Origin of the sequence: Delftia sp. PE138, from assembly GCF_018320755.1 — a bacterium.
GTDB lineage: Bacteria > Pseudomonadota > Gammaproteobacteria > Burkholderiales > Burkholderiaceae_C > Comamonas > Comamonas tsuruhatensis.
This window is the reverse complement of record NZ_JABEPN010000006.1, coordinates 55,511-111,815: the sequence shown is the minus strand read 5'-3', so window position 1 is coordinate 111,815 and position 56,305 is coordinate 55,511. Positions and strand designations below refer to the sequence as shown.

At 66.7% G+C, this 56,305-nt stretch carries 48 protein-coding genes and 1 CRISPR repeat array (2 of these 49 cut by a window edge); of the genes, 34 read left to right on the top strand and 14 right to left on the bottom strand.

The genetic code is table 11. From position 1 onward, the window contains the following. From thiC to cas2, 8 genes are all read left to right on the top strand, one after another. Window positions 1-804: the end of a phosphomethylpyrimidine synthase ThiC gene (thiC, locus tag HFGMBDPB_RS20385; RefSeq protein WP_017407427.1), read on the top strand. It extends 1,140 nt beyond the left edge of the window; 804 of the gene's 1,944 nt are visible here — the last part of the coding sequence; its start codon lies beyond the left edge, outside the window; the stop codon is at window positions 802-804. 174 nt (window positions 805-978) lie between these two features. Beyond that, window positions 979-3,222 carry a CRISPR-associated helicase Cas3' gene (gene cas3, locus HFGMBDPB_RS20380; protein WP_212646120.1) on the top strand — a complete coding sequence of 748 codons (2,244 nt, stop codon included), beginning with the start codon at window positions 979-981 and terminating at the stop codon, window positions 3,220-3,222. Between the two features lie 41 nt (window positions 3,223-3,263). Continuing rightward, a complete protein-coding gene (gene cas5c / locus HFGMBDPB_RS20375) occupies window positions 3,264-3,938 on the top strand; it encodes a type I-C CRISPR-associated protein Cas5c (protein ID WP_154834995.1) in 675 nt (224 codons plus the stop codon). Continuing rightward, window positions 3,935-5,767, top strand: a complete 1,833-nt coding sequence (cas8c, locus tag HFGMBDPB_RS20370; RefSeq protein ID WP_212646119.1) for a type I-C CRISPR-associated protein Cas8c/Csd1 — start codon at window positions 3,935-3,937, stop codon at window positions 5,765-5,767. The genes cas5c and cas8c overlap by 4 nt, the downstream gene beginning before the upstream one ends. Next, the gene (gene cas7c / locus HFGMBDPB_RS20365; protein WP_034368866.1) at window positions 5,764-6,645 is read left to right on the top strand and encodes a type I-C CRISPR-associated protein Cas7/Csd2; all 882 of its coding nucleotides are present in this window, start codon (window positions 5,764-5,766) and stop codon (window positions 6,643-6,645) included. Before cas8c ends, cas7c begins: the two co-directional genes overlap by 4 nt. 27 nt (window positions 6,646-6,672) lie before the next feature. Continuing rightward, window positions 6,673-7,329, top strand: a complete 657-nt coding sequence (cas4, locus tag HFGMBDPB_RS20360) for a CRISPR-associated protein Cas4 (RefSeq protein ID WP_212646118.1) — start codon at window positions 6,673-6,675, stop codon at window positions 7,327-7,329. Beyond that, a complete protein-coding gene (gene cas1c / locus HFGMBDPB_RS20355) occupies window positions 7,314-8,354 on the top strand; it encodes a type I-C CRISPR-associated endonuclease Cas1c (RefSeq protein ID WP_209800996.1) in 1,041 nt (346 codons plus the stop codon). Before cas4 ends, cas1c begins: the two co-directional genes overlap by 16 nt. A 103-nt stretch (window positions 8,355-8,457) precedes the next feature. Then, window positions 8,458-8,748 carry a CRISPR-associated endonuclease Cas2 gene (gene cas2, locus HFGMBDPB_RS20350; protein ID WP_209801165.1) on the top strand — a complete coding sequence of 97 codons (291 nt, stop codon included), beginning with the start codon at window positions 8,458-8,460 and terminating at the stop codon, window positions 8,746-8,748. A 183-nt stretch (window positions 8,749-8,931) separates the two neighbouring features. Then, a CRISPR array of direct repeats spans window positions 8,932-11,595; the repeat unit is 32 nt; unit sequence GTCGCGCCCCGTGCGGGCGCGTGGATTGAAAC. A gap of 49 nt (window positions 11,596-11,644) precedes the next feature. Here cas2 and HFGMBDPB_RS20345 read toward each other — a convergent pair. Continuing rightward, complete coding sequence (locus tag HFGMBDPB_RS20345; protein WP_046242024.1) at window positions 11,645-12,445, bottom strand: IclR family transcriptional regulator; 801 nt, start codon at window positions 12,443-12,445, stop codon at window positions 11,645-11,647. 271 nt (window positions 12,446-12,716) lie between these two features. Between HFGMBDPB_RS20345 and HFGMBDPB_RS20340 the strand changes: the two genes are divergently transcribed. From HFGMBDPB_RS20340 to HFGMBDPB_RS20295, 10 genes are all read left to right on the top strand, one after another. After that, the gene (locus tag HFGMBDPB_RS20340) at window positions 12,717-13,739 is read left to right on the top strand and encodes a sugar ABC transporter substrate-binding protein (RefSeq protein ID WP_502757477.1); all 1,023 of its coding nucleotides are present in this window, start codon (window positions 12,717-12,719) and stop codon (window positions 13,737-13,739) included. Window positions 13,740-13,756: 17 nt separating this feature from the next. Next, on the top strand, window positions 13,757-15,286 hold the full coding sequence (locus HFGMBDPB_RS20335; protein ID WP_249343585.1) for a sugar ABC transporter ATP-binding protein: 1,530 nt from the start codon (window positions 13,757-13,759) through the stop codon (window positions 15,284-15,286). After that, entirely contained in the window at window positions 15,276-16,292 is a 1,017-nt protein-coding gene (locus tag HFGMBDPB_RS20330) for an ABC transporter permease (protein ID WP_212646116.1), read from the top strand. Before HFGMBDPB_RS20335 ends, HFGMBDPB_RS20330 begins: the two co-directional genes overlap by 11 nt. 53 nt (window positions 16,293-16,345) lie before the next feature. Further along, window positions 16,346-17,095 carry an SDR family oxidoreductase gene (locus HFGMBDPB_RS20325; RefSeq protein WP_043791062.1) on the top strand — a complete coding sequence of 250 codons (750 nt, stop codon included), beginning with the start codon at window positions 16,346-16,348 and terminating at the stop codon, window positions 17,093-17,095. Window positions 17,096-17,113: 18 nt separating this feature from the next. Next, entirely contained in the window at window positions 17,114-18,004 is an 891-nt protein-coding gene (locus tag HFGMBDPB_RS20320; RefSeq protein ID WP_212646115.1) for a fumarylacetoacetate hydrolase family protein, read from the top strand. Between the two features lie 7 nt (window positions 18,005-18,011). Continuing rightward, window positions 18,012-19,289: an L-fuconate dehydratase gene (locus HFGMBDPB_RS20315; protein WP_212646114.1), complete on the top strand. Its 1,278-nt coding sequence runs from the start codon at window positions 18,012-18,014 to the stop codon at window positions 19,287-19,289. A 3-nt stretch (window positions 19,290-19,292) separates the two neighbouring features. Beyond that, on the top strand, window positions 19,293-20,222 hold the full coding sequence (locus tag HFGMBDPB_RS20310) for an L-fucono-1,5-lactonase (protein WP_212646113.1): 930 nt from the start codon (window positions 19,293-19,295) through the stop codon (window positions 20,220-20,222). Between the two features lie 16 nt (window positions 20,223-20,238). Continuing rightward, a complete protein-coding gene (locus HFGMBDPB_RS20305) occupies window positions 20,239-21,015 on the top strand; it encodes an SDR family oxidoreductase (protein WP_026062464.1) in 777 nt (258 codons plus the stop codon). Between the two features lie 16 nt (window positions 21,016-21,031). Next, window positions 21,032-21,379 carry an L-rhamnose mutarotase gene (locus HFGMBDPB_RS20300; protein ID WP_016453836.1) on the top strand — a complete coding sequence of 116 codons (348 nt, stop codon included), beginning with the start codon at window positions 21,032-21,034 and terminating at the stop codon, window positions 21,377-21,379. Window positions 21,380-21,717: 338 nt separating this feature from the next. Then, complete coding sequence (locus tag HFGMBDPB_RS20295; RefSeq protein WP_212646112.1) at window positions 21,718-22,773, top strand: porin; 1,056 nt, start codon at window positions 21,718-21,720, stop codon at window positions 22,771-22,773. A gap of 39 nt (window positions 22,774-22,812) precedes the next feature. Here HFGMBDPB_RS20295 and HFGMBDPB_RS20290 read toward each other — a convergent pair whose 3' ends face one another. The 4 genes from HFGMBDPB_RS20290 to HFGMBDPB_RS20275 form a co-directional block, all read right to left on the bottom strand. Continuing rightward, a complete protein-coding gene (locus HFGMBDPB_RS20290; protein ID WP_212646111.1) occupies window positions 22,813-24,186 on the bottom strand; it encodes an efflux transporter outer membrane subunit in 1,374 nt (457 codons plus the stop codon). 1 nt (window position 24,187) lies between these two features. Beyond that, window positions 24,188-26,134 (bottom strand): MacB family efflux pump subunit, encoded by a 1,947-nt coding sequence (locus HFGMBDPB_RS20285; RefSeq protein ID WP_016453833.1) that lies wholly within the window; start codon window positions 26,132-26,134, stop codon window positions 24,188-24,190. Window positions 26,135-26,136: 2 nt separating this feature from the next. After that, window positions 26,137-27,321, bottom strand: coding sequence for an efflux RND transporter periplasmic adaptor subunit (locus tag HFGMBDPB_RS20280; RefSeq protein ID WP_017405711.1), 1,185 nt, complete (start codon window positions 27,319-27,321; stop codon window positions 26,137-26,139). A 290-nt stretch (window positions 27,322-27,611) separates the two neighbouring features. Further along, window positions 27,612-28,823: an ABC transporter substrate-binding protein gene (locus HFGMBDPB_RS20275; RefSeq protein WP_016449656.1), complete on the bottom strand. Its 1,212-nt coding sequence runs from the start codon at window positions 28,821-28,823 to the stop codon at window positions 27,612-27,614. A gap of 321 nt (window positions 28,824-29,144) precedes the next feature. On the opposite strand from HFGMBDPB_RS20275, the gene HFGMBDPB_RS20270 reads away from it, so the two are divergent. From HFGMBDPB_RS20270 to HFGMBDPB_RS29795, 3 genes are read left to right on the top strand one after another with little or no spacing between them, the layout of a single operon-like run. Beyond that, the gene (locus tag HFGMBDPB_RS20270) at window positions 29,145-29,831 is read left to right on the top strand and encodes a helix-turn-helix transcriptional regulator (RefSeq protein WP_097203017.1); all 687 of its coding nucleotides are present in this window, start codon (window positions 29,145-29,147) and stop codon (window positions 29,829-29,831) included. Next, the gene (locus HFGMBDPB_RS29800; protein WP_249343581.1) at window positions 29,812-30,012 is read left to right on the top strand and encodes a hypothetical protein; all 201 of its coding nucleotides are present in this window, start codon (window positions 29,812-29,814) and stop codon (window positions 30,010-30,012) included. The genes HFGMBDPB_RS20270 and HFGMBDPB_RS29800 overlap by 20 nt, the downstream gene beginning before the upstream one ends. A gap of 42 nt (window positions 30,013-30,054) precedes the next feature. Next, window positions 30,055-30,348, top strand: a complete 294-nt coding sequence (locus HFGMBDPB_RS29795) for a hypothetical protein (RefSeq protein ID WP_249343579.1) — start codon at window positions 30,055-30,057, stop codon at window positions 30,346-30,348. A gap of 43 nt (window positions 30,349-30,391) precedes the next feature. Here HFGMBDPB_RS29795 and mog read toward each other — a convergent pair whose 3' ends face one another. Then, window positions 30,392-30,997 (bottom strand): molybdopterin adenylyltransferase, encoded by a 606-nt coding sequence (mog, locus tag HFGMBDPB_RS20260; RefSeq protein WP_047325804.1) that lies wholly within the window; start codon window positions 30,995-30,997, stop codon window positions 30,392-30,394. After that, complete coding sequence (yjgA, locus tag HFGMBDPB_RS20255) at window positions 30,990-31,667, bottom strand: ribosome biogenesis factor YjgA (protein WP_016449652.1); 678 nt, start codon at window positions 31,665-31,667, stop codon at window positions 30,990-30,992. The genes mog and yjgA overlap by 8 nt, the downstream gene beginning before the upstream one ends. Window positions 31,668-31,733: 66 nt before the next feature. Between yjgA and pmbA the strand changes: the two genes are divergently transcribed. Continuing rightward, entirely contained in the window at window positions 31,734-33,143 is a 1,410-nt protein-coding gene (gene pmbA / locus HFGMBDPB_RS20250; protein WP_016453829.1) for a metalloprotease PmbA, read from the top strand. Between the two features lie 54 nt (window positions 33,144-33,197). On the opposite strand, the gene HFGMBDPB_RS20245 is transcribed toward pmbA, so the two are convergent. Beyond that, entirely contained in the window at window positions 33,198-34,037 is an 840-nt protein-coding gene (locus tag HFGMBDPB_RS20245; RefSeq protein WP_016449650.1) for a fumarylacetoacetate hydrolase family protein, read from the bottom strand. A gap of 358 nt (window positions 34,038-34,395) precedes the next feature. On the opposite strand from HFGMBDPB_RS20245, the gene HFGMBDPB_RS20240 reads away from it, so the two are divergent. Continuing rightward, window positions 34,396-36,123, top strand: coding sequence for a methyl-accepting chemotaxis protein (locus HFGMBDPB_RS20240; protein ID WP_212646110.1), 1,728 nt, complete (start codon window positions 34,396-34,398; stop codon window positions 36,121-36,123). A gap of 55 nt (window positions 36,124-36,178) precedes the next feature. Here the strand turns inward: HFGMBDPB_RS20240 and HFGMBDPB_RS20235 are convergent, their stop codons facing one another. Next, a complete protein-coding gene (locus HFGMBDPB_RS20235; RefSeq protein ID WP_212646109.1) occupies window positions 36,179-39,532 on the bottom strand; it encodes a mechanosensitive ion channel domain-containing protein in 3,354 nt (1,117 codons plus the stop codon). A gap of 372 nt (window positions 39,533-39,904) precedes the next feature. Between HFGMBDPB_RS20235 and HFGMBDPB_RS20230 the strand changes: the two genes are divergently transcribed. The 3 genes from HFGMBDPB_RS20230 to HFGMBDPB_RS20220 are packed head-to-tail and all read left to right on the top strand — an operon-like array spanning window position 39,905 to window position 44,767. Further along, on the top strand, window positions 39,905-41,827 hold the full coding sequence (locus HFGMBDPB_RS20230; RefSeq protein ID WP_016449756.1) for a PrkA family serine protein kinase: 1,923 nt from the start codon (window positions 39,905-39,907) through the stop codon (window positions 41,825-41,827). A 46-nt stretch (window positions 41,828-41,873) separates the two neighbouring features. Further along, window positions 41,874-43,142, top strand: a complete 1,269-nt coding sequence (locus HFGMBDPB_RS20225; RefSeq protein WP_016449755.1) for a YeaH/YhbH family protein — start codon at window positions 41,874-41,876, stop codon at window positions 43,140-43,142. After that, window positions 43,139-44,767 (top strand): SpoVR family protein, encoded by a 1,629-nt coding sequence (locus HFGMBDPB_RS20220; RefSeq protein ID WP_016449754.1) that lies wholly within the window; start codon window positions 43,139-43,141, stop codon window positions 44,765-44,767. Before HFGMBDPB_RS20225 ends, HFGMBDPB_RS20220 begins: the two co-directional genes overlap by 4 nt. 25 nt (window positions 44,768-44,792) lie before the next feature. On the opposite strand, the gene HFGMBDPB_RS20215 is transcribed toward HFGMBDPB_RS20220, so the two are convergent. Both HFGMBDPB_RS20215 and HFGMBDPB_RS20210 read right to left on the bottom strand, forming a co-directional pair. Further along, on the bottom strand, window positions 44,793-45,101 hold the full coding sequence (locus HFGMBDPB_RS20215; RefSeq protein ID WP_016449753.1) for a hypothetical protein: 309 nt from the start codon (window positions 45,099-45,101) through the stop codon (window positions 44,793-44,795). Window positions 45,102-45,170: 69 nt separating this feature from the next. Continuing rightward, window positions 45,171-46,511: an ammonium transporter gene (locus HFGMBDPB_RS20210; protein ID WP_212646108.1), complete on the bottom strand. Its 1,341-nt coding sequence runs from the start codon at window positions 46,509-46,511 to the stop codon at window positions 45,171-45,173. Between the two features lie 229 nt (window positions 46,512-46,740). On the opposite strand from HFGMBDPB_RS20210, the gene HFGMBDPB_RS20205 reads away from it, so the two are divergent. After that, window positions 46,741-47,541 (top strand): penicillin-binding transpeptidase domain-containing protein, encoded by an 801-nt coding sequence (locus HFGMBDPB_RS20205; protein ID WP_249343577.1) that lies wholly within the window; start codon window positions 46,741-46,743, stop codon window positions 47,539-47,541. Between the two features lie 38 nt (window positions 47,542-47,579). On the opposite strand, the gene HFGMBDPB_RS20200 is transcribed toward HFGMBDPB_RS20205, so the two are convergent. The 3 genes from HFGMBDPB_RS20200 to HFGMBDPB_RS20190 all read right to left on the bottom strand — a co-directional run bounded on the left by HFGMBDPB_RS20200 (window position 47,580) and on the right by HFGMBDPB_RS20190 (window position 51,028). Then, complete coding sequence (locus HFGMBDPB_RS20200; protein ID WP_017406928.1) at window positions 47,580-48,320, bottom strand: SOS response-associated peptidase; 741 nt, start codon at window positions 48,318-48,320, stop codon at window positions 47,580-47,582. 38 nt (window positions 48,321-48,358) lie between these two features. Continuing rightward, entirely contained in the window at window positions 48,359-49,162 is an 804-nt protein-coding gene (locus HFGMBDPB_RS20195; RefSeq protein ID WP_046240675.1) for a PhzF family phenazine biosynthesis protein, read from the bottom strand. Window positions 49,163-49,363: 201 nt separating this feature from the next. Next, on the bottom strand, window positions 49,364-51,028 hold the full coding sequence (locus HFGMBDPB_RS20190) for a hypothetical protein (RefSeq protein ID WP_212646107.1): 1,665 nt from the start codon (window positions 51,026-51,028) through the stop codon (window positions 49,364-49,366). A 176-nt stretch (window positions 51,029-51,204) separates the two neighbouring features. Here HFGMBDPB_RS20190 and HFGMBDPB_RS20185 point away from each other — a divergent pair, with 176 nt between their 5' ends. The 7 genes from HFGMBDPB_RS20185 to HFGMBDPB_RS20155 form a co-directional block, all read left to right on the top strand. Then, complete coding sequence (locus tag HFGMBDPB_RS20185; protein WP_016449747.1) at window positions 51,205-52,173, top strand: helix-turn-helix transcriptional regulator; 969 nt, start codon at window positions 51,205-51,207, stop codon at window positions 52,171-52,173. Between the two features lie 82 nt (window positions 52,174-52,255). After that, window positions 52,256-52,855 carry a TetR/AcrR family transcriptional regulator gene (locus HFGMBDPB_RS20180; protein ID WP_012204257.1) on the top strand — a complete coding sequence of 200 codons (600 nt, stop codon included), beginning with the start codon at window positions 52,256-52,258 and terminating at the stop codon, window positions 52,853-52,855. A gap of 77 nt (window positions 52,856-52,932) precedes the next feature. Further along, the gene (locus HFGMBDPB_RS20175; RefSeq protein ID WP_016449746.1) at window positions 52,933-54,123 is read left to right on the top strand and encodes an NAD(P)/FAD-dependent oxidoreductase; all 1,191 of its coding nucleotides are present in this window, start codon (window positions 52,933-52,935) and stop codon (window positions 54,121-54,123) included. A gap of 51 nt (window positions 54,124-54,174) precedes the next feature. Then, window positions 54,175-54,603 (top strand): helical membrane plugin domain-containing protein, encoded by a 429-nt coding sequence (locus HFGMBDPB_RS20170; RefSeq protein ID WP_016453818.1) that lies wholly within the window; start codon window positions 54,175-54,177, stop codon window positions 54,601-54,603. 184 nt (window positions 54,604-54,787) lie between these two features. Continuing rightward, window positions 54,788-55,699, top strand: coding sequence for an O-acetylserine/cysteine exporter (locus tag HFGMBDPB_RS20165; RefSeq protein WP_013803501.1), 912 nt, complete (start codon window positions 54,788-54,790; stop codon window positions 55,697-55,699). A gap of 255 nt (window positions 55,700-55,954) precedes the next feature. After that, complete coding sequence (locus HFGMBDPB_RS20160; protein WP_212646106.1) at window positions 55,955-56,281, top strand: DUF3649 domain-containing protein; 327 nt, start codon at window positions 55,955-55,957, stop codon at window positions 56,279-56,281. Beyond that, window positions 56,278-56,305, top strand: the 5' portion of a protein-coding gene (locus HFGMBDPB_RS20155) for a PepSY-associated TM helix domain-containing protein (protein ID WP_212646105.1). 1,625 nt of this gene lie beyond the right edge of the window; only the first 28 of its 1,653 coding nucleotides appear in the window; it begins with the start codon at window positions 56,278-56,280; its stop codon lies off the right edge, out of view. Before HFGMBDPB_RS20160 ends, HFGMBDPB_RS20155 begins: the two co-directional genes overlap by 4 nt.

The following is a 56,305-nucleotide window of genomic DNA, read 5'->3' as shown; positions in this document are numbered from 1 at the left end:
GACATCTGCGACATCATGAAGCAGTACGACGTCAGCTTCTCGCTGGGCGACGGCCTGCGCCCCGGCAGCGCCTCGGACGCCAATGACGAGGCCCAGTTCGCCGAACTGCAGACCCTGGGCGAGCTGACTCAGCTGGCCTGGAAGCACGACGTGCAGACCATGATCGAAGGCCCCGGCCACGTGCCCATGCACATGATCCAGGCCAACATGACCGAGCAGCTCAAGCACTGCCACGAGGCGCCGTTCTACACCCTGGGCCCGCTGACCATCGACATCGCCCCCGGCTACGACCACATCGCCAGCGCGATCGGCGCGGCCATGATCGGCTGGTTCGGCACCGCCATGCTGTGCTACGTCACGCCCAAGGAACACCTGGGCCTGCCCGACCGCGACGACGTCAAGCAGGGCATCATCGCGTACAAGATCGCCGCCCACGCCGCCGACGTCGCCAAGGGCCACCCCGGCGCCCGCGCCCGCGACGACGCGCTGAGCCAGGCCCGCTTCGACTTCCGCTGGCAGGACCAGTTCAACCTGGGCCTGGACCCCGACACCGCCCAGGCCTACCACGACGAAACCCTGCCCAAGGACAGCGCCAAGGTGGCGCACTTCTGCTCCATGTGCGGCCCCAAGTTCTGCTCCATGAAGATCACCCAGGAAGTGCGCGAATTCGCCGCTGCCAAGGGCGTGGCCGAGCAGGAAGGCATTGCCGCAGGAATGCAGGCCAAGGCCGAGGAATTCAACCGTGCCGGCGGGGAGTTCTATATCCCCATCGTGGCGGCCAGCAGCGATACGACGGCGCGTTGAAATCCGCTGACTCCTGATCGGGATTGCGCCGTGTAGGCTGATATTTCCCCTATAGTCGGTCCAGCCTTGGACTGGTCAAATAAACACCGCAGGCGCTTTTGGTGCCTGCGGTGTTTTTTCTTAGGACTATTCCTGTTTTTGCCGAGAAATAGACGGAAGAATCTGAATTGTCTTATGGGTGACTTCTTTGCGCATTCCACAGCCAATGTTTCAAAGGCCGATTGGCAATCCCTGCCGGATCATCTGAAGGGTGTGGGCACACTGGCTCGACAGTTCGCACAGGCCTTCGGTGCCGGTGAGCTGGCTGAGATACAGGGCTGGCTGCATGACCTGGGCAAGTACACCGAGCCCTACCAACTTCGGCTGCAAGGCGGCGCACTGCGCGTGGACCACTCCACCTGGGGCGCGCGCATTGCGGCCAGACACTATCCCGGAATAGGCCATTTGCTGGCCTATGGCATTGCCGGGCACCATGCGGGATTGGCCAATGGGGATGGGCAAGGGGAAAGATCCGCATTGCGCCAGCGGCTCGATGACGGGTATGAATTGCCGGCGCTCGATTCCGCCTGGAAGCGAGACATCGCATTGCCCGCCAAGCTGCCCATGGTCGATCTCAAGCCCTGTGACGGCAAACGCAAGAATTTCCAGTTGGCATTTTTCACACGCATGATGTTTTCATGCCTGGTCGATGCCGATTTTCTCGATACGGAGCGCTTTTATCTGAAGACGGAAAGCCGTCCCGATCATCGCAGCGCGGGTAAGCCGGCCCCCAGCCTGCAGGCCTTGCGCGAGCAGCTCGATCACTTCCTGGCAGGTCTGCCGACGGGGGGCGACGTCAACCCCATCCGCTCAGGCATCCTGCAGCATGTGCGTGCGCAGGCGGAACTGGCGCCGGGGCTGTTTTCCCTGACGGTGCCCACGGGTGGGGGCAAGACGCTGGCCTCGCTGGCCTTCGCGCTGGACCATGCCATACGCCATGGCCTGAGCCGAGTGATCTTCGTGATTCCGTTCACCAGCATCGTCGAGCAGAACGCCGCCGTATTTCGCAGGGCCCTGGGCCCGCTGGGCGATGCCGCCGTGCTGGAGCACCACAGCGCTTTCGTGCAGACCGAGCCGCCGCGCGACGACCCTGAAAAATACCAGGCGCAAAAGAAGCTGCAGCTGGCCATGGAGAACTGGGACGCGCCCATCATCGTTACCACGGCCGTGCAGTTCTTCGAAAGCCTGTTCGCCGCCCGGCCATCGCAATGCCGCAAGCTGCACCGCATCGCGGGCAGCGTGGTCGTGCTGGACGAGGCCCAGACCATGCCCCTCAAACTGCTGCGGCCCTGCGTGGCGGCCATCGACGAACTGGCGCGCAACTACCGCGCGAGCGTGGTGCTATGCACCGCGACCCAGCCTGCACTGGTGGCGCCCGATTTCGAGGACGGCCTGAACGAAATGAGGGAGCTGGCGCCCGACCCGGACCGGCTGTTCACGCAACTGGAGCGCGTGCGCGTGCGGCACCTGGGCGTGCTGGACGATGAGGCGCTGGCCGGGCACATGCGCTCGCGCGAACAGGTGCTGTGCATCGTCAACAACCGCCGCCATGCGCGGGCCGTCTACCAGGCCATGGCCGATCTGCCCGGCGCACGCCATCTGACCACGCTGATGTGTGCCCGGCACCGCAGCGAGGTGCTGGCCGAAGTGCGGCAGATGCTCAAGGAAGGCAAACCCTGCCGGCTGGTATCGACGAGCTTGATAGAGGCCGGCGTCGATGTGGACTTTCCCACCGTGCTGCGTGCCGAGGCGGGCCTGGACTCCATCGCCCAGGCCGCTGGCCGCTGCAACCGGGAGGGACGGCGCGCCAGGGATACCAGCGAGCTGCTTGTGTTTCTGCCGGGCAATCCGGATTGGGCACCGCCACCTGAACTCAAGCAGTACGCGGAGAAGGCGCGAGAAGTGCTCAGGCAGTTCGAGGCGCAGCCTCTGGCCCCCGAGGCCATCCAGCGCTACTTCTCGCTGCTGTACTGGCAAAAGGGCTCGCAGGCCCTGGATGTGCCGGATCTGCTGGGGCAACTGACGGCAAGCCGCTTCGACAGCCTGCCGATGGAAACCCTGGCGGCGAAGTTCCGGCTCATCGACAGCGTGCAGATACCGGTGATCGTGCCGTATGACGACAAGGCCAGGGACGCGCTGCGGGCGCTGGAGCATGCGCAAGGCAGCGTGGGCCTGGCGCGCAGCCTGCAGCCCTACCTGGTGCAACTGCCGCGACAAGGCTTTGATGCGCTGCGCAAGGCCGGGGCCGTGGTGCCGGTGGCCGAGAGCAAATGGGGTGATCAATTCATGGTGCTGGCGCACGAGGGCTTGTACGACCCCCGCCATGGCATCCATTGGGATGAGCCCGCGCTGATCCAGACCGAGCATTTGTGCTGGTAGCGCAGGCAACGGTGTCTTGCCGCTGAAGGAGAGGAGAGGGCATGGGATTTGGAGTGAAACTGAAGGTCTGGGGTGAGCGCGCCTGCTTCACCAGACCCGAGATGAAGGGTGAGCGCGTCAGCTATGACGTCATCACGCCTTCGGCCGCGCGCGGCATTCTGGAGGCCATCCACTGGAAGCCGGCCATACGTTGGAGCGTAGACCGCATCCACGTTCTGAAGCCGATCCGCTTTGAATCGATACGGCGCAACGAGGTGGGCAGCAAGATCTCTCCGGCCAGTGTGTCCAAGGCGATGAAGGCCGGCTCCACGGAAGGCTTGGTCACGCATGTGGACCAGGATCGTCAGCAGCGCGCAGCCACGGTGCTGCGCGACGTGGCCTATGTGATCGAGGCGCATTTCGAGCTCACGCCCAAGGCAGGCGCCGACGACTCGGTGGGCAAGCACCTGGACATCTTCAACCGCCGAGCGCGCAAGGGCCAGTGCTTTCAGATGCCCTGCCTGGGCGTGCGCGAGTTTCCGGCGGACTTCGGCCTGCTCGAAGACGGCGAGGCATTGCCCACGCCGCACGAAAGCCTGCTGCCCGAGCGGGACCTGGGCTGGATGCTGCACGACATCGACTTTGCCAACGGCATGGCCCCGCGCTTTTTCCGCGCCAGCATGTCCGGTGGCGTGATCGCCGTGCCGCCCTGGCACAGCGAGGAGCTCAAGTCATGATCCTGCAGGCGCTTGCCACCTACTACCAACGGCTGCTGGAACGCCGCGAGGAGGGCCTGGCGCCCTTTGGCTACAGCCCCGAGAGGATCAGCTACGAGATCCTGCTGGCCACCGATGGCCGTGTGGTGCAGGTCAACGACATCCGCGACACCACGGGCAAGAAGCCGCTGCCGTGCGTGATGAACGTGCCCCAGCCGGAGAAAAGAACGGTGGGCATCAAGTCCAACTTCCTCTGGGACAAGACCAGCTATGTGCTGGGCGTGAGCGCAACCAGCAAGCGCGCGGACAAGGAGCATGAAGCCTTCAAGGCCTCGCACCGCGAGCATCTGGCCGGCACGCAGGACGCGGGCCTGAAGGCCTTGCTGGGCTTTCTCGATGCCTGGACGCCGCAGCAATTCGAAGCGCCCAATTTCACCCCGGACATGCTCGATGCCAACATGGTGTTCCGCATGGATGGCGAAAAGGCCTATCTGCACGAACGCCCGGCCGCTCAGGCCCTGCGTGCCCGGCTTCTGGACAGCGACGACGGTGGAGAAAGCAGTCAGGAGTCGGTGGCGACCTGTCTTGTGAGCGGCGAAAGCCTGCCCGTGGCGCGCCTGCACCCGGTCATCAAGGGCGTCAGCGGTGCGCAGAGTTCTGGCGCCTCCATCGTCTCCTTCAACCAGGAGTCATTCACTTCCTACGGCAAAAGCCAGGGCGACAACGCACCTGTCTCGGAGCAGGCCGCCTTTGCCTACACCACCGTGCTCAACCACCTGCTGCGGCGCGGCGAGCATAACCGCCAGCGCCTGCAGATCGGTGATACCAGCATCGTCTTCTGGGCCGAGGCCGCAGATGGCCAGGAGGCCGAACAGGCCGTGCGGGCCGAGTCGCTGCTGGCCGACCTGCTCGATGACCGTCCCTCGGACGACCAGGAGGCCGCGCGCATCCGCATCGAACTGGAGAAGGTGCAGAAAGGCCGGCCGCTCAGCGACATCGACCCCAGGCTTGAGGAAGACACGCGCATGTACGTGCTGGGCCTGGCGCCCAATGCCTCGCGCATCTCCATCCGTTTCTGGGAGGTCGGCACGCTGGGCCTGTTTGCGCGCCGCCTGGCGGAGCATGCGCAGGACTTTCATCTGGAGCCTGTGCCCTGGAAGACCGCGCCCTCGGCTTACCGCGTGGTGCTGGCCACGGCACCGCACCGTGAGGGCAGCGCACCCAAGATGGATGACGCCATGAGCAATCTCGTGGGCGAGTTCATGCGCGCCGTGCTCACCGGCCGCCCCTATCCGCGCAGCCTGCTGGCCAACGTGCTGATGCGCATGCGCAGCGACGGCCATCTGTCGGGGCTGCGCGTGGGTATCTGCAAAGGCATTCTGGCGCGTGAGCGCCGCCTCGGAATCAACAGTGACAAGGAGGAGATCCCCGTGAGTCTGGACAAGGAATCCACCAACGCGGCCTACCGGCTGGGCCGCCTTTTCGCCGTGCTGGAAAGCGCGCAGCGCCAGGCGTTGGGCGGGCAGGTCAACGCGACCATCCGCGACCGCTACTACGGCGCGGCCTCGGCCACGCCGGCATCGGTATTTCCCATGCTGCTGCGCAATGCGCAAAACCATCTGGGGCGCCTGCGCAAGGACAGGCCGGGCGCTGCCGTGGGGCTGGAAAAGGACATTGGCGAGATTGTCGGCGGCCTCACCGACAGCTTCCCCCGCAGCCTGCGCATCGAAGACCAGGGCCGTTTCGCCATCGGCTACTACCACCAGTCGCAAAGCCGCTTCAACAAGTCTGCCGCCAACGACGACAGCACCGATTCCACCGAAGACCGCACTGACGGAGATCCCGCATGACCGCCATCGCCCACCGCTACGAATTCGTCTACCTGTTCGACATCACCAATGGCAATCCCAATGGCGATCCGGATGCCGGCAACCTGCCGCGCCTGGACCCCGAGACCAATCGAGGCCTGGTCACCGATGTCTGCCTCAAGCGCAAGATCCGCAACTTCGTGAGCCTGGACAAGGAAGATGCGCCTGGCCATGCCATCTACATGCAGGAAAAGGCCATCCTGAACCAACAGCACCGCAAGGCCTACGAGGCCATCGGCCTCAAGCCCGAAGACAAGAAACTGCCCAAGGACGAAGCCAAGGCCCGCGAGATCACGGCCTGGATGTGCGCCAACTTCTTCGACATCCGCACCTTTGGCGCTGTCATGACCACGGGCGTCAATGCGGGCCAGGTGCGCGGACCCATACAGATGGCCTTCGCCACCTCCATCGACCCCGTGGTGCCGCTGGAAATCTCCATCACGCGCATGGCCGTCACCACGGAAAAAGAGGCCGAAGCCCAGAGTGGCGACAACCGCACCATGGGCCGCAAGCACATCATTCCCTACGGCCTGTACCGTGCCCATGGCTTCATCTCGGCCAAGCTGGCCGAGCGCACCGGGTTTTCCAACGAGGACCTGGACCTGTTCTGGCGCGCGCTGATCAACATGTTCGAGCATGACCGCTCCGCCGCACGCGGCGAGATGGCGGCGCGCAAACTCATCGTCTTCGAACATGAAAGCGCCATGGGCAACGCGCCTGCGCATGTGCTGTTTGACGCCGTCAAGGTGGAGTCCGCACAGCCGGCCGATGCGGGCGCTCCCCGGCGCTTTGCTGACTACCGTGTGCACATCGACACTGCGGCCGTGCCTTCGGGCGTGACCCTGCGGGAACTGATCTGAGACGGTTGGCAAAGCCGCCGACGCACCATGAGCGAAGACGACGCCATTGCCCTGTCGGCATTGCAGCATTACCTGTACTGCCCAAGGCAATGCGCCCTCATCCATGTCGAGCAGCTCTGGGCCGAAAGCCGGCATACGGCTGAAGGCCGGCTGCTGCACGAAAAGGCCGACAAGCCCAAGGCCGAGCGGCGCAAGGGTGTGCGCACTGTCACGGCCATGCCGCTGGCCGAGACGCGCCTGGGCATCACCGGCATTGCCGACGTAGTGGAGTTCCACCAGGGCCCACAGGGCGAGCGAGCGTTTCCCGTGGAATACAAGCGCGGCCGGCCTAAGGCCCATCGTGCCGATGAAGTCCAGCTCTGCGCCCAGGCGCTGTGCCTGGAGTCCATGCTGGGCCAGCCGGTAGAGGCGGGCGCCCTTTACTACGGCGAGGCCCGCAGGCGCACCGATGTGCGCTTCGACGAAGAACTGCGTCAGCTCACCTGCGGCACCATTGCCGCGGTGCGCTCCATGCTGGACTCGGGCACCACGCCAACGGCGCGCTACAGCCCCCGGCTGTGCGATGCCTGTTCGCTGCTGGACCTTTGCCAACCCAGGCTGTTGGGGCGAACCCAGAGTGTCAATGCCTGGCTGTCAGCGCAATGGAGCAAGCAGATGGAAGAAGGTCCATGCGACGGCAACTGAACACCCTGTACGTGACCACCGAAGGCGCCTGGCTGCGCAAGGACGGTGCCAACATCGTGATGGAGGTCGAGCAGCGCGAGCGTGCCCGTCTGCCGGTGCACATGCTCGAGAGCCTGGTCTGCTTCGGACGCGTGCTGGTGTCTCCACCGCTGATGGGCTATTGCGCCGAGCAGGGCATCTGCACCAGCTTTCTCACGCCCAACGGGCGCTTTCTTGCGCGGGTGGAGGGGCCTGTTTCCGGCAACGTGCTGCTGCGCCGTCAGCAGTACCGGGTCAGCGATGATCCGGGCCGTTGCGCTGCCATCGTCCACAACATCCTGCTGGGCAAGCTGCACAACCAGCGCGCGGTCCTGGGCCGGGCACTGCGTGACCACGGCGACAAGCTGGAGCCCGAAGCCGAGGCAGCACTGACGCACGCCTACAAGCGCCTGGGGCGCATTGCGGAAAAACTGCCCGGAGAAACCAGCCTGGACATGCTGCGCGGCTACGAGGGCGAGGCGGCGCAAGCCTATTTCGGCGTGTTCGACATGCTCATTCGCGTGGACAGCCCCGCCATGCGCTTTCACGGGCGCAGCCGGCGCCCGCCGCGCGACGCGGTCAATGCCTTGCTGTCCTTTCTCTACACCCTCGTCACGCACGACTGCCGCTCAGCACTCGAAAGCGTGGGCCTGGACCCCGCCGTGGGCTTCCTGCACCGTGACAGGCCCGGGCGTCCTAGCCTGGCGCTGGACTTGCTGGAGGAATTCCGCCCCCTGCTGGCGGACCGGCTGGCGCTGTCGCTGATCAACCGCAAGCAACTGGGTGAGCGCGACTTCCAGACCATGGACAACGGCGCGGTCCTGCTGAACGAAGCATCACGCAAGACCGTGCTGACCGCCTACCAGGAGCGCAAGCGCGAAGAACTGCGCCACGCTTTCATCGAAGAAAAAGCCGCCATCGGACTGTTCCCCTTCATTCAGGCGCAACTGCTGGCTCGCCACCTGCGCGGTGATCTCGATGCCTATCCGCCATTCCTTTGGAAATGAAACATGACCCCCACGCTCCCTTTGCTGCGCAAGGTCCACTGCCCCCCGAGGGAGCCGCTTTTTCATCTTGGGACGGCCCGGCGATGAGAAATGAGGTGTGCCGATGATGGTCCTGGTGAGCTATGACGTCCGTACCCAGGACCCGGGTGGAGCCCGCCGCCTGCGGCGCATCGCCAAGGCCTGCCGGGACTTCGGCCAGCGCGCGCAGTACTCCGTCTTCGAGATAGAAGTGGACGCCGCGCAATGGGTCGCCCTCAAGGCGCGGCTGATGCAAATCATCGACCCCGCCCAGGACAGCCTCAGGTTCTACTACCTGGGCCAACACTGGCGCAGCAAGGTCGAACACATCGGCGCAAAGCCCGTGCTGGACCTCGACGCCCCCCTCGTCTTCTGAACCTCCGCGCGAACCCCAAGTGACCGCCGCCTGCCCTTGAGGTTCGCGGCCGCGCAAGCTGTTGTTTTCAAAAGGGGGTGTGCGAGGGATTGGCTGAACGCCGATTCCGCGGCATGACAGCGCCGCCTGGTTCGCGGAAGCCTGGCTTTTTTCATAGCGGTGAAATTGCTCTATAAGTACCCCGTCGCGCCCCGTGCGGGCGCGTGGATTGAAACCTTCTCGCTCCTGATGCCCTTGGCATTGAGCGCCGTCGCGCCCCGTGCGGGCGCGTGGATTGAAACGGCATGCCAGGGGTCCAGCAGCGTTTTGTAGGCGTGTCGCGCCCCGTGCGGGCGCGTGGATTGAAACTGTGCCGTCGATGAAGTGCGCAGCGATGCCGGCGGTGTCGCGCCCCGTGCGGGCGCGTGGATTGAAACTTGAGCCAATTGAGCATGTCAGCCCCCAAACACGTCGCGCCCCGTGCGGGCGCGTGGATTGAAACACCGCTACGGCCTGCTGCTGGCGGGCATGAACGGTCGCGCCCCGTGCGGGCGCGTGGATTGAAACGCCCCATTGACGTCTCTACATCGACAGGCTCTGTGTCGCGCCCCGTGCGGGCGCGTGGATTGAAACGCCCCATTGACGTCTCTACATCGACAGGCTCTGGTCGCGCCCCGTGCGGGCGCGTGGATTGAAACACCTGGTGTTTTTGGGTCCTGGCCATCGCGTACAGTCGCGCCCCGTGCGGGCGCGTGGATTGAAACATTTGTGCGGTAGCTCGTTGGGTCTGCGTCTGAGTCGCGCCCCGTGCGGGCGCGTGGATTGAAACTCCGGCAAAGACCTGCATGACGGCTACGACACGCGTCGCGCCCCGTGCGGGCGCGTGGATTGAAACAGGGTTGCGCCCACGATTGATGAATGCGCCCTGGGTCGCGCCCCGTGCGGGCGCGTGGATTGAAACATTGCCCGCTCCCATCGTCGTAGAGCTTGCCTGTCGCGCCCCGTGCGGGCGCGTGGATTGAAACACGCCGTTCGTGTTCCCTGACGGCGCGCAGCTGCAGTCGCGCCCCGTGCGGGCGCGTGGATTGAAACTGATCCCCAGCCTGCATCTGGCGTAATCGATATGGTCGCGCCCCGTGCGGGCGCGTGGATTGAAACTATTGCGGTGGCGTTGAATACTTGGACAAAAGTGTCGCGCCCCGTGCGGGCGCGTGGATTGAAACTCGACGATGGTCTGCTTGAGCCTTTTCGTGAGGCGTCGCGCCCCGTGCGGGCGCGTGGATTGAAACTCCAATTGATAGCAACGGAACACGACAGCCTCACCGTCGCGCCCCGTGCGGGCGCGTGGATTGAAACGCGCAGACAAACCGCAACTGGAAGCAGTTGGGTCGTCGCGCCCCGTGCGGGCGCGTGGATTGAAACAATTCCCAGCAGCAGTGCTGTGCTTTGCATCTTGTCGCGCCCCGTGCGGGCGCGTGGATTGAAACTTCAGGGCACGCAGCAGGCCTGGTCAGTTTGCGAGTCGCGCCCCGTGCGGGCGCGTGGATTGAAACTGCTGCGCCTGGGTGCGCTGCTCTCGAAAGTCCGTCGCGCCCCGTGCGGGCGCGTGGATTGAAACATGTACTGCTTGCGGCGGAACACCTCGATCACAGTCGCGCCCCGTGCGGGCGCGTGGATTGAAACAGATCGACGCCCTTCTGGGTGGCAACCTGCAGCGTCGCGCCCCGTGCGGGCGCGTGGATTGAAACTTGCTGATGCCGCTCATGATCCTGGTTGACATGGTCGCGCCCCGTGCGGGCGCGTGGATTGAAACAAGGCCATTTGGGACATGGCGACGGACCTTGTGTGGTCGCGCCCCGTGCGGGCGCGTGGATTGAAACTCTTCGAACACCTTGAGGACGCCTGCCGCACGCGTCGCGCCCCGTGCGGGCGCGTGGATTGAAACACCCCTCACCCGAACAATAGTGGCGCTGATTTGACTGTCGCGCCCCGTGCGGGCGCGTGGATTGAAACCTCGTTGCCCTCGCGCTCGTTGTCGCCAGTGACGTCGCGCCCCGTGCGGGCGCGTGGATTGAAACCTCGTCTGTCGGATCGGCCCTGGACTGCCCCGGGTCGCGCCCCGTGCGGGCGCGTGGATTGAAACATCAAATTCGGCAGCAGGCCCCGGTGCTGCAGCGTCGCGCCCCGTGCGGGCGCGTGGATTGAAACTTCGAATCCAACGACTCCACCACGCTTTGCACTGGTCGCGCCCCGTGCGGGCGCGTGGATTGAAACTCCACGATCACACTAACGCTCGTCAGCGTATTGCGTCGCGCCCCGTGCGGGCGCGTGGATTGAAACAAGGAAATCGACCTGCTCACGCGGCAGATGGAGCGGTCGCGCCCCGTGCGGGCGCGTGGATTGAAACCCAGGTTGTCGATGGTGACGGGGATGCGCGTATAGAGTCGCGCCCCGTGCGGGCGCGTGGATTGAAACACGTAGCTCAGCATGCGGGACTACTCCTGGGGATGTCGCGCCCCGTGCGGGCGCGTGGATTGAAACGAACGCACTCTGATCCGAGAGCGGACGATTGCTGTCGCGCCCCGTGCGGGCGCGTGGATTGAAACCAGCTCATCGCGCCGCTTCTGCGGGAAGCCCGTGGTCGCGCCCCGTGCGGGCGCGTGGATTGAAACGGCCAGCCCGAAGAGGAGTTGCTGCCTGGCCGCGTCGCGCCCCGTGCGGGCGCGTGGATTGAAACACGGCGTGCTCCACAAAGCCCACCCCGCCCTCGCGTCGCGCCCCGTGCGGGCGCGTGGATTGAAACTGCTGGTCGCTGGGCTTCAGACCCAGAGCCTTGGTCGCGCCCCGTGCGGGCGCGTGGATTGAAACCCCTGCCACCACAGCAAGCGCCACATGCATTTGAAACGAATCGCCTGACTCACTCCTCGCCGCGCAGGCCGCCATTGAGAGAGAGCCCAGCCACTGCCTGCAGCAGGTACCCGCGTGCCTCATCCAGCGAGGGACCTGCATGCCCATCGATGCGCCGAATATAGGGAGACGTCAGCACAGCCAGGGCATGGCCATCGGGCCCGAGGATGGGGCAGGAGATGTCCACCACGCCATAGGACTGCAGGCTTTCGCTCTGCTTGTGACCCGTGCTGCGTATCTGTTCCAGCATGTCGTGCAGTTGTGCCTCGGGCAGATGTACCTCGCCTTCCAAAGGCGTGTGCTCGGCCAGCATCTGCGCGCGGCGTTCGGGTGTCTGGCAGGCCAGCAGCACATGGCCTGACCCGGTGTCCAGCAGCCCGACGCGTGCACCCAGCCTGATTGACAGGCCCCAGTTCCCGGGGCCGGGGACCTGGGCCACGATCAGGACATTGCCACGGTCGTAGAGGCCCAGGTGGCAGGACTGCTCGGCCTGCCGCGCATAGGCATCCATGACGGGCAGCGCCTGGGTCACGAGGCGGTTGACGGGCGGGTGGCGGTGTGCCAGCGCGAACATCTTGAGGCTGAGCGCATGGCGGTCGCCGCCGGCCGAGCGCATCACATATTGCCGGGCCACCAGCCGCTCGAGCATGCGGTAGATCTCACTGGGGCCCCGGCCCAGTTCCTTGACGATCTCGGCCCGCGTCAGGCCATCGGGGTGCTCGGCCAGCAGCTCCAGGATGTCCAGCCCCTTGTCCAGTGCCGGCGCGCGGTAGCGCTCGCCGTCTTCTGCGTTGTCCAGTGCTTTGCTCATGCGTGCAGATCTTACGTTCGGGATAGGACAAGTCCTGTTTTTGCTGCCGACCTGCGCAAGCGGTGCGTGGGCTGGGTAAACCATAGCTGCCGAAGTGAGGTTTATTTATAAATAATTAATTCATGGATGAATGAATTGCCCCAGCGATGTGCCACGCGCCATCGGCAAAAAGGCGATCCAGCGGCACCGCCGGAGTCCCGGCACACATGAGGAGGCACTTTCCATGGCTGCACTGCACGGCGTTTTCCAGGTTCCGGCCGGATGTTCCGCAATGCTTTGCCGGCTCATGTCCGCTGTAGCCGCGCTGGCTTCAGTGGCGGCGCTGGCCGGCGCGGGGCCGGCGCTGGCGGCGGAACCTGGCCCGGCGCAGGGCAGGATCGGGGTCAACCTGCCGCTGCTGACCTCGCCGTTCTGGCAGGCCTACAACGGCTACCTCCCGCAAATGGCGAAGGCCCTCGGGGTCGACATCCTGGCGCCGGTGAACTCCAACCAGAACCCGGCCCAGCAGATCACCGATGTGGCCAATCTGATCAACCTCGGCGCCAAGGGGTTGGTGGTGGCGCCATTGGATTCGGCGGCCATTGGTCGAGCGCTCGCCTTGGCCGAGCAGGGGAAGATTCCTGTGGTGGCGGTGGACGTGGCGCCTACCCGGGGCAAGGTGGCGATGGTGGTGCGTGCCGACAACCGCGCCTATGGCACGCGGTCCTGCCAGTACCTGGGCGCGCAGGTGAAGGCGGGCAAGGTGGTGCAGATCATGGGGGACCTGGCATCGGTCAACGGCCGTGATCGGGCTGAGGCTTTTCGCAGTTGCATGAAGGATTTCCCGGCGCTGCAGGTGCTGGAGATTCCCGCGGCCTGGAAGTCCGATGCCGCCGCTGCCGCGCTCGACGGCCTGCTGTCCGCCCATCCGGACCTGAAGGGCATCTACATGCACGCAGGCGGCGTCTATCTGGCGCCCACGCTGCAGACGCTGCGGCGCAGGGGGCTGCTGCATCCGGCCGGCGATCCGCGGCACATCGTGGTGATCAGCAACGACGGCATCGCCCAGGAGCTGGGCGCCATCCGCAGGGGCGAGATCGACGCCACCATCTCGCAGCCCGCCGATCTTTACGCAAAGTACGGCCTGTACTACATCAAGGCAGCGCTGGCAGGGCAGTCGTTCAAGCCCGGGCCCACCCCGCATGGCAGCCGCATCGTGGAGGTGGCGCCCGGCATTCTGGAGGACCAGTTGCCCGCACCCGTGGTGACCCGCGAGAACGTGGACGACAAGTCGCTGTGGGCCAACCAGCCATGACGATACTCCCCGGATTCATGGCTGACAGACCAGGCACGCCGGTGATGGAGGCGCGTGGGCTCGGCTTGCGTTTCGGCTCCACGACGGCCTTGCACGATGTGAGCCTGGCGGTCATGCCGGGCGAGTCGCATGCACTGGCTGGCCGCAACGGCGCAGGCAAGTCCACCTTGGTCGCCTTGCTGACCGGCCTGCACCAGCCCGGCACGGGAAGCATCCGCTTCAACGGCCAGCCCGCGCCTGCGGTGGCCGACCGCATGGCCTGGCGCCAGCATGTGGCCTGTGTCTACCAGCATTCGACCATCATCGGCGAGCTGTCGGTGGCCGAGAACCTGTTCATCAACCGGCAGCCGCTGCGCCATGGCTGGATTTCCTGGCGCGTGCTGCGGCGCGAGGCAAGGGCCTTGCTGGATGCCTGGCAGATCGATGTGCACGAGGATGCGCTGGCCCGGGATCTGACGGTGGAAACCCGCCAACTGGTGGAGATCGCGCGGGCGCTGTCGCTGGGCGCGCGCTTCATCATCCTGGACGAACCCACGGCGCAGCTTGACCACGACGAGACGCGGCGGCTGCTCAGGCGCGTGCACGATCTGCAGCAAGGCGGCGTCACGTTTCTCTTCATCTCGCACCACTTGCAGGAGATCTATGAGATTTGCCAGACGGTCACCGTGCTGCGCGATGCTCGCCATGTGGTGACGGCGCCGGTGGCGCAGCTGCCCCGGCAGGCACTGATCGAGGCCATGACCGGCGAGCGGGACAGCCTGGCCGGTGCGTCTTGCGCCGCCCACGCACCCCCGGCAGGCGGGGGCACGGGCGTTGCCCCCGTGGTGCTGGCGCTGCAGCAGGTGTGCGGCAAGGGTTTCGGGGCTGTCAGCCTGCAGGTGCGGCGTGGCGAGATCGTGGGGCTGACAGGCTCCACCAGCAGCGGGCGCACGGCCGTGGGTGAGGCGGTGGCGGGCCTGCGGCGCACCACGGCAGGCCGGATCCTGGTGTCGGGCCGCGTGCTGCCGCCCGGCGATGTAGGCGCCGCGCTGGCGCACGGCGTGGGTTGCGTGCCGCAGGACAGGCACCGCCAGGGCCTGGTGCCGGGGCAGTCCATCGCCGAGAACGCGACCATGACCATCATGGACAGGCTGGGCCGGTTCGGCTTCGTTGCGCCAGCGCGCCGGCAGGCGGCGGCACTGTCGGCCATGCGTGCACTTGATGTGGCGGCCAGCGGGCCGCAGCAGGCCGTGTCCGGCCTGTCGGGCGGCAACCAGCAGAAGGTGGTGATGGCTCGCTCGCTGGCCAGCGAGCCCGATGTGCTGGTGCTCATCGATCCCACTGCGGGTGTGGATGTGAAGTCCCGGCAGGCATTGCTGGCCGTGGTGGAGGGTGAGCGACGGCAGGGCCGGGCCGTGCTGCTGGCGAGCAGCGAGCTGGACGACCTGCGCATCTGCGACCGCGTGCTGGTGATGTCGCATGGCCATGTGGTGGCCGAACTCGCCAGAGGCTGGGACGACGGTGAACTGATTGCATCCATGGAAGGAGTGAGCCTGCATGCGCACTGAAGCCTTTGTCTCGCCGAACACGGCTGTGCCCGTGCCGGCCGCCCGGCGGCTCGCCCTGCACCGGCTGCGCGACTATGCACTGGTGCCTGCGCTGGCCCTGCTGTTCGTGCTGGGAGCCTTGACCAGCCCCAGCTTTCTGACACCGGCCAACCTGGTCAGCATCCTGGGGGCCTCCGCAGCCCTGGCGCTGGTGGTGCTGGCGGAGTCGCTGATCATCATCACGGGCAAGTTCGATCTGTCGGTGGAGTCCACGGTGGGCATTGCGCCGGCGGTGGGCGCCATGCTGGTGATTCCTGCAGCCTCGGGAGGCTTTGGCACGGCATGGCCGGTGGCGGCGGGGCTGCTGGCCATCGCAGCCGTGGGCGCATGCACGGGTTTTATCAATGGCCTGTTGGTCGTCAGGCTGCGGCTCAATGCCTTCATCGTCACGCTGGCGATGCTGATCGTGCTGCGCGGCCTGCTGGTGGGCGCGACCAGGGGCGGCACCCTGTTCGACATGCCGCAGCCTTTCTTCGCCCTGGCCACGGCCACGCTGCTGGGGCTGCCGCTGTCGGTCTGGCTGGCGGCGCTGGCGTTTGGCACGGCCGCCGTGGTGCTGCGCCACCACCGGCTGGGCCGCGCGCTGTATGCGATTGGCGGCAACCCCCATGCGGCGCGCGCGGCGGGCATCAATGTGGACCGTATTACCTGGGGCGTCTTCGTGCTGGCCGGTGTGCTGGCCGCAGTGGGCGGGCTGGTGGTCACGGGCTATGTGGGCGCGATCAATGCCAACCAGGGCAGCTCGATGATTTTCACGGTGTTCGCGGCGGCCGTCATCGGCGGGATTTCGCTCGATGGCGGCAAGGGCTCCATGTCGGGTGCGCTGTGCGGCGTGCTGCTGCTGGGCGTGGTGCAGAACCTGCTGACGCTGGCCCAGGTGCCATCGTTCTGGATACAGGCGATCTACGGCGCCATCATCCTCGGCGCCCTGATGCTGGCCCGGCTCGCAGGTGAGCAGCAGCAATAGGCGCGGCCCGCGAATCGCCCATGCAGAAGCTTTTCAAGGGAAGGAATGGCTCCATGAGACTCGCCGGAAAACACATTCTCGTCACCGCAGCCGGGCAGGGCATAGGGCGTGCCTGCGCGCTGATGTTTGCCCGCGAGGGGGCCAGCGTGCTGGCCACCGACATCGACATGCAGGCGCTGGCAGAACTGGAGGGACGGGACGGCCTGCGTACGCGGCGGCTGGATGTGACCGATGCGCAAGACATCCTGGCACTGGCCGGGCAGGAGAGGGCCTTTGACGCACTGCTCAACTGCGCGGGCTTCGTGCACCACGGCAGCATCCTGGACTGCAGCGACGAGGACTGGGCCTTTGCGTGGCAGCTCAACGTCACCTCCATGCACCGCATCATCCGCGCCCTGCTGCCCGCCATGCTGGCCCAGGGCGGCGGCTCGATCATCAACATGTCGTCCGCGGCCTCCAGCGTGAAGGGCGTGCCCCTTCGCCATGCCTATGGCGCCACCAAGGCTGCCGTGGTCGGGCTGACCAAGGCCGTGGCGGCCGACTTCGTCACGCAGGGAATACGCTGCAACGCCATCTGCCCTGGCACGGTGGAGTCCCCGTCGCTGCAGGCGCGCATCGCCGGCCAGGCCCGGCAGCAGGGCGTGCCGCTGCAGCAGGTGCGCGCCGCCTTCGTGGCGCGCCAGCCCATGGGGCGGGTGGGTCGGCCCGAGGAAATCGCCGCGCTGGCCACCTATCTCGCCAGCGATGAATCCCGCTTCGTCACCGGCACGCTGAGCGTGATCGACGGTGGCTGGTCCAACTGAACTGCACAGGACTGCTCCATGAAATTGCTGCGATACGGCCCCAGGGGCCATGAAAGACCGGGCCTGCTCGATGCGCAAGGGCGTGTGCGCGACCTCTCGGGCGTGGTGGACGACATTGCCGGCCCCGTGCTGCTGCCGGACAGCCTGGCGCAACTGGGCGCCCTGGACCCCTTGCAGCTGCCCCTGGTGGAAGGCGTGCCGCAGCACACGCTGCGTCTGGGCCCCTGCGTGGGGCGGGTGGGCAAGTTCGTGTGCATAGGCCTCAACTACTCGGACCATGCGGCCGAGGCCGGCATGCAGGTGCCGCCCGAGCCCGTGGTGTTTGGCAAGTGGACCAGTGCCATCTGCGGCCCGGACGACGCCATCGAGATTCCGCCCGGCTCCGTGAAGACGGATTGGGAGGTGGAGCTTGGCGTGGTCATAGGCCAGGGCGGGCGCCATATCGACGAGGCCCGGGCCATGCAGCACGTGGCGGGCTATTGCGTGGTCAACGACATCTCCGAACGCGAGTACCAGCTCGAGCGTGGCGGCACCTGGGACAAGGGCAAGGGTTGCGACGGCTTCGGCCCGCTGGGGCCCTGGCTGGTCACGGCCGACGAGGTGCCCGATCCGCAGGCGCTGCGCATGTGGCTGGATGTGGACGGCCGGCGCATGCAGGACGGCAGCACGGCCACCATGGTGTTCGGCGTGGCCTTTCTCGTCAGCTATCTGAGCCGCTTCATGAGCCTGCAACCGGGCGATGTGATCTCCACCGGCACGCCGCCGGGCGTGGGCATGGGCCAGAAGCCGCCCATGTATCTGCGTGCCGGGCAGGCCATGCGGCTGGGCATCGCCGGCCTGGGCGAGCAGCGCCAGACCATGGTGGCGGCTCGCGTGCAACCGCATCCCTCGACAACCGGCAAGGCCTGAGAAGACCATGACGCGAATCCTGTCCCTGCGCGTGCTCGATGTGCGCTTTCCGACCTCCAGTCACCTGGATGGGTCTGACGCCATGAACCCGGACCCGGACTACTCCGCCGCCTATGTGATCCTGGAGACGGACACGCCCGGCCTTGAGGGGCACGGGCTGACCTTCACCATCGGGCGCGGCAACGAGGTCTGCTGCGCCGCCATCGAGGCCATGCGCCACCTGGTGGAGGGCATGGAGCTTGACTGGGTCCGCCAGGACATGGGGCGCTTTTGGCGCCACATCACCTCCGACAGCCAGTTGCGCTGGATCGGCCCGGACAAGGGGGCAATGCATCTGGCCACCGGCGCCGTGGTCAATGCCGTGTGGGACCTGTGGGCCAAGGCCGAGGGCAAGCCGCTGTGGCGTCTTGTGGCCGATTTCACGCCCGAGGAGTTCGTCCGCGCGCTGGACTTCCGCTACATGACGGATGCCCTGACCGAAGCCCAGGCGCTGGAGCTGCTGCATCGCCAGTCGCCGCGCAAGGCCGAGCGCATCGGCGTGCTGGAGCGCGAGGGCTATCCCTGCTACACGACCTCGGCCGGCTGGCTGGGCTATGACGACGACAAGCTGCGCCGCCTGTGCCGCGAGGCGGTGGCCGACGGCTTCAACCACGTCAAGCTCAAGGTGGGGCGCAGCCTGCAGGACGATATCCGGCGCGTGTCCATCGCGCGCGAGGTGCTGGGGCCGGACCGCCAGCTGATGATCGACGCCAACCAGGCCTGGGAGGTGGGGCAGGCCATCGGCTGGGTGCGGCAGTTGGCCTTTGCCAGGCCCTGGTTCATCGAGGAGCCGACCAGCCCTGACGATGTGGAGGGCCACCGCGCAGTGCGCGAAGCAGTTGCTCCGGTCCAGGTCGCCTCTGGAGAGATGTGCCAGAACCGCATTCTCTTCAAGCAGTTCATCCTGCGTGGCGCCATCGACGTGGTGCAGATCGACGCCTGCCGGCTGGGAGGGGTCAACGAGGTGCTGCTGGTACTCCTGCTGGCCGCAAAGTACGGTCTGCCCGTGTGTCCGCATGCCGGGGGCGTGGGCCTTTGCGAGTATGTGCAGCATCTGTCCATGATCGATTTCGTCTGCGTGTCCGGCACGCGTGACGGGCGCGTGATCGAGTACGTGGACCACTTGCACGAGCATTTCGTCGATCCCTGCGTGGTGCGCAATGCGGCCTATATGCCTCCCGGTGCGCCCGGCTTTTCCATCACGATGAAGCCGGAATCTCTGGCCAGGTATCGCTTCCAGGCCTGAGCCATGGCCCTGTCCCATTCCCATTCACTTTTGCATCCGCGCATCGATGCACACCTGCATTTCTGGCGCTACAGCGCCGGGGACTATCCATGGATAGGCGCGGACATGCGGGCCCTGGCGGTGGACCGCACACCCGGCCATCTCCTGCCCCAGCTGTCTGCCTGCGGCTTCACGGGCGCCATCGCCGTGCAGGCGCGCGCCACGGTTGATGGGACGCGGTTCCTGCTGGAGCTGGCGCGGCGCAATGACTGGATACGCGGCGTGGTGGGGTGGGAAGACCTGACCTGCGAGGGCCTGGGCGAGCGCCTGCAGGACTGGCGTGCCGAGCCGAGGCTGTGCGGCTGGCGCCATCAGGTGCAGGACGAGCCCGATGCCGCAGCCTTTCTGGGCTGCGCCGCATTCGGGCGCGGCATGGCCTTGTTGCAGCGCCAGGGCTGGGCCTATGACGTGCTGGTGTTCGACCACCAGATGGACGCGGCCGCCGCCTTGTGTGCACGGCATGACGCGCACTGGATGGTGCTGGATCACCTGGGCAAGCCGCCACTGGCCGGGCTGGCCCGGGACCAGCACAAGGGCCAGGCCCAGGCCGCGTTCGGCCGCTGGCAGGCATCGCTGCAGCGCTTCGCCCCGCTGTCGCATGTCGCGTGCAAGCTCTCGGGCCTGGTGACCGAGGCCGACTGGCGATCCGGCCTGCGCGAGCCTGACCGGGCCTGCCTGCTCCAATGCCTGGACACGGCCTTGCAGGTGTTCGGTCCGCAGCGGCTGATGTTTGGCTCCGACTGGCCGGTCTGCCTGCTGGCCGCGCCATACGCCACGGTCTTTGAGCTGGTGGATGGCTGGGCGTCGTCGCGGCTGTCGGCCTCCGAGCGTGAGGCGCTGTGGGGCGGCACCGCCGCGCGCTGCTACGGCCTGCAGCCGCAAGGCATGACCTGACCACATGGGAGGCAGCATGGACCTGAACCTGAAAGACAAGACCTTCATCGTCACGGGCGGTGCCAGCGGCATCGGGGCGGCCATCTCGCTGCGGCTGGCCGGTGAAGGTGCGATTCCGCTGATCTGCGGCAAGGACACCATGTGCGCGCGGTTCGAGGCGCAGCTCATGGAGCTGCAGCCCCGGGCCCGCCACTTCCGCTTCGACCTGGTCGATGAACAGGCATGCGGAGAGATGGTGGCCCGCGCTGCGGCGGACTGCGGCCACATCGACGGCCTGGTGAACAACGCGGGCATCAATGACGGCGTGGGCCTGGAGGCAGGGCGCGACGCCTTCGTGCGCTCGCTGCAGGCCAACCTGGTGCACTACTACGTCATGGCCCACCATTGCCTGCCACACCTCAAGGCCAGCCGTGGCTCCATCGTCAACATCTCGTCCAAGACCGCGCTGACCGGGCAGGGCCAGGCCAGCGGCTACTGCGCGGCCAAGGGGGCCCAGCTCTCGCTGACGCGCGAGTGGGCTGCCGCGCTGGCAGCCGATGGCGTGCGCGTCAATGCCGTGGTGCCCGCCGAGGTGATGACGCCGATGTACCTGCACTGGCTGGGCCGCTTCGACGACCCCGGGCGCCAGCTGGAACAGATCAGCGCCCGGATTCCGCTGGGCCGGCGCATGACGGCGGCCGAGGAGATTGCGGACACGGTCGTCTTTCTTCTGTCCGAGCGGGCATCGCACACCACGGGGCAATGGCTGTTCGTCGATGGCGGCTACACCCACCTGGACCGCGCGCTGACCTGACCACCATGGAGACACCATGCGCCAATGCCTTGCACTCGACCTCAGGGATGACCCGGCGCTGATCGCCCGGTACGAAGCCCTGCATCACCGGATCTGGCCGGAGGTGGCGGCGCATCTGCGCAGCCATGGCGTCACCGGCATGGAAATCCACCGCCTTGGCACGCGCATGGTGATGGTCATGGAAACCGATGACGCGGTGCATGACGCCCGGGCCATGGCCCTTGCCTCCGCCACCGATCCGAAGTTGTGCGAATGGGAAGACCTGATGTGGGCCTTTCAGGCCCCCACGCCGTGGACACCACCTGGAGACAAGTGGACGCCCATGGCCTGCATTTTTCGGCTGGAGGATTCTGCGCAGGAGTGAGCGACTGAGCATCCGTCGGCCATGCCCCATCCCCGAACGTCGCTCAACCCCCTTCCAGGGGAAAACACCGGGGCGCCCGCGCCGCAAATGCATAGGTCTGCGCATGAATCGCTCAGGCCTGGCGCCATCCCTGCGGAGAATTCATGAAAGCAGCCTGCAGGGCATCGCAACCACGGGGCTGCATGCACCCGCAATAACAAGAAGCACAAGAACAAGAAGCACAAGAACAAGAAGCACAAGAAAAGGGGCTGGCGACTGGTTTCAAGCTGCTCCCCATGGCAGCCGTGCTGCGGCCATGGGGATTTTCGCCAATCGGCAATGTCAAGGAGGAGAGGGAGATGAATAAACGCATGATCCGCAGCGCTGGCCTGGCCGCGCTGGTGCTGGGCACGGCCCTGGCGGCCCAGGCCCAGAGTTCGGTCACGCTCTATGGGCGTGTGGTCGCGGGGGTGGACTACCAGAACAATGTGTACGACCCGGCCACGGGGGGCTCCGGCAGCCTGTGGCGGGCCGTGGGCAACCAGTGGGGCACGAGCATGCTGGGTTTCAAGGGGGAGGAGGACCTGGGCGGCGGGCTGCATGTGCTGTTCACGCTGGAGTCGGGCTTCAGCATCGACGATGCCAGGTTCAACGGCGCAGGTTTCTTCAACCGCCGCACCTTCGTGGGCCTGCGCAGCGGCTGGGGCACGCTGAAGCTGGGCAAGGACCTGTCGATCTCGGATGCGCACTGGGCGCTGGACCCCACGGGCCAGCAGTTCATCGGCTCGGCCACGCTGGTGCGGGGGCGCAACTGGGGCGGGCATGACAACATGGTCTCGTACGAAACGCCCAGCTGGGGCGGCCTGCGCGTGCTGGCGCTGACCGGCCTGGGCGAGCAGCCGCAGGGCGCATCGCGGCTGCGCAAGGATGCGCTGTCGGTGTCCTATACCGCGCCCACGTTCGAGTTGCGCGCCATCTACGACGTGGCCCGCGATGCCAATGGCCGTTTCAGCGATCTCTACACCACCTCCCGCAACCTGACGCTGGGCGGCACGGTGACGCTGTCCGCGCTCAAGCTGTTCGCGGGCTATGAGCAGCTGTCCGCGCCCGACAGCGCGGCCGGCGTGCCCAACAAGGCGCGGCAGTACTGGATGGGCGCGCGCTACAAGGTCTCAGGCCCGCTGACGCTGATCGGGGCGGGCTACCGCACCACGGTCAACAACGGCGGCGGCAGCGCCAACCTGTTCATGGCGGGCGCCGACTACGCGCTGTCCAGGCGCACGCTGCTGTACGCCAGCGTGGGCAATGTGCGCAATGGCGGCAATGCGAACTTCTCGGTGGAGACCACCAACAACAACCCGGCGCCGGGCGGCAGCCAGACCGGCCTGTACCTGGGCATGGCGCATTCGTTCTGACCGGGGCGGGGCACTTTGGCGGAGGTTGCCGGCCCTTGCTCAAGGGGCTTGCCATCCGCCGCCCAGCACCTTTGTGATCGTCACCTGGTTTTGCAGTTGCGCCAGGTGCAGGGCCGACAGGGCCAGCTGTGCGTTGCGGCTGCGCTCCTGCGCATCCAGCCAGGTGCGCAGGGGTACCTGGCCTGCGCGGTAGCGTGCCTCGTACAGGCGGGTGATTTCTGCCGATTCCTGCATGACGCGCTGCTGTGCCTGCTCCTGGCTGGCCAGCTCGGTGCGGGCGGACAGGGCTTTTTCCGTTTCCGCCAGCGCGGCGTACAGCGACTTGCGGAAGTTGACCACGGCCTCTTCATGCTGGTTGCGCGCAATGGCGGTGTTCAGCCGCATCTCGCCCACGTTCAGAAAGGGCAGGGTCATGCTGGCGCCCAGGGCCGCCACGGGGTTGGCCAGCAGGTCGAGCAGCGAGTTGCTGGAGCCCCCCAGGCTGCCGGTCAGCGACAGCGTGGGGTAGTAGCGCGCGGTGGCCGCATCGCTGCTGGCCAGGGAGGCGCGCAGCCGCAGTTCGGCGGCGCGCAGGTCGGGGCGGCGGCCCAGCAGTTCGGCGGGCAGTCCTGCGGCAATGGCAGGCAGCGCGCCCGTAGGCAGGGCCTGCGGCTCGCCACCGGGTGCCTCGGCGCCCAGGAGCAGCTCGTTGAGCGCCTGCCGCAGTTCGGCGCGGGCCTGCGTGTACTGGCTGAGCAGCGCCTGCTGCTCGGCCAGCGCCTGCCGGGCCTCGCGCCGTTCCAGGCTGGATACGGCGCCGCTGCGGTACAGCGCCTCCACCAGCTCGCCGGTGCGGCGTGTGTACTCCAGGCTTTGCCGCGCAAATTCCAGGCGCTCGTTGGCCAGGGCCAGTTGCCAGTACAGGCTGGCGGTGGTGGCCGCCAGGGACAGGGCCACGGCCTGCCTGTCCTGCTCGCTGGCCTGGGCCTCGAAGACGGCCGCATCGCGCTGGGCACCCAGGCGGTCGAACAGGTCCAGCTCCCAGCCCACGCTCAGCGTGGCGCTGGACGTCTCCAGCGTGCTGCGCGGGCTGCCGGACAGCGGCCGGCTGGCCCCGGTGCTGAGCGTGCCGCCGGGTTGCGGCAGCAGGGCGCGGCCCGCCAGCTGCGCCTGCAGCGCGGCGCGGCGCACACGGATGCCTGCCGTTGCCAGGTCGGGGTTGCGCGCAAGGGCCATGTCGATCCATGCATCCAGGCGCGGATCGCCGAAGGCGCGCCACCATGCCTCGGGCGCAGGCGCTGCCGCCGAGGGCTGCGCATGCTCGAACTGTGCGGGCAGCGCCACCTGCGGCGCCTCGTAGGTTGTGCGCGTGATGGCGCCGCAGCCGGCCAGGGCCACTGCGCATGCCAGCACGCCGGTCTTCAGCATATGCATGTCAATCTCTCGATAGAGCCTGTACGGGGTCGAGGCGCGCAGCACTGCGCGCCGGCAGGAAGCCGAAGCCGATCCCGATGAGGGAGGAGCAGGCCACGGCTAGCACGATGGAGGCGGCCGAGAACGACAGCTGGAAGCTGGAGCCCGACAGGCTCACTGCCAGGCCCAGGCTCAGCGCCAGAGAGACACCCAGGATGCCGCCCACGATGCAGACCAGCACGGCCTCGATCAGGAACTGCTGAAGGATGTCCGACTGGCGCGCGCCGATGGCCATGCGCACGCCGATCTCGCGCGTGCGCTCGGTCACCGACACCAGCATGATGTTCATCACGCCGATGCCGCCCACCAGCAGCGCGATCATGGCGATGGCCGAGACCAGCAGCGTCAGCGTGGTGCTGGTGCGCGTGATGGCCTGGCGGATCTGGTCGGAGTTCCAGATGAAGAAGTCCTTGGTGCCATGGCGCTCGGTCAGCAGGCTGGTGGCGGCCTTTTGCGCGATCTCGGCCGGCACCGCGTCCTTGATGCGCAGCGTGATGCTGTCCAGGTGGTACTTGCCGACCAGGCGCGTGGCGGCTGCGGTGTAGGGCACGAAGAAGGTGGGCGTGGAGCCGCCGAAGCTGTTTTGCGCAGGCCGGAGCACGCCGACGATTTCCACGGGCATCTGGCCCAGGAGCACGACCTCGCCCAGCGGACTGGGGTTGGTGGGGAACAGGGCGGTGGCGGTCTTCTGGTCGATCACCGCCACCTGGGCGTGCAGGTCCACGTCGCGCTGGTCGAAGAAGCGGCCCGATGCCAGGCGCAGGCCGCGCACGCGAAAGTGCTCGAAGCCCACGCCCGTCACCTGGGCCGTGGCCGCGTTCTCGCGGTACAGCGCCGTGACGCCGACCGACACATTGGGCGTGGCGCTGTCCACGTAGGGCTGCTCGGCCAGGGCCTGGGCGTCGGCGGCGACCAGGGTCTCGATGGCGGCGGCGCGCGTGTCGCCGAAGTCCTTGCCGGGGAAGATGTCCAGCGTGTTCGTGCCCAGCTCGCTGATCTGGTTCATCACCTGCTGCTGCGCACCGCGCCCCAGCGCCACCACCGAGACCACGGCCGAGATGCCGATGATGATGCCCAGCATGGTCAGGAAGGTGCGCAGGCGGTGGGCGTTCATGGCGCGCAGGGCCATGCGCAGGGCCTCGCCAAAGCGGTCCGACAGTCCGCGCCAGGAGGCCCGGCGCGCGCCGGATGCCGGCTCCACGGGCGGCCTGGCTTCGTGCGGGGTGCTGCGCCGGTCGGCAATGATGGCGCCGTCGCTGATCTCGATCACGCGCGTGGCGTGGGCGGCGACGGCCATGTCGTGCGTGACCAGGATGATGGTGTGGCCGTCGGCATGCAGCTCCTGCAGGATGCGCATGACCTGCTCGCCGCTGGCCTTGTCCAGCGCGCCCGTGGGCTCGTCGGCCAGGATGACGGCGCCGCCGTTCATCAGCGCACGCGCAATGGACACGCGCTGCTGCTGCCCGCCCGACAGCTGGCCCGGCCGGTGCTGCATGCGGTCGGCCAGGCCCAGGCGTTCGAGCAGGGCGGCCGAGCGCGCATGGCGGTCCGTGGGCGCCGTGCCGGCGTAGACCGATGGCAGCTCCACATTGCCCTGGGCCGTGAGGTCGGGCAGCAGGTGGTAGCGCTGGAAGATGAAGCCGAAGTGCTCGCGCCGCAGCGCGGCCAGCGCGTCGGGCCCCAGCTCGCTGGTCTCGCGGCCCGCGATGCGGTAGCTGCCCGAGGTCGGATGGTCCAGGCAGCCGAGGATGTTCATCAGCGTGGACTTGCCCGAGCCCGAGGCACCGACGATGGCCACCATCTCGCCGGCCTCGATGGTCAGGTCTATGTCCTTGAGTACCGCCACCGTGGTGTCGCCCGCAGGAAACTCCCGGCGCAGGCCCTGCATCTGCAGCAATGCATGGTCCATGCTTACATTCCCATCGGGTCGCTGCCGGCCGGCTTGCCGCCAGGGCTGGCCTCGCCGATCACCACCTGCTCGCCGGGCTCCAGCCCCGACAGCACCTGGGCCTGGGCGTTGGTGCGCAGGCCCACGCGCACCTTGCGCTCGGTGACCTGGCCCTGGGCATCGCGCACGCGCACGCTGTAGTTGTCGTCGGCATCGCGGCTGCCCAGCGCGGCGGCCGGCATGAGTACGGCCTTGTCGGCCTGGGCCACGCGCACGGTGACCTGGGCGGTCATGGAGGGGCGCAGCTTGCCTTCCGGGTTGGGCACGTCGAATTGGGCGTTGTAGTAGATGGCCTTGGCGGCCTGGGCGCCGGTGGCGGTCGCTGCGCCAGCGGTGGCGTCCGTGGCGATGGAGGCGGGCGCAGGCTCTATGCGCTCGATCGTGGCGGTGTGGCGCTGGCGGCCACTGCCCAGCGTGGTGAACCAGACCGTCTGGCCCAGCTGGATCTTGTCCACGTCGGCCTCGGCAATCTCGGCGCGAACGGTCATCACGTCGAGCTTGGCCAGCATGACGATGGTGGGCGTGGTCTGGAAGGAGTTCAGGGTCTGGCCCTGCTTGGTGACCACCGCCACGATCACGCCGTCCATGGGCGCGACGATGCGGGTGTAGCCCAGGTTGATGCGCTCGGTCTCCACCTGGGTGCGTGCCTGCTCGATCTGTGCCTGCAGGGCGCCGACATCGGCCAGCGCGGTGTCCAGCGCAGCCTTGGCGGCTTCATGGTCGGCGCGCGAGGTGGCGTCGGCCTGCAGCAGCTCCTGCTGGCGCTGGAAGGTCAGCCGGGCCTGCACCAGCGCCGCGCGCCGCGCGGCCAGCTGGGCCTGCAAGGCGGTGACGGATGCCTCGGCATTGCGCAGCTTGATGCGCTGCGGCTGGGCATCGACTTCGGCGATCAGGTCGCCGGCCTTGACCTTCTGGCCCAGCTCCACGTGCAGGCGCCGGACCTGGCCCGAGACCTGGGCGCCCACGGCCACCAGTTCCTTGGGGTGCAGCCGGCCCACGGCCAGCACGGTCTGCTCCAGGTCGCCGACGGTGACGGGTGCGGTTGCGAATTGGGTGGAGGGCTTGGCACTGGCCTTCCACCACACCAGGCCTGCGACCATGCATGCGCCTGCGACGGCGACCATTGCCCATTTGCGATTGAACTTCATTCTTCCCCTGCCGCGCGGTCGGCCGCAGGGGAGACAGTCCCTGCCCGGCGCCGCGCCAGATGCTCGAACTTACCAGTCTGGCGCGGTTCGATGTCCCGGCATTGACCAAGGCATGGAGATTCAGTGGAGAGCAGGCCTGGGATACGCCTGAAACCTCGCAACTCTGTCTTATGGCGGGGACATGTTGACCCCCCAGCCGCAAATCAGGGACACCGAGGAAGGGCCGCCCCGCCCCGAGGGTGTCGTCCCCCTCTGGGGGAAGCGGCGAAGCCGCTCAGGGGGAGCGATGTTTACCGCCAATATTGGCACTTGCTCTCGGCCTTGGTGGTCCAGACCTGCTCGGCCGGCAGCTTCTTGACCAGCTTGTAGTAGTCCCAGGTGCCCTTGGATTCGGCCGGGGATTTCACTTCCATCAGGTACATGTCGTGCACGTAGCGGCCGTCCTCGCGCAGGTAGCCGCTGCCGAAGAAGTCGTCCATCTTCATGCCGCGCCAGGTGGCCATGACCTTGTCGGCATCCAGCGTGCCGGCCTTTTCCACGGCCTTGAGCCAGTTCATGGTGGCCGAGTAGTCGGCCGCATGGATTTCGCTGGGGCGGCGCTGGGTCTTGGCCATGAAGGCGTCGGCGAACTTGCGCGAGGCATCGTTCATGTCCCAGTACCAGCTGGTGGTGAACTGCATGCCCTGCGTGTTCTTCAGGCCCAGGCTGTGCACGTCGGTGAAGAACACCAGCAGGCCGGCCAGCTTCATGTCCTTGGTCACGCCGAATTCGCGCGCTGCCTTGATGGAGTTGATGGTGTCGCCACCGGCATTGGCCAGGCCCAGGATCTGGGCCTTGGAGTTCTGCGCCTGCAGCATGAAGCTGGAGAAGTCGCTGGCGTTCAGCGGCGTCTTGACCGAGCCCAGCACCTTGCCGCCGCGCGCCTCGATGATCTTGGTGGTATCGGCCTCCAGCGCATGGCCAAAGGCATAGTCGGCGGTCACGAAGTACCAGCTCTTGCCTCCGGCCTCCACCACGGCCGCGCCCGTGCCCTTGGCCAGGGCCACGGTGTCGAAGGCGTAGTGCACGGTGTAGGGGCTGCACTGCTCGTTGGTCAGCGCCGAGCTGCCTGCGCCGTTGTCGATGAAGACCCGCTTTTTCTCCTGCGCCACCTTGGCCATGGACAGGGCCGTGGCCGAGTTCGTGCCGCCAAACACCAGGCTGATGCCCTGCGTGTCTATCCACTCGCGCGCCTTGCTGGCGGCGATATCGGCCTTGTTCTGGTGGTCGGCCGTCAGCAGCTCGATGGGCTTGCCCAGCAGCTTGCCGCCGTAGTCGTCGATGGCCATCTGTATCGCCACGGCGCCGTTCTTGCCCTCGACATCGGCATAGAGACTGGACATGTCGGTGATGAAGCCGATCCGAACCTTGTCCTGCTGCGCCAGGGCCGGCGTTGCCAGTGCGGCGGCGCACAGTGCCAGTGCCAGCGGTGTCATCAGCGATGTCTTGGGGCGTTGCTGCATGAAGTCTCCTTGCTTTGGATGGAAAAAGCCCGCTGCTGTTGCGCAGGGGCCGGGTGATTCCATGCTGGCAGGGACAGGGGCCTGCCGCATTGGGGCAAGCACGGGCTTGGTGGCCCCGGTGCGACAGTACAGCCGCTCATCCTTGCAACGTGGCCGGCCCGTTGATTGATCGCCATGCGCTGCGTATCCCGGCCGTGGCTTGTGCGCGCGTCAGGACCTGCTTTTCCGTTCCTTGACCTGGGAATGCGAAAGCACTGGACTTGAATTAATTTGTCTAGAAAAACAATCAAAAATTCAGGTTTTGCTTAGAATAATGGACAAATGAAAACGCCAGAAAAGTCCACCCTTCTTCAGCGCCAACTGCTTTTGCAGTTCGGTGACCGGCTCAAGCGTCTGCGCAAGGAGCAGGGGCTGGGCACGGTCGAGATGGCCTCGCGCGTAGGCATATCCCGCAGCACGCTCGCTGCAGTCGAGTCCGGCGATCCCGGGCCATCCATGGGCACGTACCTGCGAGTCATGTCGGAACTGGGCATAGGGGGAGAATTGGCATTGCTGGCGGGCGACGCCCTGCAGCCCGCGCCCGCAGGAACTGCCGCAGCCCGTTCGCGCCATGCCAGGCCCGTCGTACAGGTTCTGGTGCGTGCGCAGGATGCGCGCCATGAAGTGCAGGATCTGCAAAGCCTCGCATTGCATGAAGAAGCCGTGCGCCTTGTGCGATCTGACCCGGCATTGCTGCAGCAGGCACAGGACACGTTGGAGAGGTGGTTGAGCCAGGGGGATTCGCATTCCGCCAGCCTGTGGAGGCAGTGGCAGGATGTCTTGCAAAATGGCCGCTGGCGCACCATCCTGGCCCGCACGCGAAGGGCCCAGGAACTGCGCCAGGCCTCGCCCCTGACATCGGTGCTGCCCGAACAGGTGCGCCAGCAGATACTGGCGCAGGTGGGGGATCTCAAGCGGGGCGTTGCATTGGGAGATACAGGGCGGGCCTATGAACCGAGAGGATCTTGAGCACATCATTCGTGCGAGCGGGGATGTGACGAATGAGTATGAATTCGTCATCGTGGGAAGTCAGGCAATCCTGGGCTCCATCCCGTATCCCGAGCCGGTTTTCAAGATGTCCGCAGAGGCGGACATCTATCCGCTCAACGCTCCGGATCTGGCGGACCGGATCGACGGATCCATTGGCTAAGGCTCTCGCTTCCACGAGTCCAATGGCTACTACGCGCAGGGCGTGGGCCCGGACACGGCAGTGCTTGCCTCAGGCTGGCAAAACCGGCTGCACCGTATCCAGAACGGCAATACCAACGATCGCGTCGGCTATTGCCTTGATGTGCTGGATCTCTTTCTCTCCAAGGCCCAGGCGGGGCGCGACAAGGACCGGGTGTTTTGCATGGCACTGATGGAGCATGGCCATGTACAGGTCGATGCGGCACTGAAACTGGCAAGCAGCATGCCGTTGGGTGATGACGGCAAACGGCAATTGCGGGCCCGGATTCAGCGCTGGTTCAAGGGGCTGAAAAAATAAAAAGCAGCCCGCAGGCTGCTTGTCGATTGCCGTGTGCGCGCGATCAGGCCGCAGGTCGCGCGGTGCGCACTGCGCTCTTGGGGCGGAACGCCTTGCACACGCTGTCATCCGTTTCCAGATAAGGCCCGCCGATCAGGTCCACGCAATAGGGCACGGCCGCAAAGATGCCGTTGACCTTTTGCGTGCCATCGGGGTTCTTCAGACCTTCCAGGGTTTCGGCAATGGCCTTGGGCTGGCCCGGCAGGTTGATGATCAGGCTCTTGCCACGGATCACCGCCACCTGGCGCGACAGGATCGCCGTGGGCACAAAGGCCAGGCTGATCTGGCGCATCTGCTCGCCAAAGCCCGGCATTTCCTTGTCGGCCACGGCCAGCGTGGCTTCGGGCGTGACATCGCGCGGGGCGGGGCCGGTGCCGCCCGTGGTCAGCACCAGGCAGCAGCCGGCATCGACCAGCTCGATCAGCGCGGCGCTGATGCCGGCCTGCTCGTCGGGGATCAGGCGCGGCTCGAACGTGATGGGGTTCCTGAGCGCGCGGGTGAGCCAGTCCTGCAGGGCCGGCAGGCCCTTGTCCTCATAGACGCCGCTGCTGGCACGGTCGCTGATCGAGACGATGCCGATGCGCACAGCGTCATGGACGGGCTCACTCATCGTCAGCTTCCTCGCCAGCGCCGTCACCGTCCTCGGCTGTCTCGCGGCCCGTGCCGCCCAACTGCTGGCGCACCAGCTGAAACAGATCGCGGTAGGCGCGGCCCTTGCGCTGGGCCAGGCCGGTGGATTCCTGCACATTGGCCTCATGGGCGCCCGGCATGTCCTTGCGGGCCTGGCGGATCAGGGCGCGCAGCTGCTGGGTGTCTGTGTCGGGGAAATGGTCCAGCCAGATGGACAGGGCCGATTCCTCGGCAATCAGGCGGTCGCGCCATTGCTCGGCGGCGTGCAGGGCCATCTTCTCGGCGGCCGAGCCGTTGTGCTGCTCGTCCAGCGCGGCGCGCACGGCGGCGATCTCGGTCTCGTCCAGCTTGCGCATGAGCTTGCCGACGTACTGCATCTGGCGGCGCTTGCCTTCGAAATTGGTGATGCGCTTGGCCTCGGCCAGGGCATCGGCCAGCTGGTCGGGCAATTGCAGGCGCTTGAACAGGTCGGAGCGCAGCGTCAGCAAATCCTTGCCGAGGTCCTGCAAGGCGTCGGACTCGCGCTTGAGATCCGTCTTGCTGGAGTCGGGGGTGCCTTTGAGTTCGGCCTTGAGCTGCAGGTCGAGTTCGCTGCCTTCGGCAACGAAGTGACCTTTGACGTAGTAGCCTTTTTTGGGTTTGCGTGACATGGGGTAGGGGACAAATACAGTGGCGGCGCGGAGGGCGCTGCAGTGGCGGCTATCATAGCCGCCGCTATGAAAAAACCCCGTCCCCGCGCGGCAAGCACCGCCAAACCGCAGGCTGATTCCGGCTTCAGCTACAGCCAACCGTTTTTTGAAGACCTGGTGGACCGTGCCCTGGTCCATGCCAAGAAGCTCGGCGCCACCGACGCCGGAGCCGAGGCTTCCGAGGGCTGCGGCCTGAGCGTGAGTGTGCGCAAGGGGGCGCTGGAGACCGTGGAGCGCAACCGCGACAAGTCGCTGGGCGTGACCGTCTACCTGGGCAACCGCCGTGGCAACGCCAGCACCTCCGACTTCTCGGATGCCGCCATCCAGCAGACCGTGCAGGCCGCCTACGACATCGCGCGCTTCACCGCCGAGGACCCCATGGCCGGCCTGCCCGATGCGGCCGACATCGCCCCGCCCGGCACCCACCGCGACCTGCAGCTGTTCCACCCCTGGGAGCTGACCAGCGAGGCTGCGGCGCAGCTGGCGCTGCAGTGCGAAGAAGCTGCCCTTGGCACGCACAAGCGCATCACCAACAGCGAAGGCGCTGGCGTCTCGGCGCAGCAAAGCCATTTCTTCAGCGCCCATACCAATGGTTTCCGTGGCGGCTACGCCAGCTCGCGCCACAGCCTGTCGGTGGCGCCCATCGCATCGCTGCCCGGCCGCAATGGCGAGATGCAGCGCGATGCCTGGTACAGCTCCATGCGCAACGCGGCCGACCTGGCCTCGCCCGAAGCCGTGGGCCGCTACGCCGCCCAGCGCGCCCTGAGCCGCCTGGGCAGCCGCAAGATCCCGACCACCGAATGCCCGGTGCTGTTCGAGTCCACGCTGGCCGCCGGCCTGCTGGGCAGCTTCGTGCAGGCCGTCAGTGGCGGCGCGCTGTACCGCCGCAGCACCTTCCTGCTCGACTCGCTGGGCAAGCCCGTCTTCCCCAAGCACATCGACATCACGGAAGACCCCTTCATCCTCGGCGGCAAGGGCAGCTCGCCCTTCGACGAGGAAGGCGTGCGCGTGCAGGCCCGCAAGGTGGTGGATGCCGGCCGCGTCGAGGGCTACTTCCTGTCCAGCTACTCGGCACGCAAGCTGGGCATGAAGACCACCGGCAATGCCGGCGGATCGCACAACCTGGTCATGACCTCGCGCCGCACCAAGGCCGGCGACGACCTGCCCGCCATGCTCAAGAAGCTGGGCACGGGCCTGTTCGTGATCGAACTCATGGGCCAGGGTGTGAACTACGTGACCGGCGACTACTCGCGCGGCGTCAGCGGCTTCTGGGTGGAAAACGGCGAAATCGCCTTCCCCGTGCATGAGATCACCATCGCCGGCAACCTCAAGGACATGCTCAAGGGCATCGAGGCCGTGGGCGCAGATGCCTACAACTACGGCGCCAAGACCGTGGGCTCTATCCTGATCAACCGCATGAAGGTGGCGGGCAGCTGAGCGCTGGTTCATCTCAAAAATAAAGCGGCTTTTTGAAGCCGCTTTTTTGTGGATCTACACCACTCGCTGCCTCTGCACGCCCAGCCCCTCGATCCCCAGCTCCATCACATCGCCAGCCTTCAGATAGCGCGGCGGCTTCATGCCCATCCCGACTCCCGGGGGCGTGCCGGTGATGATGAGGTCGCCGGGCTCCAGCGTCATCACGCGGCTGCAGTGGCTGATGAGTTCGGCGCAGCCAAAGATCATGGTGCGCGTGCTGCCGCTCTGGCGGCGCTCCCCGTTCACATCCAGCCATAGCTGCAGGGCCTGCGGATCGGGCACTTCGTCGCGCGTGACCAGCCAGGGGCCGATGGGGCCGAAGCGGTCGAAACCCTTGCCCTTGCTCCACTGGCCACCGCTGCGGTCAATCTGGTATTCGCGCTCGGACACATCGTTGGCAAGGCAGTAGCCGGCCACATGCTCCAGCGCATCGGCCACGGACACATTGCGCGCGCGCTCGCCGATGACGATGCCCAGTTCCACCTCCCAGTCCATGCGCGTGCTGCCCTCGGGCAGGGGGATGTCGTCGTCGGGGCCGCAGGCGCAGCTGGGCCATTTGGCGAAGAGGATGGGCTCCTTGGGGAGGGGCATGCCGGCTTCCTCGGCATGGTCGCGGTAGTTCAGGCCGATGGCGACGAACTTGGACATGCCGCTCCACGGCATGCCGATGCGCACCGGACCTTGCACCAGGGGCAGCCTGGCAGGGTCGATGGCGGCCAGGGCCCGCAGCGCCTCGCGGCCGAGCAGGCGGGGCGTGTAGTCGTCCAACAGGGCGGACAGGTCGCGGATCTGGCCTTCGGCATCCAGCAGGCCGGGCTTTTCCTGGCCCTCGGGGCCGAATCTCAGCAGTTTCATGAAGTTTCCTCTGGAGTTCCTGGAGTGGGTCGCTCTGCCGGCTGCAGGTGCTGTTGAGCAGCTGCAGGTGCGCAGATGCCGGCGCCCATTGTGAGGAATGTCTCGCGAAGTCTGGGAATGACGGGGCCTTGTCGGTGCGCGGGATATCCATGCGCCCACTGCCTCCGATCACGACGGCTGGCAGCCCGATGCCTGCATGCCGGCAAGGCGCTGTCCTACTGGATGTGCAGGGTTTGGGAAGGCGACACGACTGATTCAAATTGTCAAATTTGTTCCTGAATGTGTTTCCTCCGTGCCAGCAGTCTGGCCGGTTTGCGTAGGTGGTTCGAGGGAGAGCGACGTGGGTTTTCTGAGGCGTATGAAGTTGGGAACCATGCTGGGCATGGGTTTCCTTGCGGTGATCGTGGTCTGCGTGTGCGTGGCCGGCTTCGGCTGGATGAAGCTGCACGATCAGGGGGAGCAGTTGCGTGTTTTGGCCGAGGACCGCATGGGCAATCTGGCCCGGCTGCAATCGCTCAAGGACAACGCCAATGTGTCGGCGCGGGTGGTGCGCAATCTGGCGCTGATCACCGATCCGGCGCAGATGGCCGAGGAGAGCCGCCGGCTGGATGAGGTGGTTGCCAGGAACGGCCTGGTCATGAAGGAGTTGGACCAGCGCCTGCAGACCGAGCAGGCGCGCCGGCTCTTTGCCGACATACGGCAGGCGCGCCAGCCTTTCGTGGAGACCATGCGCCAGGCCGGTGACCTGGGCCTGGCCAACCAGGGCGATGCCGCCAGGGATCTGATCATGGGGCGCCTGCGCTCCTTGCAGACGACCTATTTCGATGCGGTCGAGGCACTGGTCGATTATCAGAAGGCACAGACACAGGCCACGGTGGACGGCTCCCTGCGCAGCGTGGCCGAAGACGGCGTGGCCATGCTGGTGCTGACGCTGCTGGCCGCCGCGCTGGGCTCTCTGGTGGCCTGGATGATCACCAGGACGGTCAAGCAGCAGCTGGGCGGAGAGCCCTCCTATGCCGCCGGGGTGGCGCGCCAGATCGCGCAGGGCGATTTGTCCGTGCGGGTGCAACTGGCGCCCGGAGACACCTCCAGCCTGCTGCACGCCATGGAGGACATGCGTGCCGGCCTGGCGCGTGTGGTCGCCGATGTGCGGCAAAGCAGCGAATCCATTGCGACCGGCGCCAGCCAGATTGCCTCGGGCAATGCGGACCTGAGCCAGCGCACGGAAGAGCAGGCCAGCAATCTGGAGCAGACCGCCGCCTCCATGGAGGAGATGAACGCCACCGTCAAGCTCAATGCCGATACGGTGCGCACGGCCACCCAGCTGGCCGCTTCGTCGAGCCAGGCCGCCACCGGCGGCGGCAAGATCGTGGACCGCGTGGTGGCCACCATGGAGCAGATCACCGCGAGTTCCCGGAAGATCGAGGACATCATCGGCGTGATCGACTCCATTGCCTTCCAGACCAACATCCTGGCGCTCAATGCCGCCGTGGAGGCGGCGCGGGCCGGCGAGCAGGGGCGTGGCTTTGCCGTGGTGGCATCCGAAGTGCGCAGCCTGGCCCAACGCAGCGCGGGGGCAGCCAAGGAGATCAAGGCCCTGATAGGTGAGAGCGTGTCCAAGGTGGACGAGGGCTCGGGCCTGGTGAGCGAGACGGGCTCCGCGATGAAGGACATCGTCCAGCAGGCGCAACGCGTTGCCGACCTGATCGGCGAAATAGGCGCGGCCACGGCCGAGCAGGCCGACGGTGTGGCGCAGGTGGGCGATGCCGTCGTTCAGCTCGACCAGGTCACGCAGCAGAATGCGGCCCTGGTCGAGGAATCGGCGGCGGCTGCCGCAAGCTTGAACGCGCAGGCTGCCAGGCTGGTCGATCTGGTCAGCCTGTTCAAGCTGGATGGGGTGTCCTCGTCCGTGGCCCTGCCCGCGTCCTCACCGACCCAGGCGCCAGCGCCAGCCGCCGCAGGCAGCCAGGGCGGCCAGCGGACGAAGGCGTCCCCAGCGGCACCCAGGGTTGCTAAAGCGCCTGCCAAGGTCACCCCGCTGCGCAATGCGGGCGAGCGTGTGGACGAGAACTGGGAAGTGTTCTGACCGCGAGCGCGGCAATGCCGCGCTGTGCGCGTGGAACCGGGGGGGCTTGTCGGCCTCATGCCGTCGGATGGGGTGGGGTCTGCCCAGATGCCTGCCCCGGTGCATGGGCCGGCATGTTGCGCACATGCAGGTCCAGCTGCGGGAAGGCCACGGCAATGCCAGCGTCCTTGAGCCGGTCGTTGACGCGGCGGTTGAGGTCGTGGCGCACGGGCAGGCGGTCTTCGACCTTGCCCACGTAGGCGCGCAGCTCGAAGCGCTGGCCGTTGCCTTCCAGCGCCATGAACCAGCAGTTGGGCTCGGGCTCGCGCAGCACCTGGGGGTGCTCCCTGGCAATGTCCAGCAGCATGTTGCGCACCTGCTCGGGGTCGTTGCCGTGGGCCACGGGCACGTCGATCACCAGGCGGGTCACGTCGTCGCTCAAGGTCCAGTTCGTCACCTGGCCGGTGATGAAGGTCTTGTTGGGGATGACGATTTCCTTGTTGTCGAAGTCCAGCACCGTGGTGGCCCGCGTGCGGATGCGCGTGACGGTGCCGGTGAGGGTGTCGATGGTGATGACATCGCCCACGCGGAAGGGCCGCTCCACCAGCAGGATCAGGCCCGAGACGAAGTTGGCGAAGATCTCCTGCAGGCCGAAGCCCAGGCCCACGGTGAGCGCCGCCACCATCCACTGCAGCTGGCCCCAGCGCAGGCCCAGCAGCGTGAAGGCGCTGACCGTGCCCGCGATGGTGATGGCGTAGCGCGCCAGCGTGGCCAGGGTGTAGCGCGCGGAGCTGCTGATGCGGTTGGAGGCCGACAGTGTCACTTCCAGCAGGCCCGGCAGGTTGCGTGCAAAGCTGAAGGTCAGCAGCAGGATCATCACGCCCAGCAGCGCGTCCATCAGGCTCACGGGGGCGGCATGCGCGATGCCGTCGGCGCCGGTGTTGGTGGTGTACCAGAGCACCACGCCTTCCGAGCGCAGCAGCGCAGGCAGCACGGGCAGCCAGGCGTAGACCAGGGTCAGCACGACCAGCACCTGCTGCAGCAGGCCCAGCAGCCGGTGCGCCTGGGCGCCCACGGTGACCAGGGCCATCTGGGTGGCTTCGTCGGTGGGGGCCTTGCCGGTGTCCACTCCCGAGCCGCTCTGGGCCAGCCTGGCGGCTTCGCGCAGCCGGTTCAGCGCCAGGCGCCGCTCGCCCAGCAGCAGCCAGCGCCGCAGCAGGTTGACCACGACCTCGACCGCACCCAGGAACACGAAGCTGGCCATCAGGGCCTGGATGACTTCGGTGGCCGTGTAGACATAGCCGAGCACGATGCCCACGGCCAGCGCGCTGAGCATGAGCATCAGCACCACGCTGACGATCTGGCCCCAGTGGATGCCGGGCCGCTTTTGCTGCATGACACGGCGAAAGTACAGCCAGGCCATCCAGGCCAGGCCCAGCGACAGCATGAGGATGGAGATGCGCCCCCAGGTGCTGATGGCGTGGTTGTCATGGCTGTAGAAGGCCAGGCCGCCCAGCAGTTCGGCAGGCACGATCAGCCAGGCGGCGCGGCGCACCATCTGGCGCAGCATCTGCACGCGAGCAGCCGGCCAGCCGAAGTGGGCCAGTGCCAGCCCGCCCGGGCAGAACAGGGCGTTGAGCAAGGTGGCCACGAAGATGAAATCGCTGAGCTGGACCAGGGTGGCGCCCAGCGGCTCCAACGCCGTGCCCACGGTTTCGGGGCCTTGCAGCAGGCTGCCCAGCGCCGCGGCCGCAAAGCTCCAGGGCAGGGTGTAGAGCAGGCTCCAGCCCAGCGCCAGCAGGCTCAGCCCGAAGTGGTCGCGCATGAAGTCGCCCACGCGCACGGCGATGGACTGCAGCTGGCGCAGCGCGTAGCGGCGCAGGCCCAGCAGCAGGGCCACGATCAGGCCGACGGCGCCAAAGGCCCAGGGATCGTTCCAGATGCTGGCGGCCAGCGCCCGCGCGGTTTTCCAGGGGGAGCTGCTGCCTTCGATGTCCTGCTCCAGCGCCTGCCACTCGCTGAGCCAGGTACGGTCCATGGGGCGGTGGCTGGGGAACCACAGCAGCTCCTTGTCCAGCACCTGGCGCAACTCATTGCCGCTGCGCAGGGCCGCGCGCAGTGCGTCGTCGGTCTGCTCCAGCACGGCGATGCGGCGCAGCAACACCGGCTGCAGTTGGTCGGTGAGGGCCACCTGCCGGGCCAGCAAAGCGGTCTGCTGGGCCGATACCGTGGCGTTGGCGGCCGGCTCCGGTGCCGCCACGCCGCCTGCATCCGCAGCGTCGGCCGGGGCTTGCGCCGCCGTGTCCGCGCCGGGGTTCTGGCGCCATTTGCTGGAGTTGAACAGTGTCAGGCGCAGCTCGGCCAGCTGGCGCTGCACGGCCCGGTGCCTGGCCTGCAGGGTGCTGCCGGAGGACAGCTCCACGCGCTGCTGCCACAGCCACTGGCCCACGGCCGCGCTGCCACCGCCCAGCCGCAGGCGTGCCTGGGTGTCGCGCAGCGTGGCGCTCAACTGGTCACGCACATATTCGTCATTGGCCAGGGTCTTGCGCTCCTGCGCCAGTTCATTGGAGTTCTTGAGGATCTGCGCGGCCAGCGCCGCATTGCGCTGGGCCAGGTCGCGTATGGCGGGATCGGCGGCGGAAGCGTGCTGGGCGGCCAGCTCCATCTCCTGCACCTGTTGCTCCAGCTGCTGGCGGCTGCGCTCGGCAATGCGCTGGGTCAGCCAGGCGGCGCGCGGCATGCGCTCCAGCAGCTCGCGGCGCTGGGCCTGCAGCTGGGCGGCCAGCAGGCGCTGGCGGGCTTCGATGGTGGACTGCTCTTCCTGGCGCAGCGCCAGCTCCAGCAGGGCGCGGCGGTGCTCTGCGCTGCGCCTTGCCTGGCGGGCCTGGGTGAGGTCGGGGGCTTCGCCGGGCTCGGCCGTCACGGGCTCGGCGTTTTCCTGGGCGCGCTGCTGCAGTATGGACAGGTCGATCCGTCCCGGGCCGGGCTGCGAGACCAGGTTGGCCTGGTCGGCCGCGGATTTCTCGATGCCGGCCTTGAGGGCGGCAATGGCATCGCGCTCATCGGCCAGCAGGCGTTCCAGCACTTCCTGGCTGGCGTTGGCGGGAACGCGTTCCTTCCAGCGATCGAACAGGCTGCCCAGCTGCTCGTCGCTCAGCGGCGCGGGCAGGGGCGGCACGGGCGTGCGTGCCCTGGCGCGCATGCGGTCCAGTTCCTGGGCCAGCGCATCGGCTTCCTTTGTGGCCGAGGCTGCGGCATCGAGCTGGGTCTGAATGGCGTTGCTTCGTTCCTTGTCGGACGCGGAGCCACCGCCCAGGGTGCCCTGCAAGGCACCCAAAGGGCCTGCTGCCGGTGCGGCCTTGGCCAGGCCCGGTGCCAGCAGGGCGAGCAGCAGGCCGAGCACCAGGCACATGGCCCACAGCAGGTGCATCGGCGTGACGGCAGCCAGTTTGCGCGATGGGCGACCGGCGGCAAGTAGGGGGTTGTCGGCAGGAGACATCGGTTCTGAATTCGGGCCTGTGCCGCTGTGTGAGTGCGGACTATCATTTGTCAAAAGTGGGAGCGTGAGGCGCTGTATTCACGGGCCTTGCTGCAGGCACGGCTGGCTCAAGCCCCTGTCCCGGCACCGCAAAAAGCGGGGTAGTCCAGGAACCTGACATTGTGACCTCGCGCGCAATGCAGACATGTGGGACGTATGAGCTATTCAAAGCGGATGCAAGGTGCTACAACAGTTCCACACGGTAGCGAATGCCTTGCAACTTCGCGGCACTGTTCGCCCTCGGGTGCCGCTGGGAGAGGTCGTATGGATGTCATCAGCAACTCGGCTGCACGTTACGTTCGCCTTCGCGAAGAAGAGATGTCGCTGGACGAATTTCTCGCCCTGTGCCAGCGCGATCCCATGGCCTACGAGGGCGCCGCCCAGCGCATGCTGGCGGCCATAGGCGAACCCGAAATGGTGGACACGCGCAATGATCCGCGCCTGTCGCGGCTGTTTGCCAACAAGGTCATCCGGCGCTATCCGGCCTTCGCCGAGTTCTACGGCATGGAAGACTCCATCGAGCAGGTGGTGAGCTTCTTCCGCCATGCGGCCCAGGGCCTGGAAGAGCGCAAGCAGATCCTGTATCTGCTGGGCCCCGTGGGCGGTGGCAAGAGCTCCATCGCCGAGCGCCTCAAATACCTGATGCAGAAGGTGCCGTTCTACGCGCTCAAGGGCTCGCCCGTGAACGAGTCGCCGCTGGGCCTGTTCGACCCCGTGGAGGACGGGCCGCTGCTGGAGGAGCAGTTCGGCATTCCCCGGCGCTGCCTCAACCATGTGCTGTCGCCCTGGGCCGTCAAGCGCCTGGAGGAGTTGGGGGGTGATATCCGCCAGTTCCGCGTGGTCAAGCGCTATCCGAGCATCTCCAGGCAGGTGGGCATTGCCAAGACCGAGCCGGGCGACGAGAACAACCAGGACATCTCCAGCCTGGTGGGCAAGGTGGACATCCGCAAGCTGGAGAACTTTGCCCAGGACGATACCGATGCCTACAGCTACTCGGGCGGCCTGTGCCTGGCCAACCAGGGCCTGCTGGAGTTCGTGGAAATGTTCAAGGCGCCCATCAAGGTGCTGCACCCGCTGTTGACGGCCACGCAGGAGAGCAACTACAAGGGAACGGAGGGCTTTGGCGCCATTCCCTTCGACGGCATGGTGCTGGCCCACAGCAACGAGAGCGAGTGGAAGGCCTTCCGCAACAACCGCAACAACGAGGCCTTCCTGGACCGCGTCTACATCGTCAAGGTGCCTTACTGCCTGCGCGTGTCGGAGGAGGTGCGCATCTACGAGAAGCTGATCCGCGAGTCGTCCCTGGCCAGCGCCGTGTGCGCGCCCGGCACGCTCAAGATGATGGCCCAGTTCGCCGTGCTCACGCGGCTGAAGGAGCCCGAGAACTCCAGCATCTTCAGCAAGATGCAGGTCTATGACGGCGAGAGCCTCAAGGACACGGACCCGCGCGCCAAGAGCTTCCAGGAGTATCGCGACTATGCGGGCGTTGACGAGGGCATGTCGGGCATCTCCACGCGCTTCGCGTTCAAGATCCTGTCCAAGGTCTTCAACTACGACAGTACCGAGGTGGCGGCCAATCCGGTGCACCTGATGTATGTGCTGGAGCAGCAGATCGAGCGCGAGCAGTTCCCTGCCGAGCTGGAGACCAAGTACACCAGCTACATCAAGGAATACCTGTCGCCGCACTATGCCGAGTTCATCGGCAAGGAAATCCAGACGGCCTATCTGGAGAGCTACAGCGAGTACGGCCAGAACATCTTCGACCGCTACGTCACCTACGCCGACTACTGGATACAGGACAGCGAGTACCGCGACAACGATACCGGCGAGGCCTTCGACCGCAACGCGCTCAACGCCGAGATGGAGAAGGTCGAGAAGCCCGCGGGCATCGCCAATGCCAAGGACTTCCGCAACGAGATCGTCAACTTCGTGCTGCGCGCGCGGGCCAACAACCAGGGCAAGAACCCCAGCTGGACCAGCTACGAGAAGCTGCGCGTGGTGATCGAGAAGAAGATGTTCTCCAATACCGAGGAGCTGCTGCCCGTGATCAGCTTCAACGCCAAGGCCAGTGCCGAGGATGCCCGCAAGCACGAGGACTTTGTCACCCGCATGGAGGCCAAGGGCTATACGTCCAAGCAGGTGCGCCTGCTGTGCGAGTGGTATCTGCGCGTTCGCAAGAGCAACTGACGGGTGGGTGCGCCGCCCTTCGGCGCGCCCGGGCTGGGGGGAACAGATGGCATTGCAAATCATCGATCGCAGGCTGGCCGGCAAGAACAAGTCGGTGGGCAACCGCGAGCGCTTCGTGCGCCGCTACAAGGCGCAGATCGCCGAGGCGGTGCGCCGCGCGGTGGACAAGCGCGGCATCCGCCACATGGAGGAGTCCGAGAGCGTCTCCATCCCGCGCAAGGACATCCGCGAGCCCGTGTTCCACCACGGGCAGGGCGGCGTCCATGACACGGTGCACCCGGGCAACACCGAGCATGTGCGCGGCGACCGCATTGCCCGGCCGCAGGGCGGCGCAGGCGGCGGCGGCTCCCAGGCCAGCGACAGCGGCGAGGGCGAGGACGACTTCACCTTCACCCTGACCAAGGAAGAGTTCATGGAACTGTTCTTTGAAGACCTGGCCCTGCCGCGCCTGCTGCGCACCCACATCGGCAACACCATGCAGTACAAGACGCGCCGCGCCGGCTACAGCCACGACGGCACGCCGCACAACCTGGCCCTGCTGCGCACCATGCGCGGCGCCCTGGGCCGGCGCATTGCGCTGACCAAGGCGCCGCACCGCGAACTCAAGGCACTGGAAGAGCAGCTGCAAGCGCTGCTGGCGCAGGACGATGGCACCAGCGAGGCGGCGGCCGAGCTGCAGCAGCGCATCGATGCGCTGAAGCTGCGCATGGGCACGGTGGCCTTTCTCGACCCCATCGACCTGCGGTTTCGCAACCGCACGCGCGTGCCTGCGCCCATCAGCCAGGCCGTGATGTTCTGCGTGATGGATGTGTCCGGCTCCATGGACCAGGACCGCAAGGACCTGGCCAAGCGCTTCTTCATCCTGCTGTACCTGTTCCTGACGCGGCACTACGAGAAGATCGACATCGTCTTCATCCGCCACCACACGCAGGCGGCCGAGGTCAGCGAGGACGAGTTCTTCCACTCCCAGGAAAGCGGCGGCACGGTGGTCAGCAGTGCGCTGGTGCTGCTGGACCAGATCATCCGCGCGCGCTACCCGTCCGGGGACTGGAACATCTACGTGGCCCAGGCCAGCGATGGCGACAACTTCGGCGACGACGGCTCCAACTGCCGCAACCTGCTGGTCGACAAGATCCTGCCGCTGGTGCGCTACTTCGCCTATGTGCAGGTGGTGCAGGAAGAGCAGAGCCTGTGGCAGGAGTACAGCCAGGTGCTGCCGCTGTTCTCGCATTTCGCCATGCGCAAGGTGTCGGACGCCAGCGAGATCTACCCCGTGTTCCGCGACCTGTTCAAGAAAGAGGGGGTATCGGTATGAACCTCTCTCACTATCCCGTGCTGGCGCCCCGCCATGCCACGCCGCAGTGGAAATCCCATCTGGCCAGCGAACGGGCCCAGCGCATCGTGCCCTCCGCGCCGCTGCCGGCGGGGGAGCGGCCGGCCGAGCCTCTGCCCGATCCCAGCGACTGGACCTTCGAGCTGATCGAACGCTATCACGCAGCGATTGCGGCCGCCGCCGAACGCTACGGCCTGGACACCTATCCCAACCAGCTGGAAGTGATCTCGGCCGAGCAGATGATGGACGCCTACGCCAGCGTGGGCATGCCCGTGGGCTACCGCCACTGGAGCTACGGCAAGGAATACATGGCGACCGAGCGGCGCTACCGGCGCGGCCACATGGGCCTGGCCTACGAGATCGTCATCAACTCCAATCCCTGCATCAGCTATCTGATGGAGGAGAACACCACGGCCATGCAGGCCCTGGTGATCGCCCATGCGGCGTACGGCCACAACAGCTTCTTCAAGAACAACTACCTGTTCGGCATGTGGACGGATGCCGGCAGCATCATCGACTACCTGGTCTATGCGCGCGACTTCATCACCCAGTGCGAGGAGCGCCACGGCCTGACGACGGTGGAGCAATGGCTGGACTCCTGCCACGCCCTGTCCAACCTGGGCGTGGACCGCTACCGCCGCCCCTCCAAGAAAAGCCTGGCGCGCGAGCGGGCCGAGCGCGAGCAGCGCGAGGCCTATGCCCAGCAGCAGGTCAACGAGCTGTGGCGCACCCTGCCGGCCCGCCCGGGCAAGGACAGCGCGGCGCAGCACAGCGAGCGCTTTCCCAAGGAGCCCGAGGAAAACCTGCTGTACTTCATCGAGAAGAACGCCCCGCTGCTGGAGCCCTGGCAGCGCGAGATCGTGCGCATCGTGCGCAAGATCGCCCAGTACTTCTACCCGCAGCGCCAGACCCAGGTGATGAACGAGGGCTGGGCGACGTTCTGGCACTACACCCTGCTCAACACCCTGTACGACGAAGGCTGGCTGACCGACGGCGTGATGATCGAATGGCTGTCCTCCCACACCAATGTCATCTACCAGCCCCCGGCCGGTCACCGCGCCTACAGCGGCATCAATCCCTATGCGCTGGGCTTTGCCATGTACCGCGACATCCGCCGCATCTGCCAGGACCCCACCGAGGAAGACCGCCGCTGGTTCCCCGACCTGGCCGGCACGCCCTGGCTGCCGGCGCTGCACCATGCCATGCAGAACTTCAAGGACGAGAGCTTTGTCGGCCAGTACCTGAGCCCACAGCTGATGCGCGACATGCGCCTGTTCGCCATCCATGACGACGCCAGCGAACGCGAGCTGCTGGTCAGCGCCATCCATGACGACGACGGCTACCGCACCCTGCGCCAGACGCTGTCGCAGCAATACGACCTGGGCGCGCGCGAGCCCAATATCCAGGTCTGGAACGTCAATCTGCGCGGCGACCGCTGCCTCACCCTGCGCCACACCCGCTACCAGGGCCGGCCGCTGTCCGACGATGCGCTGGAAGTGCTCAAGCACGCAGCGCGCCTGTGGGGCTTTGGCGTGCAGCTGGAAAGCGTCAACGGCGATGGCGACGCGCCCGTGCTGCTGCACTCGGTGCCCGCTCCACCGGCCTGATCCTCCTGCCTGAGCCAGCCAGGCCCTAGCGCAGCGTGCCCACGTACTTGCGGTTTTCCGCACGCTGGCGCATCAGCTCGCCGGCGCGCTGCATGAGCGGCGAGCGCTCGGCGGGCCCGGCCAGCGCGGCATTCCAGGCCGCTTCGAAGCGATGGGTCCATTCCACCAGTTCGGGCGTGCTGCGCGCCCCTTCCTGCTCCCGTGCGAAGCGGATGATTTCGGCGGCGTACTCGGCATTGGCCGCCAGCCATTCGGTATCGGTCACGCGGCCGCAGCTTCTGCGCAGCAGCACATGCAGGTGCGCGGCGATGGCCAGGAGTTCGCTTTCGGGCATGTAGTGGCACTCCTTCGGTTTGACGATCATCGGGCGATCGGGTGCCGGGCCGTTTCGCGGCCCGGCCGTTCATCCACTCAGGCGTTCGCGGTGCAGCGCCAGGTCCAGGCCCTGCAGTTCGCTTTCCTCATCCACGCGCAGGCCGATCAGCATGTCCAGCAGCCACAGCAGCGCCGCCGTGGCCACCAGCGTGAACAAGGCCACGGCCAGCACGCTCACCGCCTGGGTGAGCACGCTGGCCTGCACGCCGCCGATCTGCGGGCTGGCAAACACGCCGGTCAGCAGCGATCCCACGATGCCGCCCACGCCATGCACGCCAAACACATCCAGCGAATCGTCCGCGCCCAGCAGCCGCTTGAGCCCCGTTGCGCCCCAATAGCAGGCGACACCGGCGATCAGGCCGATGCACAGCGCCGACAGCGGCGTCACGAAACCGGCTGCCGGCGTGATCGCCACCAGGCCGCCGACCAGCCCCGAGCACAGGCCCAGCAGCGTGGCCTTGCCGCGCACCACATACTCGGCCAGCGACCAGGCCAGGGCGCCCGCGCTGGCGGCAATGTGGGTGACGGCCAGCGCCAGCGCCGCGCGGCTGTCCCCGGCCAGCGATGAGCCGGCGTTGAAGCCGAACCAGCCCATCCACAGCAGGGCCGCGCCCATCATGGTCAGGGCCAGGTTGTAGGGCTCGAAGGGCTCGTGCCCGTAGCCGCGGCGCGGCCGCAGGAACCAGGCGCAGACCAGCCCGGCCACGCCCGCGTTCACATGCACCACGGTGCCCCCGGCAAAGTCCAGCGCGCCCATGCGCGCCAGCCAGCCGCCCGGCTCCCACACCCAGTGCGCCACCGGTGCATAAACCAGCAGGCTCCACAAGCCCACGAAGATCAGCATGGCACCGAAGCGCATGCGCTCCACCCAGGCGCCCACCAGCAAGGCGGCGGTGATCACGGCAAAGGCCAGCTGGAACATCGCATAGGCTGCTTCGGGCACATGCGGCGCCAGGTGGCTCACGGCCACCAGGCCCTTGGCGGCGTTGAAATCCAGCCCCGCGAACCAGGCGCGCGAATCACCGCCTATCCACGCATTGCCGGGCGTGAAGGCCAGCGAATAGCCCAGTGCGAACCACAGAATGCTCACCAGGCAGGCAATCGCCACCACGCTGGCCATGGTGTTGAGCACGTTCTTGCGGCGCACCATGCCCGCATAGAACAGCGCAATGCCGGGCAGCGTCATCAGCAGCACCAGCACCGTGGCCGTCATCAGCCAGACCGTGTCCACGGCGCTGAGGGATTCCACCGCCACCAGCGACGGCCGCGTGATCGCCTGCTCGGCCGCCTGCGCCGCCTGCGCCGCACCCAGGACGGCGACCCATCCTCCCGCCACCAATGTTCTCAATGCCCGTGCGCACCTGTGCATGCAATGACTCCCTTGTTTGTTGTGGTCATGGGGCCGTCTGCCGTTGCCGCCATGGCTGCATTGGCCGGCCTGCAGCGGCCTTGCACAAGTCGTGCCAGCGCAGACGGGGCCTTGGGGGGTCGTGCGATGCAGCCGGAACACCAAAACGGGAAAACCGCGAGTCAAAACAGGGCAGCCGGGCGGGCGGTGCACCATCGGCGTGCGGTGGTGCAGCTCTTAAACTGCCGGCATGAATCGAAGAAATCTGATGTGCGCCGCGCTGCTCGCCTGTCTGTCACAGGCGGCGCTGGCGGCTGCCGAACTGCAGGACAGGCCCGAGTGGGCCCGCTTTTTTGCCGATGCCAAGGTCGATGGCAGCATCGCCGTGGTCGATGCCAGAGGCCCGGCCGAAGCCGTCTACGTCCACAACCGTGAACGCGCGGCGCGGCGCTACTCGCCCGCTTCCACCTTCAAGATCCCGCACAGCCTGTTCGCGCTGGACGCCGGCCTGCTGCGCGACGAGTTCCAGCGCATTGCCTGGGATGGCGTGAAGCGCCAGTTGCCGGCCTGGAATGCCGATCAGGACCTGCGCTCGGCCATGCGCAACTCCACCGTCTGGGTGTACGAACGCTTTGCCGGGGAGCTTGGCAGTGCGCGTGAGGCTGCCTACATGCGCAAGATCGACTACGGCAATGCGCTGGCCACGGGCGAGCAGCCGTTCTGGGTGGAAGGCGATCTGGCCATCTCGGCGCTGGAGCAGGTGGCCTTCCTGCAGCGGCTGTACCGCAATCGGCTGCCATTGCCGGCGGAACACCAGCGGCTGGTGAAGGACGTGATGGTCAACGAGGCCGGCGCCGACTGGATACTGCGCGCCAAAACCGGCTGGACGGGCCGTATCGGCTGGTGGGTGGGCTGGGTGGAATGGCCTGCCGGCCCCGTGTTCTTCGCCATGAACATGGACACGCCCCACCGGCTGGCCGACCTGCCCAAGCGCCAGGCCATCACGCGCGACATTCTGCGCTCCATCAACGCGTTGCCCAAGGCACCGTAGCGCGCGGGACAAGGCCCATGCGTCAGCCCATCAGCCCGTCAGCCCATCAGCCCTGGAGGCCGCTTGTCGGCCTTGCGCTCCACGGGGTTGGCGGTGAGCCAGTTGGAGGGGTACTGGCGCATGAACTCGCGCGCCTTTTCCACGCGCGCGTTGAGCCAGGCGTCGTAGGCGCCTTCGTTGAGAATCGCCGGCATGCGCTTTTCCGCGCCGGGCTGCTGGTAGCGGTGCAGCAGCGCATGGCTGTTGGCGTTGACCGTGAGCAGGGCGTAGCTCAGCAGCACCTCGCCATCCGGGCCCGTCCACTGCGCCCACACGCCGGCCACGCCCATGGGCTTGCCGTCGATGCGCGAGATGCGCGTGGGCAGGGCCTTGCCGTTGCGGTAGTCATCCTCGAAAAAGGCGGCCATGGGCACGATGCAGCGCTGGCCATTGAGCCAGGCATCGCGGAAGGCCTGGGCCGTGGAGACGGTCTCCGAACGCGCATTCACCAGCTTGAGCGCGCGCAGCCGTCCATCGGAGGCCGACTTCACCCAGTGCGGCACCAGGCCCCATTGGGCGGCAACCAGCTCGCGTGCGGGCGGTGCCGCAGGCGCGGGCGGTGTGTCGGAAGCGGAGGGTTCTTGCTGTCCGGTGGCGGCATCCGCGGCCACGGCGACGCTGCGGATGAAAAAGCCGGACTTGCGCGGTGTCATGTTGCGCTCGCTGGCGGCAGGCGCCTCCACGCCGAAGGCGTCGCGGTAGGCGTCGGCTTGCGACAGGGATTCGTAGTGGGTACTCATGCGCGGATGGTACCTGCGTGCCAGCGCAAAGTCGGGCGTCAGACGGTAATGGTCCCGGTCAGATAACGCGCGCAATGGCCGGCCACCTCGACGCTGGCATCGGTCACCTCGCAAAACAGCGTGCCCGTGCGGCGAGAGGCCTGGTGGCCGACCAGGCGGCTCTTGCCCAGCCTGCCCGCCCAGTAGGGCGCAAGCGCCGCATGGATGGAGCCCGTGACCGGGTCTTCCTCGCCGCCATTGGCGGGCCAGAAGTAGCGGCTGACGAAGTCATGGGAGGCGCCCGCATCCGCAGGCGCCGTCACCACCACGTCCAGCGGGCCCAGCGATTTGAGGCGCTCCAGGTCCGGCTTGACGGCTCGCACCTGGTCTTCGGTTGCGTAGACGGCCACGTAGGCCTGCTGGTTCACGAGATAGGCCGTGGGTGCGGGCGTCAGGCCTTCGCGCAGTGCGGCGGGCACCTCATCCAGCGGCTTGGCATCGCGGCGCGGGAAGGTCATGACGATGCGTCCGCCATCCTCCTGCGCGGCCGTGACCTTGCCCACGGCGGCGGCCCAGAACGTGATGCTGCGCAGCGCCGGGTCGGCCTCGAACAGCACGAAGGCGCTTGCCAGCGTGGCATGGCCGCAGAACGCGATCTCCGTGAGCGGGGAGAACCAGCGGATCTCGAAGGCAGCGCGCTCGGCACTCCAGACCAGGAACGAGGTCTCCGAAAGATTGTTCTCGGCGGCAATGGCCTGCAGCGTGGAATCGGCAAGCCATGCATCCAGGGGAATGACGGCGGCCTGATTGCCCTTGAATCGTTCCGATGTGAATGCGTCTATGACGTGGATGGGGAGTTGCATTTGCAAAAGGCCTTTGGGTCGGATTCGTGTGCAGCCCGTCATTGTTGTCTCTGTCTCCAATGGCTGCGCGCGGATTCTACGGTCCGGCAGGATGGAGTTGAGGCATGCATGCCCGGCATGCCGTCCCACGCGGCTGCGGGGCGCCGCGTGGGATGCCTCGCCCCATCCCTTGCTTGAAATGCCCGCTCCCGGCTGCAAGGCTCACTCAATGCCCAGAACCGTTTTCATGGCAGCCCAGGCCACGCCGTTCAGCCGGGTGGAATAGCTGAGCGCCTGGTCTTCGCTGGCAAAGGCGGCAGGCAGGCGATAGCCGAATACGCTGCCGTCGAATTCCGTATAGCCCCGCGTCACGCCTTGCATGAAGGTCTTGCCAGGGAAGTCGGCAAAGCTCAGCAGGCGCACGCCCTGGGAGGTGGAGAGGGTGTAGGCGCTTTGCGAATGCACGGTGCAGGCGCCCAGATCGCTGTAGGCCGGAGGGGTGGACTCACAGCTGTAGAACTGGGCGTTGGCCGCATCGATGAAGGCCACGCGCAACACATGGTTGGCATCGACCGGCCCCGCCGCCCCGACTGTCGAGGCGCGCACGGTGGCTGGAGTCGACAGGTTCACCGCGCTGGCCGGGCGGCCGGCAATCATGGCTTCCAGCGTGGCGAAGCCGAAGCGGTCCGTGGCCGTGTTGTTGATGAAGGCCGGCGACCGGTTCAACTGCACCGACAGTGCAGTGCGCATCTGTGCGCCCTGCGGGAAGACGGCCGAGCCCAGCGTGGCAGGGTCCATTTCGATGGAGCGGTCATGGCGGATGCCCTCGGCCTGCAGCGTTGTATCTCCGGCACGCAATTGCGTGATGACTTCGGCCATGGGCTTGCCGCTGACGTCCTGCGAAGCGGTGGTAAAGCCCAGGTAGGCGGTGGACTGGTTGCACAGCAGTGTGCGCGAGGGAACCCCCTGTGTCGTCAGGCGCGCAACGGAACTGTCGCAGCGCGTCCATCCGGTGCTGGTGAGCGTGACGGACGGGAACAGCGCTTCCTGCGTACTGGGTGCACCGTTGGTTTTTCCGCTGCGTGTCTCGAACTGGTGGGCAAAGCCGTCTGCCTGGACGACGCCGTCGGACCTGCGTTCACGCACGGAGTAGTTCTGCGCGTTGCCATAGTTCAGGAACGCCAGTTGGTTCGATGCCACGGCCGCTGCGCTAGGTGCCGTCACCTGGATAGGCACGCCCAACTCAAGCGCGTAGGCGGTGACCTTGGCGGCTGTGCGCGCGGTATCCGCAAGCACGGCGGCACTGGAGGCCGCGTCGCTCTGGTAGTCGTAGATCCTGGCGGCGTCGATGCCGAGCTGGCGGGCCACTGCAGCCTCGGCCACTTCCCTGGCCGTGCCGGCCGCGATGGCCTTTTGCACCAGGCTGGTCAGTGGATTGATCTGCGCGGATTTGCCAGCCGGTGCAGACAGCACGAACGCCTTGGCTGTGGCGGTGCTGGTGGGGTCCGCAGCGTCCACGGATTCGGGTGTGATGCGAGCCAGCACGGGAGCCTGGTTGAAGGCAGCGGTGGCTGCCGCATCGCCGGGTTGATAGGTCAGGCTGAACGTGCCGTCGCTGCCGGTGGCCGCTGCGCTGGGCTCGCCCGTGTCGCAGGCTGCATTGGCGTTCAGATCCACGCAGACTGCAGCGTTGCGCACGGCCTGGTCGATGGCGACGGTGCCTGACAGCGTGATGGCCGGCTGTGTCACGGTGCCGCCGCCGGTGCCCCCGCCGCTGTCGGTGCCGCCGCTGCCTCCTCCACAGGCATAGAGGCTTGCAACAAGGCCGCACAGCAGCAAAGGGCGCACGGCGGGAAAGGAAGTGGATGCACTGGGGTGGATTTGCATGGTGTCGGTACAGGAATGTGGGTGGCAAGCCAACTCTATGTGTGACACGCAACAAACAAAATGATGCAATTGCACTATCCTGAAGCGCTGCCGGGGTGGGGCAAGAGGGCACGGCTCGCGCAACACCCGCCCGTGCAGTCGATCTCAACGTATCGAAGAGAGGCAGGCAAGCCGCCATGGACGCTGCATACAACCACCTGCTGCTGAACCTCTACCGGCTATCGCACGAGCAGCCTGTCGAACATTTCCAGGACCAGGCGCTGGACCTGCTCAAACCCGTGCTGCCCTTCGACTCGGCCATGTGGGGCTCGGCCACCATGACGGCGGCCGGCATCGATATCCACACCATCCACCTTCACCGGCAGCCGCCCGAAATGCTGCAGGCCTATGAAGAGGTCAAGCACCTGGACACGGCGGCGCAGGCCGTCACCATGCATCCCAGCGAGACGCTGGCCTTCGAAGCGAGGACCTGGTTCAGTGGCCGGCATCAGGGGGCGCTGCGCGACTACGGCAGGCGCTTCGAGCAGTCGCACTTCTTCATCGGCGGGATGCTGAACCCGAGCACTCTTTACACGCGCTGGCTCACGCTGTTTCGCGCCCGCACGGATGCGCATTGCACCGAGGGCGAGCGCCAACTGCTGGCCGCGCTGCTGCCCCATGTGCAGCAGGCGCTGGAACTCAACCGCCTCACGCATCTGGGGCAGCTTCGGCAGGGCCTGGCCCGTGATCGGTTGGGCTCGGCACTGGCAGACCCGCGCGGCATCATCCACCACATGGACGTCGTCTTCGAGCACGCCTTGCGCGCCGAATGGCCGGGCTGGCAAGGTCCTCGCCTGCCTGCGGCCGTGCAGACTGCGGCACAGGGCGGCGCCCATCGTCTGGTGGCCCACACCCTGGTCATCACGCTGTTCACGCAGCACGGTCTGCTGTGGTTGCGAGCGCGCCCCCGGTGCGCAGCCGACGGGCTGTCCCCCCGCGAAGCCACGGTTGCCCGGCTTGTGGTCCGGGGCCTGACCCACAAGCAGATTGCAGTCCAACTCCAGCGTGCTCCTGCCACGGTGCGCAATCAGATCCGCTCCATCTACGAAAAGCTGGGCATTGCCAACGTGGCATCGCTTGCCGAGGCACTCCGGCTGATGGATTGAGGCCAAGGTCCAGGAAAACCCTGGTGTAGTTTGCACGTGCTTGTGAAAAATAGAATGAAGATTCGTTCTACGATCATTTCCCATGCAAGACGAGGCCTGGACCTTCTTCCCGCATGCGGGTTCGCGCCATGTGCAGACGCTGCGCGTGGCGCTCAGGCTGTTCGTGGAGCGGGGCTTCTTCAATACCTCGATACAGGACCTGTGCGCCGAGGCCGGCGTGTCCATCGGTTTCTTCTACAACCACTTTGCCGACAAGGAAGGCATTGCGCGCGAGCTGTACCGGCATTTGCTGGCGCGCATGAATGTGCTGCTCGACGATATCGAGGAGCGGCACGCGGGCAGCGCCCAGCGCTGCCGCGAGGTGCTGCGCATGCTGTTCGGGCTGGCCGAGGCCGAGCCCGAGGCCATGGGCTTCGTGGTCAATGCGCGCCACCGCGAGTTTCTGCCCGACGAGCAGGCCATCTGCTCGGCCTCGGCCTTCGTGCGCATGCGCGGCTTCGTGTTCGCCGGCATGACCGATGGCGAGATCCGCCAGATGGAGCCCATGGTGGCGGCCAGCCTGATGTACGGCAGCGCGATCCGCATGATCTGCCTGCGGCTGGACGGCATCATCGACACGCCCATAGAGCCCCTGTTCGACGCGCTCTGGGACGGGGTGTGGCGATCGCTCAAGCCTGACTGAGCGGCGCATTTCCGGCGCGGGCGCCGTGCGGCGCCAGCGGTTGTTCCACTGAGGCGAAAGCACAAGGAGTAGCAGGGATGGCGCATCACATCTTGATCATCGGAGGGGGCATTGGCGGCACCATGACCGCCAACCACCTGGTCAGCAAGCTGTATCCGGAGGTGGTCACGGGCAAGGTGCGCATCACCATGCTGTCGAACTCGCCCTGGCACTACTACAAGCCGGCCTTCATGTACGTGGCCTTCAATGCCTTCTTCCGCGACGAGCTGCGGCGCAGGCAGCGCGGCCTGCTGCGGCCCGAGATCGACTTCCAGGTGGAAGAAGTGGAACGCTTCGACTTCGCGCTGCAGGCCGTGCACTGCAGGAGCGGCAAGCGCTTCGGCTACGACCACCTGGTGATCTCCACGGGCTGCGTGCCTTCGCCCGAGCGTATCGAAGGCCTGGCCGAGGCCGGCGACCACTTCTACCAGCACGCGCCCGCGCGGCAGCTGGCCGACAAGCTGGCGCGCATAGAAAAGGGCCGCATCTTCGTCACCGTCACCTTTCCCAAGACGCCCAATGTGCCGCACCAGTGCGGCATCGCGCCCATAGAGACCACGCTGATGCTGGACGACCTGCTGCGCCGGCGCGGCGTGCGCGACAAGGTGGAGATCGTCTACACCTATCCCACGGTCTCGCAGTTGCTGCGCAACTGCCTGTTCCTGCAGAAGGACACCTGCGAGATCCTGCCCACGGTGTTCGAGCAGCGCGGCATTCGCCACCAGCGCGGATTCACGCTGGCGCGCGTGGACCCCGAGGCCAAGGTGGCCCACTCGGAGGAGGGCCAGGCCGAAGACTTCGACATCCTCATGGCCACGCCGCCCATACGCGCCGTGCAGGCCGTGCGCGACTGTGGCCTGTCGCAGGCGCAGGATGGCGAAGGCTGGCTGCCCACCGACCACGAGACCATGCAGGTGCTGGGCCAGAGCCATGTCTATGTGCTGGGCGATACGGTGGACCTGCCGGTGAGCAAGGCCGGCGGCGCCTGCCACAACCAGTCGCCCGTGGTGGTGAACAACATCGCCTCGCAGATCCGCTTCGGCCGCACCAGCGATGCCTACGACGGGCGCGTGGTGGCCATCGCCCAGATGGGCCTGGACGGCGGCATGCCGCTTTGGTACGACTACCAGGTCGACGTCAAGCCCACGCCGCCGACCAAGGTCGGCTCGATGATGCGCAAGGGCTTCAACCGCGGCATGTACTGGGCCGTGGCCCGCGCCCTGGTCTGAGGCCATGGCCTTTGCATTGTCATTCCAAGCACGAAGACAAGGAGCACCGAGATGAACATCGCTTCCGACATTCCCGTGGCGCAGCCCGCCGCCGGCGGCCTGCTGCAGGACGACGCCGCGCTGCAGGGGCTGGCCGAACTGATGGGCAAGCTGGAGCCGCTGCTGGTGGGCCGGCGCCTGAACCGCGTGGTCGATCTGCTGTCGGCCACGGCGGACCTGGTGGACATGGCAGACGACTACATGGTCGAGAAGGTCGCCAAGGCCTTCGAGGATGGCGTGGGCGGGGCCTGGGCCGCGGGCAATGCCGCGCGCATGGCGGCGGCCCAGGTGCAGGCCATGGAGGAAACGCCCACCCTGATCGGCCTGATGCGCATGGCACGCGAGCCTGATGTGCGGCGCGGCCTGGCCTTCATGCTGGCCATGGCCGGCGCGCTGGGGCGCCAGCATGCCCACGATCCCATCGACTACGCGGCGGACTGAAACGCAGGGCCGAGCCACGGCCGCCCGGCAGCGCACGGGCTGCGGTGGTACAAACGCCGGGGGCGGATGTGATCCGCCCCTTTTCTTTTTGCCCATTGCCCGCCATGCCTTCTTCCTGTTCCTTGCCGGTGCTGCCGGCCGCTGTCCCTGACCATTGCAGGCCCCGCTGCACCGAGGGCAGGGCATGACCGCGCAGCACCTGAGCCGTGGCGACTGGGCGCGTGCGCTGCTGGTCATCCTGATCTGGGGCACCAACTTCGTGGCCATGAAGTTCGGTCTGCTGACGCTGTCGCCCATGCTGCTGAGCGCGCTGCGCTTCGTGGTGGCGTCGCTGCCCTTTTTGCTGTTCGTGCGCCCGCCCAAGTCGGTGGGCTGGCGCTATCTGGCCGCCTATGGGTTGGTGCAGGGCGTGGGCCAGTTCGGCATGCTGTTCCTGGGCCTGAAGCTGGGCATGCCGGCGGGCATGGCCTCGGTGGTGCTGCAGACGCAGGCCTTCGTCACGCTGCTGCTGGCCGCCTTCCTGCTGGGCGAGCCCGCGCGCCTGTGGCATTGGCTGGGTCTGGTGGTATCGCTGGGCGGGCTGGTTGCCATTGGCAGCGCCCATGGCGAGGGCGACAACGCCATGACGCTGGCCGGCTTTTTGCTGACCGTGGGCGCAGCCTGCATGTGGGCCGTGTCCAACATGATCACGCGCTATGCGGCGCGCAGCGGCCCCTACGAGCCTTTCCCCTTCATCGTCTGGAGCAGCATCTTCCCCATCGCGCCGCTGATGGCCCTGGCCGTCTGGACCGATGGCGCGGATACGGTCGTGCAGCAACTGGCGGGGATCGACCTGACCGCCGTGGCCTCCATCCTGTACCTGGCGCTGCTGGCCACGCTGCTGGGCTACGGCCTGTGGACGCGCCTGCTGCAGCGCTATGCGGCCGGCACGGTGGCGCCGCTGTCTCTGATGGTGCCCGTGGTGGGCCTGGTCTCGGCCATGCTGCTGCTGGGCGAGCGGCCTACCTTCATGCAGTGGATGGGCACGCTGGCCGTGCTGGCGGGCATGGTGATCAACCAGTTCGGCGGGCGCTGGCTGGCGGGGCGGGCGCGATAGGGGAACAGGCGCCAGGGGGATGGTCGGGGCCGGTGGCAGCAGGCCGGCTTTGCATTTCTTTAAATGACTCGGGTAATAAAAATCATTATCATTCCCGCTCTTTGAAAGGCGGCGTGCTCCAGGCGCGCGGCCAACGCCCGGCGCCGCACAGACCTTGAACTGTTGTGGCGCCTTTGTCCGTCCGGGCCTGCGCGTGGTGTCTGCAGCGGCCGCGGCGTCCATGACGGGCAACGATCCGCAAGAAAGGTCATCCCCATGCAAGCCTCGACCCCGGGAGGGTCCTCTCCATCCCTGCTGCGCTACCACGTGGCCGTGGCCTCGCGCGCCTTGGCGGCGATCGGCGGCGGCTATCTGCTGTCGGCCGCCTGCGCCGCCACGGGCGCGCGCGCCATGGTCTGGCTGGGCGTGGAACGGGCCGATGCGGCGCTGGGCTCGACCCTGCTGGCGTTCATCATCTACGCCGTGGCGGCCATGTGGGCCTTTGGCTGCGCCAGCGCCTGGCGCGCCTGGGCCGTGATCGGCCTGCCGGGCGCGGGCCTGGGACTTCTGGCCTGGATGCTGTCGAACGGAGCCGCCGCATGAGGGTAGACGGCAAACCCGAGGGAC

Excerpts from the sequence above, each read along its gene's own strand:
- cas3 (WP_212646120.1), top strand. The coding sequence starts at position 979 with ATGGGTGACTTCTTTGCGCATTCCACAGCCAATGTTTCAAAGGCCGAT.
- cas5c (WP_154834995.1), top strand. The coding sequence starts at position 3,264 with ATGGGATTTGGAGTGAAACTGAAGGTCTGGGGTGAGCGCGCCTGCTTC.
- cas8c (WP_212646119.1), top strand. The coding sequence starts at position 3,935 with ATGATCCTGCAGGCGCTTGCCACCTACTACCAACGGCTGCTGGAACGC.
- cas7c (WP_034368866.1), top strand. The coding sequence starts at position 5,764 with ATGACCGCCATCGCCCACCGCTACGAATTCGTCTACCTGTTCGACATC.
- cas4 (WP_212646118.1), top strand. The coding sequence starts at position 6,673 with ATGAGCGAAGACGACGCCATTGCCCTGTCGGCATTGCAGCATTACCTG.
- cas1c (WP_209800996.1), top strand. The coding sequence starts at position 7,314 with ATGCGACGGCAACTGAACACCCTGTACGTGACCACCGAAGGCGCCTGG.
- cas2 (WP_209801165.1), top strand. The coding sequence starts at position 8,458 with ATGATGGTCCTGGTGAGCTATGACGTCCGTACCCAGGACCCGGGTGGA.
- HFGMBDPB_RS20345 (WP_046242024.1), bottom strand. The coding sequence starts at position 12,445 with ATGAGCAAAGCACTGGACAACGCAGAAGACGGCGAGCGCTACCGCGCG.
- HFGMBDPB_RS20340 (WP_502757477.1), top strand. The coding sequence starts at position 12,717 with ATGCTTTGCCGGCTCATGTCCGCTGTAGCCGCGCTGGCTTCAGTGGCG.
- HFGMBDPB_RS20335 (WP_249343585.1), top strand. The coding sequence starts at position 13,757 with ATGGCTGACAGACCAGGCACGCCGGTGATGGAGGCGCGTGGGCTCGGC.
- HFGMBDPB_RS20330 (WP_212646116.1), top strand. The coding sequence starts at position 15,276 with ATGCGCACTGAAGCCTTTGTCTCGCCGAACACGGCTGTGCCCGTGCCG.
- HFGMBDPB_RS20325 (WP_043791062.1), top strand. The coding sequence starts at position 16,346 with ATGAGACTCGCCGGAAAACACATTCTCGTCACCGCAGCCGGGCAGGGC.
- HFGMBDPB_RS20320 (WP_212646115.1), top strand. The coding sequence starts at position 17,114 with ATGAAATTGCTGCGATACGGCCCCAGGGGCCATGAAAGACCGGGCCTG.
- HFGMBDPB_RS20315 (WP_212646114.1), top strand. The coding sequence starts at position 18,012 with ATGACGCGAATCCTGTCCCTGCGCGTGCTCGATGTGCGCTTTCCGACC.
- HFGMBDPB_RS20310 (WP_212646113.1), top strand. The coding sequence starts at position 19,293 with ATGGCCCTGTCCCATTCCCATTCACTTTTGCATCCGCGCATCGATGCA.
- HFGMBDPB_RS20305 (WP_026062464.1), top strand. The coding sequence starts at position 20,239 with ATGGACCTGAACCTGAAAGACAAGACCTTCATCGTCACGGGCGGTGCC.
- HFGMBDPB_RS20300 (WP_016453836.1), top strand. The coding sequence starts at position 21,032 with ATGCGCCAATGCCTTGCACTCGACCTCAGGGATGACCCGGCGCTGATC.
- HFGMBDPB_RS20295 (WP_212646112.1), top strand. The coding sequence starts at position 21,718 with ATGAATAAACGCATGATCCGCAGCGCTGGCCTGGCCGCGCTGGTGCTG.
- HFGMBDPB_RS20290 (WP_212646111.1), bottom strand. The coding sequence starts at position 24,186 with ATGCATATGCTGAAGACCGGCGTGCTGGCATGCGCAGTGGCCCTGGCC.
- HFGMBDPB_RS20285 (WP_016453833.1), bottom strand. The coding sequence starts at position 26,134 with ATGGACCATGCATTGCTGCAGATGCAGGGCCTGCGCCGGGAGTTTCCT.
- HFGMBDPB_RS20280 (WP_017405711.1), bottom strand. The coding sequence starts at position 27,321 with ATGAAGTTCAATCGCAAATGGGCAATGGTCGCCGTCGCAGGCGCATGC.
- HFGMBDPB_RS20275 (WP_016449656.1), bottom strand. The coding sequence starts at position 28,823 with ATGCAGCAACGCCCCAAGACATCGCTGATGACACCGCTGGCACTGGCA.
- HFGMBDPB_RS20270 (WP_097203017.1), top strand. The coding sequence starts at position 29,145 with ATGAAAACGCCAGAAAAGTCCACCCTTCTTCAGCGCCAACTGCTTTTG.
- HFGMBDPB_RS29800 (WP_249343581.1), top strand. The coding sequence starts at position 29,812 with ATGAACCGAGAGGATCTTGAGCACATCATTCGTGCGAGCGGGGATGTG.
- mog (WP_047325804.1), bottom strand. The coding sequence starts at position 30,997 with ATGAGTGAGCCCGTCCATGACGCTGTGCGCATCGGCATCGTCTCGATC.
- yjgA (WP_016449652.1), bottom strand. The coding sequence starts at position 31,667 with ATGTCACGCAAACCCAAAAAAGGCTACTACGTCAAAGGTCACTTCGTT.
- pmbA (WP_016453829.1), top strand. The coding sequence starts at position 31,734 with ATGAAAAAACCCCGTCCCCGCGCGGCAAGCACCGCCAAACCGCAGGCT.
- HFGMBDPB_RS20245 (WP_016449650.1), bottom strand. The coding sequence starts at position 34,037 with ATGAAACTGCTGAGATTCGGCCCCGAGGGCCAGGAAAAGCCCGGCCTG.
- HFGMBDPB_RS20240 (WP_212646110.1), top strand. The coding sequence starts at position 34,396 with ATGAAGTTGGGAACCATGCTGGGCATGGGTTTCCTTGCGGTGATCGTG.
- HFGMBDPB_RS20235 (WP_212646109.1), bottom strand. The coding sequence starts at position 39,532 with ATGCACCTGCTGTGGGCCATGTGCCTGGTGCTCGGCCTGCTGCTCGCC.
- HFGMBDPB_RS20230 (WP_016449756.1), top strand. The coding sequence starts at position 39,905 with ATGGATGTCATCAGCAACTCGGCTGCACGTTACGTTCGCCTTCGCGAA.
- HFGMBDPB_RS20225 (WP_016449755.1), top strand. The coding sequence starts at position 41,874 with ATGGCATTGCAAATCATCGATCGCAGGCTGGCCGGCAAGAACAAGTCG.
- HFGMBDPB_RS20220 (WP_016449754.1), top strand. The coding sequence starts at position 43,139 with ATGAACCTCTCTCACTATCCCGTGCTGGCGCCCCGCCATGCCACGCCG.
- HFGMBDPB_RS20215 (WP_016449753.1), bottom strand. The coding sequence starts at position 45,101 with ATGCCCGAAAGCGAACTCCTGGCCATCGCCGCGCACCTGCATGTGCTG.
- HFGMBDPB_RS20210 (WP_212646108.1), bottom strand. The coding sequence starts at position 46,511 with ATGCACAGGTGCGCACGGGCATTGAGAACATTGGTGGCGGGAGGATGG.
- HFGMBDPB_RS20205 (WP_249343577.1), top strand. The coding sequence starts at position 46,741 with ATGAATCGAAGAAATCTGATGTGCGCCGCGCTGCTCGCCTGTCTGTCA.
- HFGMBDPB_RS20200 (WP_017406928.1), bottom strand. The coding sequence starts at position 48,320 with ATGAGTACCCACTACGAATCCCTGTCGCAAGCCGACGCCTACCGCGAC.
- HFGMBDPB_RS20195 (WP_046240675.1), bottom strand. The coding sequence starts at position 49,162 with ATGCAACTCCCCATCCACGTCATAGACGCATTCACATCGGAACGATTC.
- HFGMBDPB_RS20190 (WP_212646107.1), bottom strand. The coding sequence starts at position 51,028 with ATGCAAATCCACCCCAGTGCATCCACTTCCTTTCCCGCCGTGCGCCCT.
- HFGMBDPB_RS20185 (WP_016449747.1), top strand. The coding sequence starts at position 51,205 with ATGGACGCTGCATACAACCACCTGCTGCTGAACCTCTACCGGCTATCG.
- HFGMBDPB_RS20180 (WP_012204257.1), top strand. The coding sequence starts at position 52,256 with ATGCAAGACGAGGCCTGGACCTTCTTCCCGCATGCGGGTTCGCGCCAT.
- HFGMBDPB_RS20175 (WP_016449746.1), top strand. The coding sequence starts at position 52,933 with ATGGCGCATCACATCTTGATCATCGGAGGGGGCATTGGCGGCACCATG.
- HFGMBDPB_RS20170 (WP_016453818.1), top strand. The coding sequence starts at position 54,175 with ATGAACATCGCTTCCGACATTCCCGTGGCGCAGCCCGCCGCCGGCGGC.
- HFGMBDPB_RS20165 (WP_013803501.1), top strand. The coding sequence starts at position 54,788 with ATGACCGCGCAGCACCTGAGCCGTGGCGACTGGGCGCGTGCGCTGCTG.
- HFGMBDPB_RS20160 (WP_212646106.1), top strand. The coding sequence starts at position 55,955 with ATGCAAGCCTCGACCCCGGGAGGGTCCTCTCCATCCCTGCTGCGCTAC.